Here is a 57,299-nt window from a genome sequence, read left to right on the forward strand (position 1 = left end):
AATGCGCGTCCGTATTGAAGGTCTTGTGCACGCGGGTTGTAGGAAATGCGCAGCGATGGATGGGTCTGCGGCTGCGCGATGCGGCCGACGCGCGGGCAAAGTGCAGCAGTGCCTCGTGCGTCACCATCACGCCCTTGGGCGCGCAACTCGGCCTCGGCCGCATCGGTGAGCGCGCCCAGGTCGGCAAAGCGCAGGCTGCGGCCGTCCGGCAGATGATGGATGCGTTCGGTCATGCAGCCGGACTCAGTCCACCACGATGCCCTGGGTCACCGTGGCCCACATGGCGCGCTCCTTGGCGGCGCGCTCGGCCAGCTTCTGGGGGCTGCCTGTCCATTCGTCGTAGCCCAGTTCCTTGTAGCGCTTTTTCAGATCGGGCTGCTGTAGCGCCGCGTTGACGGCCTTGTTGAGCCTGGCCACCAGCTCGGGCGCCATGCCCTTGGGGCCATAGACGCCATACCAGCCGCCCACGTCGAAGCCCTTGAGCCCCTCGATGCCCGACTCGGCGAACGTGGGCACGTCCGGCAGCGAGGCATTGCGCTGCGGCGAGGTGACGGCAATGGCGCGCACCTTGCCGCTGTGGATGTAGGCGCTGGCGGTGCTGATGATGTCCAGCATCATGTTGAGCTGGCCGCCGATCACGTCCGTCATCGCCGGGGCGTTGCCCTTGTAGGGGATGTGGTTCATGTCGATGCCGCTGCGCTTGGCGAACAGCAGCGCGCCCAGATGGTTGGAGCCGCCCACACCGGCCGAGCCGTAGGCGAGCTTGCCCGGATTGGACTTGGCGTAGGAGACCAGTTCCCGCACGCTCTTGTAGGGCTCGTTGTTGTTCACCACCAGCACGTTGTAGTAGCTCAGGACGGGCGCCACGGGCGTCAGGTCCTTGGCCGGGTCGAACGGCATCTTGGTCATCACATTGGGGCTGATGGTGATGGTGGGGCTGGCGGCAAACCACAGCGTCATGCCATCGGGCTTGGACCGCACGACCTCGCTGCCGGCAATGGTGGCGTTGGCGCCGGTCTTGTTCTCCACCATGACGGGCATGCCCAGTTCTTTGGACAGGGCCGGTGCGAACAGGCGCGCACCCTGGTCCACGGGGCCGCCCGCGGCATAGCCCACGATGAGGCGCACGGGCTGGCCGTCCTGCGCGGCGGCAGGCAGAGCGAAGGCGAAAGGCGCCAGGGCCAGGGCGGCCGTGGCGAGACGACGGGAAGCGGGCATGGTGTGTCTCCTGATGTTGTAGGTAACGCGGGCACCGCTGGGGCGGAGGGCCAGCGCGTTGGCTGCAATGGTGCGGCCCGGTGCGCACGCTGGGAATCTGCTTTTGCCAAAGCCGGGGTTCAGGTGTCCTTAGGGCCTGGCCAACAACGCGCACGCTGGCGCGCGCCTTGCACCGCAGCCGTGCAAGGCGCCAGGTCACGCAGTCACGCACGGCGGTCTGCGGCAGCGCAGATCCACCGCTCAGTGCAAGGGCCGCGCGTCAGACGCGCTCGAACACCGCGGCGATGCCCTGGCCGCCGCCGATGCACATGGTCTCCAGGCCGTAGCGGCCTTGGCGGCGCTGCAGCTCGTGCAGCAGCGTGGCCAGGATGCGCACGCCCGTGGCGCCGATGGGGTGGCCCAGCGAGATGCCCGAGCCGTTGACGTTGAGCTTGTGGGCGATGGCATCCTGGTCCTGCCATTCCCAGCCCTTGAGCACGGCCAGCACCTGGCAGGCAAAGGCCTCGTTCAGCTCCACCAAGTCCATGTCGTCGATCGTGAGGTTCAGCCGCGCGAGCAGCTTCTTCACGGCCGGCACCGGGCCGATGCCCATGTGCGAGGGCTCGCAGCCCGCGGCCGCCCAGCCCACCAGCGTGGCCATGGGCGTGAGGCCCAGCTCGGCCAGCTTGTCCTCGGCCACGATCAGGCAGGCGGCCGAGGCATCGTTTTGCTGGCTGGCGTTGCCGGCGGTCACGGTGCCGTTCGGCATCAGCACGCGCAGCTTGGCCAGGCTCTCGGGCGTGACGTCGGCGCGAAAGCCCTCATCGCGGGCAAACGTGACCGGCTCGCCCTTGCGCTGCGGCACCTGCACGGGAACGATTTCGTCGGCAAAGCGGCCCGCCTCCCAGGCGGCCGCCGCGCGCTGGTGGCTGCGCAGCGCGAAGGCGTCGGCCTCCTCACGGGTGATGCCATAGTCGCGCGCCAGGTTCTCCGCCGTCTCGATCATTCCGCTGATCTTGCCGAAGCGCTCCACCGGCTGCGAGCGCTCGCGCCCGCGGTCCAGGCGGTCGTAGAAGCGCACGTTGCCCGAGCGCGCGCCCCAGCGCATGTCGGTGCTGTAGTACTCGATGTTGCTCATGCTCTCCACGCCGCCGGCGATCACCACGTCGGCGGCGCCGCTCTGCACCATCATCGACGCGGTGACGATGGCCTGCAGGCCGCCGCCGCAGCGCCGGTCCAGCTGCATGCCCGGCACCGATACCGGCAGCCCTGCCTGCAGCGCGGCCCAGCGGCCCACGCAGGGCACCTCGCTGTTGGCGTACGACTGGGCCATGACCACGTCGTCGATGCGCGCGGGGTCGATGCCACTTCTCTCAACCACGGCACGCACCGTGGTGGCGGCCAGCTCCTCGACGGGCACGGGCCGCAGGCTGCCGCCAAAGGTGCCAACGGGGGTGCGGACGGGGGTGACGATGGCGGCTCTGCGCATGGTGTTGCTCCTTGAAATATGAATGAAAATGGCCGCTAGCGCTTATCTGACATGCGCTAATAGCTATCAAATTTGAAATACCGCGCCACAGCGGCGCAGTGTGTCGTGGGCCTGGCGCTCCAGGTCGGCGCGGTGTTCGGGGGCGGCAATGTCGATCAGCCGGCGCACGCGGCGCGACAGCGTCTGGCCCCGCAGGTCGGCCACGCCATGCTCGGTGACGATCAGGCCCGCGTCGCTGCGCGGCGTGCTCACCGGGCCCGAGAGCTGGGCCACGATGCGTGTCTTGCCCTTGGCGGTGGCGGGCAGCGCCACGATGGGCAGGCCGCCTTTGCTGCGGGCGGCGCCGCGCAGGAAGTCCACCGCGCCGCCCACGGCGCCCACGTAGCAGCCGGCGGCCACCTCGGCATTGATCTGGCCCGTGAGGTCTACCTCGATGGCCGCGTTGATGGCGGTGAGCTTGTGGCTGGAGGCCAGCACCGCGGGGTCGTGCGTGTAGTCGGTGCCGCGCAGCTCGATCTGTGGGTTGCGGTGCGCCCAGCGGCGCAGGCGCTCGCCGCCCATGAGGATGCCGCCAATGCCCACGCCGGTGTCCAGGCTCTTCCTGGCGTTGGTGAGCACGCCGGCCTCGGCCAGGGCCGCAATGCCGTCGCCCACCGCGCCGCTGTGCAGGCCCAGGTCGCGGTGGCCGTGCAGCGCGGCCAGCACGGCCTCGGGCAGGTTGCCGATGCCCAGCTGCAGCGTGGCGCCGTCTTCCACCCACCCCGCCACATGGCGCGCAATGGCCTGCTCCACCGGGCCGGGCGCGCTGCGGCTCTGGTCCAGCGGCGGGTGCTCGGCGTCGATGAGCAGCGCGAAGTCGCTGGCCTGCAGGTGCAGGCCGCCGTGCGTCCAGGGCACGTCGGGGTGCACCTCGGCAATCACCACGCGCGCGCGCTCGATGGCGGCGGGCAGGTATTCCTGCACCAGCCCCAGGCTGTAGCGGCCCTGTGCATCGGGCGGCGACACCTGCAGCAGCACCACGTCGGCCGGCAGCACCCCCGCGCGGATCAGGCCCGGCAGATGGGAATAGTGGCTGGGCAGGATGTCCAGCACGCCGGCCTGGGCCAGGGCGCGGTGCGGCCCGCCCGCGGCATAGCCGAAGAAATCGATGGCGTCGGCCTGCCCGGGCTGCAGCGTGTCCGACGCGCCGATGCCCACGAACACGCGCAGCCGCCCGCCCTGCGCCAGCGCGTGGCGCTGCTGCACCACGGCCCGCGTGAGCGTCAGCGGCTCGGCCGTCGCCTGGCCCCACCACAGGGTGTCGCCAGGGCGGATCAGTGCCTGCAAGCGTTCGGCCAATGCGCCCATATCAGTGCTCCAGGGCGCAGCGCGCCCCCCGCAAGCCATGAAACTGGCGCGCCGGCACCGGTCCGATGGCCGCAGAGCAGGCCATGCCAGCGGACGCCGTGGAGCGGGCTTTGCCCGGCCACTGGCGTCGTCCCCCTGGGGGGATGGCGCCGCAGGCGACACGGGGGGGAGTCATTTCCTGTCCCAGTCGAAGCGCAGCGGCTGCTTGTCCTTGAAGCGTCGCACCGCGTCCTGGTGGTAGTCGGAGCCACGGCACACAGATTGCGCATAGGACTCCAGTTCGGCGATGGTGCGCGCGTCGCTCTCGAAGGACTGGTTCATGATGGTCTTGGCCATGCCGATGGCAGCGGTGGAGGCCTCGCCAAAACGCCGTGCCAGCGCCAACGCGGCCTCGGTCAGCGCGGTGGCGTCGTCCACGATGTCGAACACCATGCCCAGTTGCTTGGCTTCCTCGGCATCGACGGTGCGCGCGGTGAAGACCAGCTCCTTGGCCTTTTGCTGGCCCACGATGCGCGGCAGCAGGTGCATCGCGCCCAGGTCGGGGATCAGGCCGATGCGGCCGAACACCGCGCAGAACTTGGCGCGGCGCGTGGCCAGCACGAAGTCGGCCGCCAGCGCCAGGCTCAGGCCCGCGCCGAAGGCCGGGCCGTCCACCGCGGCGATCACGGGCTTTTCCAGGTTCACGAGTTCGGGGAACCACTGGTGCAGCTCGCGCATGCCCTTGCGAAAGGCCAGGCCGGTGCGGCTGGTGTCCAGCATGGCCGAGATGTCGCCGCCCGAGCAGAACGCGCCGCCCGCGCCGGTGAGGATGACCGCGTGCACCTGCGCGTCGTCGCGCATCTGCGCGATGGCGGCGGCCAGGGCTGGGCGCATGGCCTGGTTGAGCGCGTTGCGTGCCTCGGGGCGGTTCAGGGTGATGGTGCCGATGCCGTCCTGCACGGCGGTCAACACGGGGGGTGCGCTCATGGCGTGCTCCAGGGTTTTTGATTCAGAACGAGCTCCAGCGCTTACCTATGAAGCGCCGGCAGCTCACTTTTTGATAGCTCACGCCAGTTCGGCGAAGCCGTGGCTCAGCACCACCTTGTCGCGTTCGAGCACACGGGCGCGCAGCTGCACCTGCGCCGGTTGGCCGGGTACGCGCCAGATCTCGGTCACCAACGTCTCGCCCGGGTACACCGGGGCGGCAAAGCGGATGTCCAGCGCCTTGAGGCGCGCAGGCTCGCCCCCGCAGCACTGGCGCAACACCGCATGCGCCACCAGGCCGTAACTGGCCAGCCCGTGCAGGATGGGGCGCTCGAAGCCGGCCTTGGCGGCCACGGCCGGGTCGGCGTGCAGCGGGTTGTAGTCGCCCATCAGGCGGTAAAGCAGCGCCGCCTCGGGGCGGGTGGGCTGGGTGTCGGTGAAGTCGGGCGCGCGGTCCTGCGGCGTGGGCTGCAGCGCGGGCAGCGGTGCGTCGCTGGGCTGGCCGCCGCCCTGCTGGCTGTAGCCGCCATCCCCGCGCAGAAAGGTCACCTGCTGCACGGTGGCCAGCAGCTCGCCGGCGGCGGTTTCCAGGCGCCGCTCGGTCACCATGATGGCGCCCTTGCCCTCGCCCTTGTCGGTCAGGTGCGTGATGCGGTTGTGGCCCACGACCTCGCCGCTCGCGGGCAGCGGGCGGTGCAGGCGCATGCGCTGCTCGCCATGCAGGAGCTTGACCCAGTCGATGCCCGTGTCCGCTTCGCGCGCCCAGAAGCCCGGGTAGCCCAGCACCACGGCCTGCGACGGCAGGGCGCGCAGGCCGCCTTCCAGCCCCTCGTAGACGAAGGGCAGCGCGCTGGCGTTCAGCGGATCGTTGCCCAGCCCGAGGCTGAGCGCATAAAGCATGGTGTCGCGCTCGGTGTACGTCTGGCGGATCACGCCAAAATCGCGCGCCTTCAGGTGGTGATAGTCAATGGCCATCTCAGTTGTCCATAAGGTTGTGTATTGCCAGCGCGCCATACAACTGGCGCGTCCCCAGGCCAGCGGCCACCGCGCAAGGGCCTGGGCTGGCCGCGCCGCCCCGCCGCGCTGATGGCGCCCCCTTTCCCGTAGCGCGCAGAGAGAAGGGGGAAGGCGCGCAGCGCCTCAGGGGGTTGTCTCTGTCACACAGGATCCCAGGAGAACACATCGCCCGAGCGCTCCATGGGCACGAACGAGGCCTTGAGCGCGGGCATGCCGTGCTCGGCGATGAACTCGGGCGTCCAGCCTTCGCTGCGGTGCACCGAGCGCAGGGGGCGCGGTTGGCTCATCAGGAAAATTTCATTGTTGCGCACGGCGAAGACCTGGGCGTTCACGTCCTGGGCCTGGTCCGACAGCAGGTACACGGCCAGCGGGGCGATCTTGTTGGGCGTCATCTGCTGGATCTTGGCCACGCGCGCCTGCTGCTCGGGCGTGTCGGTGGGGATCGAGCCGATCATGCGGCTCCACGCGAAGGGCGCGATGCAGTTGGAGCGCACGTGGAACTTCTGCATGTCCAGCGCGATGGACTTGGACAGCGCCACCAGCCCCAGCTTGGCCGCGCTGTAGTTGGCCTGGCCGAAGTTGCCGATCAGGCCCGAGGTGGAGGTCATGTGCACGAAGGCGCCGCTCTCCTGCTCCTTGAAATGGTTGGCGGCCGCGCGGCTCATGTAGTAACTGCCGTACAGGTGCACCTTGAGCACGGCGTCCCACTCGTCCAGGCTCATCTTGTGGAAGAACCGGTCGCGCAGGATGCCCGCGTTGTTGACCACGCCGTCGATACGGCCGAAGTGGTCCAGCGCGCACTGGATGATGCGGCCCGCCGCGGCGGCCTCGGCCACGCTGTCCATGTTGGCCACGGCCTGGCCGCCGGCGGCCTTGATCTCCTCGACCACCTTCTGCGCGGGGCCGGCGTCGGTGCCTTCGCCCGTGGTGGAGGTGCCGATGTCGTTCACCACCACCTTGGCCCCGGCGGCGGCCAGCGCCAGCGCCATGTCGCGCCCGATGCCGCCGCCAGCCCCCGTCACCACCACCACCTTGTCCTGCACCATCTTCTGCGCCATGTCTGTCGTCCTTTGTTTGCGATAGGAAATCAATGGCTGCGAGCATGACGGCAAAGGGCCGCCCGCGCTATTCGGCAATCGCAAGGGCGGGCTTCGGCCCCATGAAAGCGGCGCGAAGACCCCGGGGGCTTCATGGGCGCCGAAGAGGCGCTTTCACAAACGCGGATTGCGCGGGTGTCGGCCAGACCGCACGATGGCGACCATGACCGAACCCACCATCGACACCGCCCAGCTCGCGCACCTGCAGACCTGGCAGGGCCAAAGCGAAACCCTGAGCGACACCCTCACGGCCACGCCCATCGCGGCGCTGTCGGCCACGCTGGACCGCGACGACCCTGCGCCCGCCCCCGGCACCACCGTGCCACCGCTGTGGCACTGGCTGTACTTCCTGCCGCATGCGCGCCAGAGCGAGATCGGCCCGGACGGGCACCCCAAGCGCGGGGGCTTTCTGCCGCCCGTGCCGCTGCCGCGCCGCATGTGGGCGGGGGGGCGCCTGCGCTGGGAAATGCAGGGAGATGGTGCCAACCCGCTGCAGGTGGGCCAGCAGGTGCAGCGCACCTCCACCATCCAGTCCGTCAAGCACAAGGCCGGGCGCTCGGGCGAGCTGCTCTTCGTGCTGGTGGAGCACCAGTACCGCAACGCGCAGGGCCTGGCGCTCACCGAGGAGCACGACATCGTCTACCGCAGCGCCGCCCAGCCCGGCGACCCGGCGCCCACGCCGCAAAAGCCGCCGCTGGAGGGCCAGGCCGCCTGGTCGCGCACCATCGTGCCCGACGACGTGCTGCTGTTTCGCTACTCCGCGCTCACCTTCAACGGCCACCGCATCCATTACGACCGCAAGTACGTGACCGAGGTCGAGGGCTACCCCGGCCTGATCGTGCACGGCCCGCTGATCGCCACGCTGCTGCTGGACCTGCTGCGCCGCAGCCTGCCCGGTGCGCAGGTGCTCACGTTCGACTTCCGCGCCGTGCGACCGACGTTCGACCTGCACCCGTTCAGCGTGCACGGCAGGCCCTCCAGCGACGGCAAGTCCGTGGAGCTGTGGGCCCAGGACCACGAGGGCTGGCTGACCATGCAGGGCACCGCCACGCTGGCCTGAACACTACTAAATTCATAGCTACTAGCGCTTTCTGCATCAGCGCTAAAGAGCAAAAACACTTGAAATCCACCATGATCCACCAGCCCGACCAGTACCAGGAAATCCGCGACGCCGTGCGCGCTCTGTGTGCCCAGTACCCTGACGAATACTTCCGCAAGGTCGACGAGGCCCGCGCCTACCCCGAGGCCTTTGTCGATGCCCTGACCCAGGCCGGCTGGATGGCCGCACTGATTCCGCAGGAGTACGGCGGCTCGGGCCTGACCATGGCCGAGGCCTCGGTCATCATGGAAGAGATCAACCGCAGCGGCGGCAACTCCGGCGCTTGCCACGGCCAGATGTACGTGATGAACGCCATTGTGCGCAGCGGCAGCGAAGCGCAAAAGCAGAAATACCTGCCCAAGATTGCCTCGGGCGAGCTGCGCATCCAGTCCATGGGCGTGACCGAGCCCACCACGGGCAGCGACACCACCAAGCTCAAGACCAGCGCCGTCAAGAAGGACGGCCGCTGGGTCATCAACGGCCAGAAGGTCTGGATCTCGCGCATCCAGCACAGCGATCTGATGATTTTGCTGGCCCGCACCACGCCCGCCGACCAGGTGAAAAAGCGCTCCGACGGCCTGTCGTGCTTCCTGATCGACCTGCACCAGGCGATTGGCAACGGCCTCACCGTGCGCCCCATCCTGAACATGGTCAACCACGAGACCAACGAACTGTTCTTCGACAACCTCGAGATCCCCGAGGACGCGCTGCTGGGCGAAGAAGGCAAGGGCTTCAAGACCCTGCTGGACGGCCTGAACGCCGAGCGCACGCTGATCGCCGCCGAGTGCATTGGCGATGGCTACTGGTTCATCGACCGGGCCAGCAAATACGCCAAGGAGCGCGTGGTGTTCAACCGCCCCATCGGCCAGAACCAGGGCGTGCAGTTCCCGATTGCCGATGCCTTCATCGAGCTGGAAGCCGCCAACCTGATGCGCTGGAAGGCCTGCGAGAAGATCGACGCCCACCAGAACGCGGGCGCCGAGGCCAACATGGCCAAGTACCTGGCGGCCAAGGCCAGCTGGGAAGCGGCCAACGTCTGCCTGCAGACCCACGGCGGCTTTGGCTTCGCGTGCGAGTACGACATCGAGCGCAAATTCCGCGAGACGCGCCTGTACCAGGTGGCGCCGATTTCGACCAACATGATCTACAGCTACGTGGCCGAGCATGTCCTCGGTTTGCCGCGCTCTTTCTGAGGTTCCCGCCATGACCCGCCCCCTCGACGGCATCACCGTCGTTTCGCTCGAACATGCGGTCGCCGCGCCGTTCTGCACGCGACAGTTGGCCGACCTGGGCGCGCGCGTCATCAAGGTGGAGCGCCCCGGCAGCGGCGACTTCGCGCGCGGCTACGACCAGCGGGTAAAGGGCCAGTCGTCCCACTTCACCTGGCTCAACCGCAACAAGGAAAGCCTGGCGCTCGACGTGAAGCATCCGCGGGCCAAGGCTGCGTTGCTGCAGCTCTTGAGGACGGCCGACGTGCTGGTGCAAAACCTCGCACCCGGCGCGGCCGCGCGCATGGGGCTGTCGTACGAGGCCCTGAAGGCGCACAACCCCAAGCTCATCGTCTGCGACATCAGCGGTTATGGCGCCGATGGCCCCTACCGCGACAAGAAGGCCTACGACCTGCTGATCCAGAGCGAGGCGGGGTTCCTGTCCGTCACCGGCACGCCCGACACGCCGTCAAAATCCGGCATCTCGGTGGCCGACATTGCCGCAGGCATGTATGCCTACACCAACATCCTGTCGGCCCTGCTGCTGCGCGGCAAGACGGGCGAGGGCAGCCACATCGACGTGTCCATGCTCGAAGCCATGGGCGAGTGGATGGGCTATCCGATGTACTACGCCTTCGACGGCGCGCCGCCGCCGCCGCGCACCGGCGCATCGCACGCCAGCATCTACCCCTATGGCCCGTTCGTGGCGGGCGATGGCAAGACGGTGATGCTGGGCCTGCAGAACGAGCGCGAATGGAAGGCCTTTTGCGACGCCGTGCTGCAGCGCCCCGAGGTGGCCACGGACGCGCGTTTTGACAGCAACGGCCAGCGCAACGCCCACCGCGACGCGCTGCAGGCGCTGATCCTGCAAGAGTTCTCCACGCTCAGCGCCGCCCAGGTCGTCGAGCGGCTGGACCAGGCGGGCATCGCCAACGCCCGCGTGAACGACATGGCCGACCTGTGGGCGCACCCGCAGTTGCAGGCGCGCCAGCGCTGGCGCACCGTGGGCACGCCCGCAGGCGAGGTGCCCGCGCTGCTGCCGCCGGGCGTGAACAGCGCGTTTGACTACCGCATGGACCAAGTCCCCGCCGTGGGCCAGCACAACGCCGCCATCCTGGCCGGGCTGGGCTGGACGGCGCAGCAGATCGACGCTTTGCAATCACCCCAGGCCATTTGATGCGACATGGCGGGCGCCCTCACCCCCGCCCTCTCCCACGGGGAGAGGGAGTGAAAACCACAGCCGCCCTTTCGCCCTCGCCCCTCTGGGGAGAGGGAGGGGTGAGGGGCCGCCAAAGTCAACGCCGAATCATTAAAAGTAATAGCTGCTGGCGCTTATCCCGCCTGCGTTGGAGCCCGAAATGAAGCAAGAAACCCAAGTCACCATCCATCCCCTGGCCCAGTTTGCCGCCACGCTGCAGTGGAGCGACGTGCCCGCACCCGTGCAGCGCCGCACCGAAGACCTGTGGGTGGACTGGTTCGGCTCCGTGCTGGCCGGCTGCCGCGCCCGGCCCGTGGCCAGCATCACGCGCTTTGCCCTGTCGCAAGGCCCTGCCAGCGGCCCGGCCGAGGTGATCGGCCACGGCGCCACCAGCAGCCCCATGATGGCCGCGCTGGCCAACGCCGCGGCCAGCCATGTGGCCGAGCAGGACGATGTGCACAACGGCTCGGTGTTCCACCCGGCGGCCGTGGTCTTTCCGCCCGCGCTGGCCGTGGCGCAAAGCATCGGCGCCAGCGGCGCGCAGCTCATGGCGGCCTGCGTGGCGGGCTATGAGGTCGGCATCCGCGTGGGCGAATTCTTGGGCCGCAGCCATTACAAGGTGTTCCACACCACGGCCACGGCCGGCACGCTGGCGGCAGCCGCTGCCGTGGGGCGCCTGCTGGAGCTCACGCCCGCGCAGATGCAGCATGCGTTTGGCTCGGCCGGCACGCAGTCGGCGGGGCTGTGGGAATTTTTGCGCACCGCAGCCGACAGCAAGCAGCTGCACACGGCCCACGCCGCCGCGGCCGGCCTGATGGCCGCCTACCTGGCCCAGGACGGCTTCACCGGCGCGCAGGACATCTTCACCGGGCCGCAGGGCCTGGCCGCGGGCATGTCCAGCGACGCCAACCCGGCCAAGCTCACCGAGGGCCTGGGCACCCGCTGGGCCACGGCCGAGACATCGTTCAAGTGGCATGCCTCGTGCCGCCATACGCACCCTGCCGCCGACGCGCTGCAGCAGGTGATGCGCGAGCACGGCCTGGCGCCCGCCGACATCGCACAGGTGACCTGCCATGTGCACCAGGGTGCCATCGACGTGCTGGGGCCGGTGGTCTCGCCCACCACGGTGCACCAGAGCAAGTTCTCCATGGGCACGGTGCTGGCATTGGCCGCACGCTTTGGCCATGCGGGTTTGACCGAATTCGACGAGCAGTTCCTGGCCCCGGACACTGTGACCTTGCGCGAGAAGGTGCGCATGGTGCTGGACCCCGAGGTGGACGCCGCTTACCCGCAGCGCTGGATCGGCAAGGTCACCGTGCAGACGACCGACGGCCGCACGCTGGCCGGGCGCGTGGAAGAGCCCAAGGGCGACCCCGGCAACACCCTCTCGCGCGAGGAACTCACGGCCAAGGCCCTGCGCCTGGCCGCCTACGGCGGCGCGGTGTCCGACGCGCAGGCCCGGGCGGCCGTGCAGCGCCTGTGGCAAGTGCAGGAGTGGCCGCGCACGCAGCATCTGCTGGGCTGACCGGCGGTCCCGCCTGCGCCGCGGCCCATGATCCCCCCAGGGGCGCAGAAGACGCCCCCTTCACCACCACCGACAAGGAGACACACGCATGACCGCACGCTTCACCCCGATTTCCCGACGCACCACCTTCGGCGCCATCGCCGCGGCCTGCGCGGCGATGGCCTTGGGCGGCCCTGCCGCCGCCAACACCTGGCCTGAAAAGAGCGTCACTTTGGTCGTACCCTACAGCGCCGGCGGCCCCACCGACGTGGTGGCGCGCCTGCTGGCCGTGCCCATGGGCCAGTCGCTGGGCCAGACGGTGGTGGTGGAGAACACCGTGGGCGCGGGCGGCACGCTGGCGCCCGCGCGCATCGTGCGCTCCAAGCCCGACGGCTACACCATCCTGATCCATCACATGGGCATGGCCACGGCCCCGGCGCTGTACAAGAAGCTGCCCTATGACCCGCTCAAGGACTTCGAGTACATCGGGCAGGTGCTGGACGTGCCCATGACGCTGCTGTCGCGCAAGGACTTCCCCGCCAACACCTTCCCCGAGCTGCTGGACTACGTGAAGAAGAACCAGGACAAGGTGTCGCTGGCCAACGCAGGCGTGGGTGCCGTGTCGCAGCTGTGCGGCATGCTGTTCATGCACCAGGTGGGCGTGAAGCTGACCACCGTGCCCTACAAGGGCGCCGGCCCGGCCATGAACGACCTGATGGGCGGCCAGGTGGACCTGCTGTGCGACCAGACCACGCAGACCGCCCCGGTGATCCAGGATGGCAAGCGCGCCAAGGTGTTCGGCGTGACCACGCCGCAGCGCCTGGCATCCATGCCCAACATTCCCACGCTGGACGAGCAGGGCCTCAAGGGCTTCGACGTGAAGGTGTGGCACGGCATGTACGCCCCCAAGGGCACGCCCAAGGACGTGATCGAGAAGCTCAACAAGGCATTGAACGTGGCGATCAAGGACGAGAACGTGAAAAAGCGCATCGCCGAGCTGAGCTCCGACCTGGTCTCGCCCGACAAGGCCACGCCCGAAGGCCTGCGCAAGCACCTAGCGGCCGAGGTGGCGCGCTGGGACAAGGTCATCAAGGCCGCCGGCGTGAGCGCGGAGTAATCTCGCCCGGTTTGCCCCGGCTGGCACGCTACCGGCCGGGGCGCTTGCACCACAAGGCACCCCATGATCGACCGACTGGACCACCTCGTGCTCACCACCGCCCATGAAGCGCAGTGCGTGCACTTCTACTGCACCGTGCTGGGCATGGCGCTGCAGACCTTTGGCGAAGGCCGCAAGGCCTTTGTGTTCAACGGGCAGAAGATCAACCTGCACATCCAGGGCCGCGAGTTCGAGCCCAAGGCCCTGCACCCCCTGCCGGGCGCGCTGGACCTGTGCTTCATTGCGTCCATCCCGCTGGCGCAGGTGCAGCAGCGCCTGGCCGAGCACGGCATTGCCATCGAGTGCGGCCCGGTGCAGCGCACCGGCGCGCGCGGCCCCATCCTCTCGGTCTACGTGCGCGACCCGGACCACAACCTGATCGAAATCTCCGAATACGCCTGACCCGCGCTGTTCCCGCCTGCCTGCTTCCCATGACCGACTCCGTGCGCCACGCCTGCTCCTTCCTCTTCGTTCCCGCCACCCAGCCCGAGCGGCTGCCCAAGGCCCTGGCCAGCGGCGCCGACCTGGTGATTGCCGACTGGGAGGACGCCGTGGCCCCCGCCGACAAGGAACGCGCCCGCACCGCCCTGGCCGACGCGCTGGCCGCCCTGCCGGCCCCGCAGCGCGCGCGGCTGCTGGTGCGCATCAACAGCGAGGCAACCCCCTGGTTTGCGGCCGATCTCCAGGCGTTGGCACAACTCACCGCCCAGGGGCTGGCCGGCGCCGTGGTGCCCAAGGCCGAGCGCGCGCAGACCCTGCAGGCCGTGGCCCGGGCCGCCGGGCCGCAGGCTGCGCTGGTGCCGCTGGTGGAAAGCGTGGCGGGCCTGGCGGCCGCCGACGCGCTGGCTGCCGCGCCGCAGGTGGCGCGGCTGGCCTTTGGTCACCTGGACTTTCAGGTGGATGCGGGCATGTCCTGCGCCGAAGATGAAACCGAGCTGCTGCCCATGCGCATGGCGCTGGTGCTGGCCTCGCGCCGCGCGCGCCTGGCCGCGCCCATCGACGGCGTGACGGTGGACACGCGCAACCCCGAGCGCATGGCCCACGATGCCGCGCGTGCGCGCCGCATGGGCTTTGGCGGCAAGCTGTGCATCCACCCGGCGCAGGTGCCGCTGCTGCATGCCGCCTTCGACCCCAATGAAGCCGCCGTGGCCCATGCGCAGCGCGTGCAGCAGGCGCTGCAACAGGCGGGCGGCGGCGTGTGCGTGCTGGACGGCCGCATGGTTGATGCGCCGGTGCTGGCGCAGGCCGAGCAGACCTTGCTGCGCCACGCGCGGGCGCTGCAGCGCCTGGCGAGGGTCTGAAGGCCCGCTCCGGTTTCGTGCCTGCAGCTCTGCCGCGCGCCGGCACAATCACCGGCGTGCCCCTACCGTCATTCTTCCCTCGATGAGACTCTCCCGTACACAACCGCTGTGGGTCATGCTGCTCACGCTGCTGTCGGGCTTTGCGCTGAGCCAGGCTTACCGCACCACCACCGCCATCGTGGCCCAGGGCCTGCAGGCAGATTTCGGCCTGCAGGCTTCCTCGTTGGGGGCGTTTGCCGGACTGTTTGGTTTGTCGTTCGGCATTGCGCAACTGCTGATGGGCATCGCACTGGACCGCTACGGCCTGCGCCGCACGGTGCTGGTGGCTGCGCCCCTGGGCATCGCTGGCGCGGCCCTGTCTGCGCTGGCGCCCAGCTATGGCTGGCTGATGGTCGGTCAGGTGCTGATCGGGGTGGGCTATTCACCCGCCTTCGTGGCCTGCACGCTGTTCATTGCGCGCTATTTCGCGGCCGACCGGTTTGCCTTTTTCTCGGGCCTGAGCATGGGCCTGGGCGGGCTGGGGTTGCTGTTCACCGGCACGCCGCTGGCCTGGGTGGTGCAGCACTGGGGCTGGCGTGCCGGCTTTGGCCTGCTGGCAGGCCTGAGCCTGCTGTCGTGGCTGTTGATTTATGCGCTGGTGCATGAACCGGCACGTGCCGATACCGCACACCGTCCAGCCAGCAGCTGGGGGGAAGCGCTGACGGGCATGGGACGGCTCTTTACCGTGCCACACACCTGGGGCATCGTGATCCTCGGCATGTCGTGCTATGCGGCCTTTTTGTCGCTGCGCGGCCTGTGGCTGGGGCCTCTGCTGATCGACCGCTACGGTTTTTCGCTGGTGGACAGTGGCAACGTGGCGCTGGTGTTGTCGCTGATTGCGCTGTTCACCCCCGCCGCTTTCGGCCGCATGGACCCGGGCCCCGCCCGGCGCCGCACCTGGGTGGGCCGCGCTTCGCTGTCGATGGCCGGCCTGTTCGCCATCATGGCCTGGGTCAACAACGCCCACGCCATGGTGGCGCTGATGATCGCGATGGGACTGCTGTCAGGCTACAGCATCTTGCAATATGCCGACGTGCGCTCGTCCTACCCCAACGAACAGACGGGACGCGCCCTGTCTCTCTACACCATGGCCATGTTTCTGGGGGTGGCGCTGATGCAATCGCTGACCGGCGCCGTGGCCGCCTGGGCCACCAGCGCCGGGCTGGAGCCCTACCGCGCGGTGTTGCTGTGCATCGCCGCCTGGCTGGCGCTGGCTTCGCTGGCCTTCAGGCTGCTGCCAGCGTCCGCGCTGCTCCAGCAACGGTAACCAGGGCCGCGCGGGAGACTGCCCCGCGCAACGTGCTCAGCGCTGGCACCACACGGCCCGCGCGCCGGACTGGCCCAGTCCTTCCATGACCGACTGCGTATGCGCGCCGGGCGCGCAGGCCTCGCCCGGCTCGTAGGCTGCACCATCAAAGCGGGGCGCGGGTGCCGCCTGTAGCACCCCCTGGCGTTCGGAATACACACCCCGCGCACGCATGTGCGGGTGCTGCGCCGCCTCGACGGGGCTGAGCACGACGCCAAAACAGGCGTCGGTGGGCTCCAGCAGCGCCTGCCAGTGCGCACGCGGCTGCGCCAGGAACAGCGCGGCCAGCCGCGCGCGCCGCACCGGCCAGGCGGCCTTGTCCCATTGCGACCCGGTGAAATCGGGGTCCTCGGCCAGCCCCAGCACCTGCAGCAGCAGGGTGTAGAACTGCGGCTCGATAGCGCCCACGGTGACGTAATGGCCATCGGCGCAGACATAGGTGTCGTAGAAGGGCGCGCTGTCGTGGATGCTCTGGCCGCGCACATCGGCCACCAGGCCGCTCTGGCGCGCACTCAGCATCAGGTTCAGCATATGGGCCGAGCCGTCCACGATGGCTGCGTCCACCACCGTGCCGCGGCCCGTGGCGCGCGCCTGCACGATGCCCGACAGCAGCCCCGTCATCAGGTACATGGCACCGCCGCCGATGTCGCCGAGCACGGCGAAAGGCGAGACGGGCCGCGCGCCCGCCGGACTGCAGCCCCACAGCGCGCCGCTGACGGCGGCATAGTTCGTGTCGTGCCCCGCACGCGGTGCCAACGGTCCGCTCTGGCCCCAGCCCGTCATGCGCCCGTACACCAGGCGCGGGTTGACCGCCAGGCACTCCTCGGGGCCAAGACCCAGGCGCTCCATCACGCCAGGGCGCATGCCCTCGATGAGGGCATCGGCTTCGGCCACCAGGGCCAGCACCAGCTGGCGACCCTCCTCGGTCTTGAGGTCGGCAAACACCGAGCGCTTGCCGCGATTGAGCAAGGCGCCGGTGGTCTCGCGGCCCTTCGTTTCACGGACTATCGAGATCACGTCTGCACCCAAATCGGCCAGGTGCATCGCACAAAACGGCCCCGGCCCCAGGCCGCCAATCTCCAGTACGCGCACGCTGTCCAGAACCTTCACGATGTCTCCTTGGTAGATGTTGTATGGGTGGCGGGCGCGGGTATCAGGTGAGGCCGGAGGCCCCGAGCACGCTCTCCACCGAGCGCACCAGCGTGCGCAGGCGCGGGCCCAGGTCTGTCTCCAGCCGGGCGTACATGGGGCTGAACACCGGCACCGAGACGGCGAACACCCAGAGTTCCCCGTCCTGCGGCTGCGACATGGGCACGGCGATGGATTCGATCTCGCGGTGCAGGTCGCCGTGGCTGCGGCAGAAGCCGTGGCGCGCGAAGTCGTCGCGCGCGTCCGTCAGGCGCTGCTCCAGCCACGCGGCGCGCTGCGGGTCGTTGCGCTGCAGGTCCTGGAGGTAGGCCTTGCGCTCATCCTCGGCCATGCCCAGCAGGTAGGCGCGGCCCGTGGCCGTGCGCGACAGCGAGATGGGCACGCCGATTTCCTGGCGGAACACGGTGTTGCCCATGCCGTTGGCCAGCTCCACCATGCACAACCGGCGCTTGTGGCCCACGGCCAGCTGCACCTGCCCCTCGGTCAGGTCGGCCAGCGCCTGCATGTGCGGCCGGGCGAACTGGCGCAGGGCCATGCGCGTGAGCACGGGCGAGGACAACTGCAGCAGGCCCAGGCCCGGCACGTACTTGGACAGCCGCTCCGAATAGCGCAGCAGGCCCAGCTCGCACAGCGTGTCCGTCAGGCGAAACAGCGTGGGCTTGGGCAGGCCGGTCAGGTCCATCAGCTCCTTGGCGCTGAGTTCCTGGCACTTGCTGGAGAAGCACCGCAATATGGAAACGCCACGCACCAGGGCGCTGACCAGTTTGCCGTCCGGATCTGCGTTCACGTTCACATTGACCTCAAAAAGCTTGAGATTTTCACCTGTTTCAAAGTCAGGTCTGCGGCCACTGGAAGGGCATCGGCCTTTTCTCCAGGAAGCAGCGCACGGCCTCGCGGTGCTCGGGCGTGCCCATGGCCAGAGCCTGGGCGTTGGCCTCCTGCTCCAGCAACGACGGCAGGTCGCTCGCGGCCAGCGCGAGCGAGCGTTTGATCAGGCTCAGCGCCACGGGCGATGCGCCCACGAAGCTGCGCGCAATCGCCTGGGCGCGCGCCTGCAGTGCATCGGGCTCAGCCAGCTCGGTGGCAATGCCCAGGCGCAGCGCCTCCTCGGCCTGCACCTCGCGGCCCGATAGCATGAGCTCTCGCGCACGCTGCACGCCGACCACGCGCGGCAGGGTGTAGAACGCCGCGCAGTCCGGCACCACGCCCACGCGGATGAACGACATGGCAAAGCGCGCGCGGGTGCTGGCGATGATGAAGTCCGCCGCCAGCGCCAGGCTGAAGCCCGCGCCATAGGCCGCGCCATCGACGGCAGCAATCACCGGCTTGTCCAGCAGCATCAGGTCCTTGAGCCAGTCGTGCAGGCAGCTCAGGCGCTGGCGCCAGCCGCCGTTGTCCAGCCCGCTGGCGGCGATGTTGGAGAGGTCGCCGCCCGAGCAGAAATGCGCGCCCGCGCCCGTCAGCACCAGCGCGCGGATGGCCGGGTCGGCCTGCACCTGGCGCACCACCGCGGCCATCTCCACGCGCATGGCGGGGTCGAAGGCGTTGCGCTTGGTGGGGTTGCTCAGGGTCAGCGTGGCCACGCCGTCCTGCACCTCGAAAACGATGCGCTCGTATACCTGGCTCATGCCGCGCTCCGCGGCACGTACGACGCGCGCATGTCGCGCCCGCCGCGCAGCGACGATCCGCCGTCCACCGGGATGACGGCGCCCGTCACGTAGCCCGCCTGCGGCGACGAGAGGAACAGCGCCATGTTCGCAATGTCATCGAGCGTGCCCATGCGCTGCAGCGGCACGGTGGCGACCGCGTTGGCCAATGCCTCGGGCGTGGGCGCCAGGCGCCGCATGCCCTCGGTGTCACCGATCGGGCCGGGCGCGATGGCGTTCACGCGCACGCCCGTCTCGCCCCATTCCATGGCCAGCACGCGCGTCATCATGTCGATGCCGGCCTTGGCCGCGCAGGCATGCACCTGGTACATGGTGGGGTTCACGCCCTGCGGCGCCGAGATGTTGATGACGCTGGCGCCCGGTTTCTTGAGCATCGGGTACGCCAGGCGCAGCACGTGGAAGCTGCCGTTCAGGTCGATGTCGATCACGGTCTTGAAGCCGTTGGGCGACAGGTCGGCCGCGGGCGCGATGAAGTTGCCCGCTGCGCCGGAGATCAGCACGTCGATGTCACCGAACTGCGCATGCGCCTGGCGCAGCGCGGCGTCCACCGCAGCGGGGTCGCGCACGTCGGCACTGATACCCAGCGCCTGCGCACCCAGCGCGCGCAGGCCTTCGGCCGCCTGCTGCACCTTGTCGGGCGAGCGGCTCATGACCACCACGTGGGCGCCCGCGCGTGCAAACGCCTGGGCGATGCCGAGGTTGATGCCGCTGGTGCCGCCGGCCACGAAGACATGGCGGCCTGCGAACGATGAGGACTCAGTCATGGCGCGCCCCTCAGTCCAGCTGCAGCTTCTGGCTGCGAATCAGCTCGCCCCATTCCTGCCGGTCGCGCTCCACCATCTGCGAGAACTGCTCGGGCGACATGCCGCCGGGGCGGCCGCCCAGCTCGCGGTAGCGTTGGACCACGGCCGGGTCCTGCAGCACGGCGATGAGGTTGTCGGTGAGCTTCTTCACGACGGCCGGCGGCGTCTTGGCAGGCACGAAGAAGCCCATCCAGCCCACCTTGTCGAAGTCCTTCATGCCCAGCTCGGTCATGGTGGGCACGTCGGGCAGCTCGGGCTCGCGCGTGGCGCCGGTCACGGCCAGCGCGCGCAGCTTGCCATCCTTCACATGGCCCAGCGACCCCGTGAGGTTGTCGAACATGAACTGGGTCTCGCCGGCCACGATGGCCAGGGTGGCAGGCGCCGAGCCCTTGTAGGGCACATGCACCACGTCCACCCCCGCACTCTGGCGCAGCAGCTCGCCCATGAGGTGCGTGGTCTGGCCCACGCCCGCGGACGAAAAGGCCAGCTTGCCCGGTTCGCGCTTGGCAGTAGCGACAAGCTCCTTCAGGCTCTTGATGGGCGACTTCACCGGCACGACCAGCACGTTGGCGAACGAGATCATGTCGGTCAGCGCCACGAAGTCCTCCGCCTTGTAGGGGAGCTTCTGGTAGGCGGTGTAGTTGATGGCGTTCGAGCCGGTGTTACCCACCAGCACGGTGTAACCGTCGGCCGGCGCGCGCGCCACGAGGCTGCTGCCCAGCGAGCCGCCCGCGCCGGGCTTGTTGTCCACCACGATGGGCTGGCCCAACCGCTCGCTGAGCTTTTGCGCCATGAAGCGCACGGGCGTGTCGGTGGTGCCGCCGGCCGCGCCGGGCACGACGAAGGTGATGGGGCGTGTGGGCCAGGCGGCGTCGGCCCGCGCGGGCTGCGACGCCGTCAGGGCGGCCAGGCCCAGCAGGGCGGTGGCGCCCGCGAGGCGCAGCGCGTGGCGGTGATGGTGGAAAGGCATGTTTTGTCTCCTTCGGTCCTGGTAGTGTTGGGCTGTCAATTGCTATTTAATAGATAGCGCATTGCGCTTTATGGACGGGCGTTTGAGCCTCTTATTTCATCAAACACCTTGCCAGACAGGTGGGCGCTTTTCGGCAAAGGCCGTGGCCCCTTCGCGTGCGTCTTGCGAGGCGAATACCGGCGCGGTGATCACGGCCTGGCGGTCAAACATCTCGGCCTGCGGCCAGTCGGCCGACTCTTGCGCCACGCGCTTGCTGGCGATTAGCGCCAGCGGGCCATTGGCCGCCACGGTCTGGGCCAGTTCCAGGGCGGCGTCCAGCGCCTGGCCGGGCTCGACCAGGCGGTTGACCAGGCCATGGGCCTGGGCGCGCTCGGCGCCGAACATGTCGCCGGTGAGGATGCATTCCATGGCGACGTGGTAGGGCAGGCGCTTGGGCAGGCGCAACAGGCCACCAGCGGTGGCCGCCAAACCCCGCTTGACCTCGGGCAGGCCGAACTTGGCTGTGCGGGCGGCCACGATCAGGTCGCAGGCCAGCACCAGCTCGAAGCCACCGGCCAGCGCGTAGCCCTCGACGGCGGCGATCAGCGGTTTGCGCGGCGGCTTTTGCGTGAGGCCACAAACCCCCCGCCCGGCGATGCTCGGGCGCTTGCCCTGCAGAAAGCCCTTCAAGTCCATGCCCGCACAGAAGGTGCCGCCAGCTCCGGTGACGATGCCGACCTGCAGGGCCGGGTTGCTGTCCAGCTCATCCAGCGCGGCGGCCATGGCCTCGGCCATCTCCAGCGTGGCGGCGTTGCGCGCCTCGGGGTTGCTCAGCGTCATGATCTGCACGTTGCCGCGCACTTCGACCAGTACCGTGGATGTCATCAAAAAATCCTTTCAGCTCTTCGCGGCGTTGTTCACCGCATTGCGTAGCCCCGACCTCTGAAACTGGCGCTGCCCAGACCAAGGCAGCCGCGCAAGGGCCGCCCCGCCGCGCTGGCTGCGTCCCCCTTCCCGGAGCGCGAAGCGCGCAGAGAGAAGGGGGAAGGCGCGTAGCGCCTCAGGGGGTTGTCACCTCGGCGCCATGCGAATGGCCCCATCGAGGCGGATGGTCTCGCCGTTGAGCATGGGGTTCTCCAGGATGTGCAGGGCGGTCAGCGCGTATTCCGAGGGGTGGCCCAGGCGTGCCGGGTGGGGCACCGAGGCGGCCAGCGACTGGCGCACGTTCTCGGGCAGCTTGGCCAGGATGGGGGTGTCGAACAGGCCTGGTGCGATGGTGCACACGCGGATGAACTTGGAGGCCAGGTCGCGCGCCGCCACGATGGTCATGCCGATCACGCCGGCCTTGGACGAGGCATAGGGAATCTGGCCGATCTGCCCCTCGTAACCCGCCACCGAGGCGGTGAGCACGCACACGCCGCGCTCGCCGTCGATCGGCTCGTTCTTGGCCATGGCAACGGCCGCCAGGCGCAGCGTGTTGAAGGTGCCGATCTGGTTCACGCGGATGATGTTGATGTACTTCTCCAGCGAGCCGGGGCTGCCGTCCTTTTCGATCAGGCGCACCGGGCCGCCGATGCCCGCGCAGTGCACCAGCGCGCGGAAGTTGCCGAACGCCTCGGCCGCGGCGATGGCCTGCTGCATCTGGCCTTCGTCGGACACATCGGCCTTCACATAGCGCAGGCGGCCGGCGTACTGCTGTTCCATGGCCTGGCCGCGCTCGTCGTTCAGGTCCACGGCCACCACGTTCAGGCCACGCTCCAGCAGCGCGATGGCCGAGGCCTCGCCCAGGCCCGAGACCCCGCCCGTGACGAGGGCGGTCATTCCTTGTTGCAGCTTCATGCTTCTTTCCTCATTTTGGCTTCCAGCGCCCGTCCATCAAGCGCCAGCAGCTATCAAATCAATAGTTAAAGACGTTCGATGATGGTGGCGTTGGCCATGCCGCCGGCCTCGCACATGGACTGCAGGCCGTAGCGCTGGCCGCTGTCTTCCAACGCGTGCAGCATGGTGGTCATCAGGCGCAGGCCCGAGGCGCCCAGCGGGTGGCCCAGGGCGATGGCACCGCCGCGCGGGTTCAGGCGCTCGCCGTCGGCCTTCAGCTCCTTCTGCCAGGCCAGGGGTACGGAGGCGAAGGCCTCGTTGATCTCGTAGTGGTGGATGTCGTCCAGCTTCATCTTGGCCTTGGCCAGCACGCGCTGCGTGGCCGGGATGGGCGCGGTGAGCATGTACAGCGGGTCGTCGCCCACCACGTCGAAGGCCACGAAACGCGCACGGGGACGCAGGCCCAGCTGCTGGGCACGCTCCTCGCTCATGATCAGCATGGCGGCCGCGCCGTCGGTCATCTGCGAGGCGTTGCCGGCCGTGGTGTTCCACTGGATCTGCGGAAAGCGCGCCGACAGCTCCTCGCTCTCGAACACGGCCTTGAGGCCGGCGAGCTTTTCCACCGTGGTGCCGGCGCGGATGGTCTCGTCTGCCGTCACGCGGCCGGCGGGGGTGTCGATACCCACGATCTCGCGCGCAAAGCCTCCGCTGGACTGCGCCGCGTGGGCACGCTGGTGCGAGCGCGCGGCATAGGTGTCCAGCGCGGTGCGGTCCAGGCCCCATTGGGCAGCCACCAGGTCGGCCGAGACACCCTGCCCCACCAGGCCGGGGGCGTAGCGGGCGTCAAAGCGCGTACCGGTGGTGTTCTTGCCCATGCGCGAGCTGCCCATGGGCACGCGGCTCATCGACTCCACGCCGCAGGCGATGACGATGTCCTGCACGCCGGCCATGATGGCCTGGGCCGCGAAGTGCACGGCCTGCTGGCTGGAGCCGCACTTGCGGTCGATGGTGGTGGAGGGCACGTGCACGGGCAGGCCCGCGGCCAGCCAGGCCAGGCGCCCGGGGGTGTTGGCCTGCTCGCCGGACTGGCTCACGCAGCCGCAGATCACGTCGTCCACGCTGCCGGGATCGATCTTGTTGCGTTCCACCAGTTGCTGCAGCACCTGCGAGAGCAGGTCCACGGGGTGCAGCTGGGCCAGCGCGCCATCGGGCTTGGCCCGGGCCATGGGGCTGCGGATGGCATCGACGATGACGGGATTTTTCATGTTCACTTCATGTGTTTTCTGAAACTTATGATCCATTAAAAGCATTTTTCACGCGTTAGTTTGTGCTGAATACCGCGTTTACCCTATGTTTAATGGGACTCACGCCTGAAAAAATCGCAAAACTCAATTGTTTTGTGAGACTTGCGTTTCGCATTTGACGGCACATCGCCCCTGGCGGTGCGCCTGGAGACCACAGGTGACAGGCATGCAGGATTTCTTTGGCCGCGCACAGGCGGCCCCCGAACGGGTGGTGGTGTTCATGGCCGACCAGGGCCGCAGCTACACCGCCGGCGCGCTGGCGCAGATGGCGCGGCAGATGGCGCAATGGCTCGCGGCGCAGGGGCTGCAGGCGGGCGAGCGCTTCGCCGTGCTGCTGGAGAACCGCGTCGAGATCCTGGCCCTGGTGCTGGCCGCGCGCCAGGCGGGCCTGTATGCGGCCGTGCTCAGCACCCACCTGACGGCGGACGAGGTGGCCTACATCGTGGGCGACAGCGGCGCGCGCCTGGTGGTGGCGTCCGACAAGACGCTGCCCCAGCTCCAGGGCATCGGCCTGCCCTGCTGGACCGTGGACGAGGCCCGGCCGCAGGCCCCGTCGCTGCACGCGGCGCTGGCGGCGCTGCAGGGCCCGCCGGTGGACTTCGCCGACCGGCCGCTGGGGCGCGACCTGCTGTATTCCTCCGGCACCACGGGCCGGCCCAAGGGTGTGCTCAAGCCCCTGCAGCCCAGCCACCTGCGCGGCCAGACCGACCCCGAGGCGCTGGGCACGGCCCGCCTCATGGGCATGGATGAGCACACCGTGTATCTGTCACCCGCGCCGCTGTACCACGCCGCGCCACTGCGCTACACGATGCGCGTGCTCGAGCTGGGCGGGCAGGCCGTGATCATGGAGCGCTTTGACGCCGAGACCGCCCTGGCCCTCATCGAGCGCTACCGCGTCACCCACAGCCAGTGGGTGCCCACCATGTTCGGCCGCATGCTCAAGCTGCCCGAGACCGTGCGCCAGCGCTACGACCTGTCCAGCCACCGCGTGGCCATCCACGCCGCCGCGCCCTGCCCCGTGGATGTGAAGCACGCCATGCTCGACTGGTGGGGCGACATCCTCATGGAGTACTACGCGGGCTCCGAGGGCTGCGGCACGACGATGATCAACTCGGCCGAGTGGCGCCGGCGCCCCGGCTCGGTAGGCCGCCCCACCACGGGCCGGCTGCACATCGTGGGCGACGACGGGCAGGAGTTGCCCGCGGGCGAGATCGGACAGGTGTACTTCTCGGGCGGCGGACAGTTCAGCTACCTCAACGACGAGGAGAAGACGCGCCAGGCCATCAACGAGCGTGGCTGGATCACCTATGGCGACATCGGCCATGTGGATGCCGAGGGCTACCTTTACTTAAGCGACCGGCGCGCAGACCTGATCCTCTCGGGGGGCGTCAACCTGTACCCGCAGGAGATCGAGAACGCCCTGATGCGCCACCCCGACGTGTACGAGGTGGCCGTGGTGGGCGTACCCCACCCCGACTTTGGCGAGCAGCCCCTGGCAGCCGTGGTGCTGCGCCACGGCGCGCAGGCCTCGCTGGACACGGCACGCGCCATTGCCGCCCAGGCGGCCGAAGTGCTGGCGCGCATGAAGCTGCCCCAGCGCGTGGTGTTCGTCGATGCGCTGCCGCGCCTGGAGACCGGCAAGCTGCTGCGCCGCAAGCTGAAGGAGCGCTTTCGTGACGAGCCGCAGGCGGGTTTTGCCCTGCGAGACTCCTGAAACCATAGCTACTAGCGCTTACCAGATAAGCGCTAAAGCCCATTTAGACATTTAGACCCTGAGACACCGACCATGCAAGACCTGATCCAGCGCACCGTTTTCCGTGAAGACCATGAACAGTTCCGTGACGCCGTGCGCCACTTCTTCGACAAGGAAATCGTGCCGCACCTGGCCGACTGGGAGCGCAACGGCATCGTGCCCAAGGAAGTGTGGCGCAAGGCCGGCCGCGAAGGGCTGCTCAACACCATGCTGCCCGAGCCCTACGGCAGCGGCGGTGACTTCGGCCACGCGGCCGTGCTGATCGAGGAAGTGGGCCGCACCAACGCCACGGCGCTGGGCTTTCCGCTGCACTCGGACATCGTGGCACCCTACATCTACGCCTACGGCAACCAGGAGCAGCACGACCGCTGGCTGCCCAAGATGGCCGCCGGCGAAATGATCGGCGCCATTGCCATGACCGAGCCCGGCGCGGGCAGCGACCTGAAGTCCGTGCGCACCACCGCCAAACTGGTCAAGAGCAGCGAAGGCGACCACTACCTCATCAACGGTGCCAAGACCTTCATCACCAACGGCATCAATTCCGAGATCGTGATCGTGGTCTGCAAGACCGCGCCCGACCTGGGTGCCAAGGGCGTGTCGCTGATCGTGGTGGAAGAGGGCACGCCGGGTTTCAGCAAGGGCCGCAAGCTGGAAAAGATCGGCCTGATGGGGCAGGACACCTCCGAGCTGTTCTTTGACAACGTGAAGGTGCCCGTGGGCAACCTGCTGGGCGAGGAGAACATGGGCTTCAAGTACCTGATGCAGGAGCTGGCCCAGGAGCGCCTGGTGGTGGCGGTGCGCGCGGCCCGCTGCATCGAGTCCTTCCTGCAAAAGACCATCGACTACACGCGCGAGCGCAAGGCCTTCGGCCAGACCGTGTTCGAGTTCCAGAACACGCGCTTCAAGCTGGCCGAGGCCAAGGCGCAGGCCACCATGCTGCGCACGTTCGTCGACGAATGCATGAGGCTGCACATGCAGCGCAAGCTGACGCCCGAGCGCGCCGCCATGGTCAAGCTCAACGCCACGGCGCTGCAGAACAAGCTGCTCGACGAGTTCCTGCAACTGCACGGCGGCTACGGCTACATGACCGAATACCAGGTGGGCCGCGCCTGGACCGATGCCCGCATCGGCCGCATCTACGGCGGCAGCGACGAGATCATGAAGGAAATCATCGCCCGCACGCTGTAGCACGAGCCATTCCCTTTCTACATAAAACCCAAGGAGACAACACCATGGCATTCACCCGGCGCAAGACCCTGGGCCAATGGCTGCCCCTGATCGCCCTGGCCGCCACGTGCGGCGTGGGCGCCGCACAGGCGCAGGACCATTACCCGAGCAAACCCATCCGCGTCATCGTGCCCTATCCGGCCGGCGGCGGCACGGACATCATTGCCCGCCTGATCGGCACGCAGCTGTCCCAGCGCCTGGGCCAGGCCGTGGTGGTGGAAAACAAGCCCGGGGCCAGTGGCATCCTGGGCAACGACACCGTGGCCAAGGCGCCCGGCGACGGCTACACGGTGCTCATGGGCATCACCACCGTGGTGCAGATCCCGGCGCTGTACAAGAAGGTGCCCTACAAGCTCAGCGACCTGGCCCCGGTGTCGCAGGTGGCCAAGTCGGCCGACCTGCTGATGGTGCCGCGCAGCTCGGGCGTGACCACGCTGCAGCAGTTCGTGGACAAGGCCAAGGCAGCCCCCGGCACGCTCAACTTCGGCAGCTACGGCAACGCCACCTCGTCGCACATGAACGGCGAGCGCTTCAAGCAAAAGGCCGGCATCGACATCACGCACATTCCCTACCAGGGCTCGGGCCCCGAGATGGCGGCCATGCTGGGCGGGCAACTGTCGCTGGCCTTCGTGGACGCCACGGCCGCCTACCCGCACATCAAGTCGGACAAGATCAACATCCTGGCCATCACCGGCGCACAGCGCCACCCGGCCCTGCCCCAGGTGCCCACCATGACCGAAGCCGGCTACCCCGGCCTGGAGGCCAACGGCTGGTTCGGCATGTTCGTGCCCGCCACCACGCCCAAGGCCATCGTGGACAAGCTGGGCAGCGAGGTGAGTTCCATCGTCAAGTCGCCCGAGCTGAACAAGCGCCTGACCGAGATGGGCCTGATCCCCGTGGGGTCCCTGCCCGACGACTTCAAGGCCCAGATCGACAAGGACGCTGCCCACTGGAAGGCCGTAGCCGAGGCCGCCAAGATCTCGATGGACTGAGATGAAACGACGCCCCCCGAGTCGCTTCGCGCCTGCCCCCGCTCTCGCATTGCTGCCATGCGGGCAGGGGACGCAGCCCTCGCTGCGGGGCGGAGCGGCGCGGGCCTAGGCCGGCATAGGCCCTTGCTTGGTGGCGGCCCTGGCTTGGGGTGCGCCGGTTGCATGGGCTGCGGGCGGTGCGTAGCGCTATGGATAACTGAGAGGCCATACAGGCAAAGGAGACGCGCGATGAAACACGAAGCCCACCCCCTTGGATGGAACCGGCGCCACCTGCTGGCCCTGGCCGCCGCAACCGCGGCGGCAGGCCCGCTGGGCGCACGGGCGCAGACCGCGCCCACCGGCTTCGCCACCCGCCCCGTGCGGGTGGTGGTGCCCTTTGCCGCCGGCGGCGCCACCGACGTGATCGCCCGCATACTGGGCGAGCGCATGGCGCAGCGCTTTGGCCAGTCGGTGGTGGTGGACAACAAGCCCGGCGCGGCCGGCCTGATCGCCGGCGAGATGGTCGCCAAGGCGCCGCCCGACGGCATGACGGCGCTGCTGGGCACCACCTCGTCGATGCTGACCAACAAGTACCTGTACAAGAAAACGCCCTACGACCCGCTGACCGAGCTGACCCCGCTGGTGCGCGTGTGCCTGGCGCCGATCGCCCTGGTGGTCACCGCCGACACGCCGGCGCAGAACCTGCAGGACTTCATGGCCTGGATCCGCTCCCAGAAGGGCAAGCTGACCTATGGCTCCTACGGCATCGGATCGCACGGCCAACTGGCCTGCACCACGCTCAGCGAGGTGGCCGGCGCCGACATGACGCATGTGGCCTACAAAGGTGAGGCGCCGATGGTGCAGGACCTGCTGGGCGGACAGATCAAGATCGGCATGGGCAGCCTGCTGTCGCTCAAGGCGCACGTCGACGCGGGCAAGCTGCGCGCGCTGGCCGTGACCGGCCCGCGTCGCGTGCCGCTGCTACCCGAGGTGCCCACCTTCACCGAGGCCGGCTACCCACAGGATGCGCTGTCGATTGTGGGTTGGTTGGCGATTGCCGGCCCCAAAGCCATGCCGGCCGACGTGGCGCGGCAATGGGCCCAGGCCGCCAACCACGCCGTGGCCAGCCGCGAGGGCCTGGCGCGCATCATCGCCGCCGGCTTCGTACCGGTGGACGACGACACGCCCGAGAAGTTCGCCCGCCTGTGGGCCCAGGAAGCCCCTGTCTGGGGCCGCCTGCTGCAAGCTGCAGGCGTCCAACCCAGCTGAGCAGCCCCGCTGGCGCCTAGGCGCTGGCGGATGCAGTGGAGCGGGCGATCAGCTTGAAGCTGCCCGTCGCCATGGCCACCAGCGTGCCGTCCTCGGCGCGCACTTCGCCGCGCACGAAGCTGATGGAGCGGCCGCGCCGCTCGCAGCGCGCGGTGGCAATCAGATCGCCCCTGCCCGCGGCGACGTAATGCAGCGTCAGGTCGATGGTGGCCACGCCATAGGCAGCCGGGTCGTGCGCGCGCGCGGCCGCGGCCAGCGTGCAGTCCAGCAGCGTAGCGATCGATCCGCCGTGGACCTCGCCGCGGCTGTTGGCCTGGTCCGCCTGGAAACGCATGCGCACCTGGGCCATGTCGTGGCCGATGCGCTCACCGCGCAGCGCCATGGCGCGGGCCATGGCCATGGGCAGGCCAAAGAACATGTCGGGGGCTTCGCCGGCGAAGGGGCTCAGGGGAATGTCGGCGGTGATGGAAGACGGTTGTTGCATGAAGGGGATTGTCAGTGGTTCATGGTGCACCCGCACGGCAGGGCCCAGGCACGGGCGGCCGCGCAAGCGGCCTATGCCGGCCGCGCCGCGCCGGCGCAACCGCGAGCGGGGGAAGCGGCGCAGCGGCTCAGGGGGTGTCAATCCACTCTTGCCCCCGTGGACTTGACCACGGCGGCCCAGCGCGTGATCTCGCGCTCGATGTGCGCCTGCAGCGCCTCGGGGGTGGAGCCCACGGGCTCGTAGCCGCCGGCGGCCAGTTGGGATTGCAGCTGGGGCTGGCGCAGCGCGGCGGCGATCTCGCGGCTCAGGCGCTGGGTGTTCTCGGGTGGCGTGCCGGCTGGCGCGATCAGCGCATACCAGCCGGTCACGTCAAAGCCGGCAATGCCCTGCTCCTGCACCGTCGGGACCTCGGGCGCCAGGGCCGAGCGCTGTGGGCTGGTGACGGCCAGCGCATGCATGCGCCCGCTGCGGATGTGCGGCATGGAGGTGGAGATGCTGTCGAACGTGAGGTCGATGTCACCCGCCAGCATGGCGTTGACCACGCCGGCGCTGCCTTTGTAGGGCACGTGCGTCATCTTGACCCCGGCGATGCTGCTGAAGTATTCCGCCGCGAGGTGCCCGGTGTTGCCGTTGCCGGCCGAGCCAAAGGTGAGCTTGCCCGGCGCCGCCTTGGCGGCCTGGATCAGCTCATGGATGTTCTTTGCAGGCAGCTTGCCGCTGGCCGCCACCACCATGGGCAGGTTGGCCACCAGCGACACGGGGGCGAAGTCCTTGCGCGTGTCGTAGGGCAGCTTGGGGTAGAGGCTGTCGTTGATGGCATGCGCGGCCAGCACCATGAACACGGTGTAGCCATCGGGCTTGGCCCGCGCCACATACTGCGAGGCCAGTGTGCCGCCCGCCCCGGGTTTGTACTCCAGCACCACGGGCTGGCCCAGCTGCTGCTGCAACTGCATCGCCAAGGGGCGCCCCAGCAGGTCGGCGCTGCCACCAGGCGGGTAGGGAATCACGAGCTGGATCGGCTTGGAAGGCCAGGCGTCCGCGGCGTAGGCAACGGGCGCCAGCAGGGCGCTGGCGGTCAGGGCCATGCTGGCGAGCAAGGCGCGGCGCAGCCGCGAGGGACGAGGCAGTGACATGGCAGTCTCCGGGTGGTGAGAGGAAAGTCAGCCGGCGATGGGCGCCGCTTGCAGGTACTGCTCGCGCAGCGTGCGCTTGAGCACCTTGCCGATCTCGCTGCGCGGCAGGCGCTCGACCAGCCGCAGGTCGGCCACGCGCTGGGTCTTGCCCACGCGGGTGTTGAGCCATTCGCGCAATTCTTCTGCGGTGGGCTGTGAGCCCGAGCGCCCCACCACATAGGCCACGGGTGTCTCGCCCCACTGCTCGGAGGGCACGCCGACCACGGCGCACTCGGCCACCTGCGGGTGCTGGCACAGCACAGCCTCGATGTCGCTCGGGTAGACGTTGAAGCCGCCCGTGATGATCATGTCCTTCTTGCGGTCGCCCAGCACGATGAAGCCGTCCGCGTCCAGCCGGCCCACGTCGCCGCTGCGGATGTAGCGCCGGCCTTCCGCATCGAACCACTCGGCCTCGCGCGTCTTGTCCGGCAGGCGGTAGTAGCCGCTCATCATCCCGGCCGAGCGGCCGACGATCTCGCCCTGCTCGCCCGCAGGCAGTTCGCGCCCCTGCTCGTCGATGAACCGGATGTCGGCGCCCTCACCCGGGCGGCCCACGGTGTGCAGCTTGTGCGGAAAGTCATGGCAGTGCAGTTCACAGCGCACGCCGCCTTCGGTCATGCCGTAGTACTCGATGAGCCGGCCCGGCCAGCGCCGCAGCACCTCGGCCTTGAGCGCGGCACTGAAGGGCGCGCTGGTACAGAACTTGTGTTGCAGCCGGCTCAAGTCCGTGCGGTCGAAATCCGGGCAGGCCATCAGGCGCTGGTACTGCACGGGCACCAGCATGGTGTGGGTAGCGCCGTGCTGCTGGGCCAGCGCCAGATAGCGCGTGGCATCGAACTTGCGCATCAGCACCAGCGTGCCGCCCAGCGCCAGCGTGGGCAGCGCCGCCACCAGCGTGGTGTTGGAATACAGCGGCGTGGCGCACAGCGAGACGGCATCGGGCCCGTAGCCGTTGGTGACTGCGCGCCGCACATGCGCCCAGCGCATGGCCCAGGACTGCACGATGCCCTTGGGCACACCCGTGGTGCCCGAGGAATAGATCACGTTGAACGGCCAGTCGGGCGCGGGCGTGATCGGTGCCGGTGCGCCGTCGCCCTGGACCAGCCATTGCGACCAGGGCTCGCCCGCTTCGGGCGCATCGTCCAGGGCCACGCAACGCAGCGCAGCGCCCGCATGCAGCGGCCATTGCGCGGCTACCTCACGGTCGCGCAGCACCAGGCGCGCGCCGCAGTTGTCCAGCATGGCGCTCAGGTGCTCGGCCGTGGCCGAGGGCGCCAGCGGCGCCACGGCCACGCCGGCGCGCAGAGCGCCCAGGTAGGCCAGCACATATTCGACCGAGGTGCCTGCGCAGATGGCCACCACATCGCCGGGTTGCATGCCGTCACGCTGCAGGCTGCGCGCCACGCGGTCCATGCCGGCGTGCAGCGCGGCGTAGTCCAGCCGCTGGTCCTCCAGGACCAGTGCGGTGTGGCCAGGGCGGTGCGCGGCCTGGCGTTCAATCAGTTCGGGCAGCGAGCCGAAGGGCTGGGCCAGCAGGTGTTCGATGTCTGGATGCATGGAATCGGGAGAGCAGTGAAAAGACGGGGCGCGCGCCCCGCCCGGGTTATTCGAGGGACAGGCCCGCCGCCTTGACGATCTGTGCCCAGCTCTTGCGTTCCTGGGCGATGAAGGCGTCGTACTCGGCCGGCGTCTCGCCACCGGGCACGCCGCCCAGTTCGGCAAAGCGCTGGCGCACCTCGGGCGTTTGCATGGCCTTGCGCGCCGATTGCTGCAGGCGCTCGACCACCGCATCGGGCGTGCCGGTCGGCGCCAGCAGGCCGAACCAGGCCGTGACCTGCATGGGCACGCCGGCCTCGGCCATGGTCGGCACATCAGGCAGTTGTGCCGAGCGCTCGGCGCTGGTGATGGCCAGCGCGCGGAACTTGCCGGCCTTGATGTGCGGCATGGAGCTGGGCAGGTTGTCGATCATGAAATCCACCTGCTGCCCCAGCAGCGCCGTGACGGCAGGCGCCGCGCCGGGATAAGGCACGAGGGTCACTTCGATGCCTGACTTCTGACGGAACATCTCCGAGGACATATGGGGCGACTGCCCCACGCCCGAGGTGGACACATTGAGGCGGCGCGTCTTCGCCAGGCTGACCAGCTCCTGCGCACTGCGCACGGGGGAGTCGGCATGGACCACGAGGATGTTGGGCACGGAGATCACGTTGGTGATGCCGCGCAGGTCGCTTTCCTTGTAGCTGAGCTGCTTGTAGAGGCTGAAGTTGATCGCCACCGGGCCGATGTTGCCCATGAGCAGCGTGTAGCCGTCGGGCTTCGCGCGCGCCACCTGCGCGGTGCCGATGCTGCCGCCGCCGCCACCCTTGTTCTCCACGACGATGGAAGTGCCCAGGTCCTTGGCCATCTTCTCGGCCAGCACGCGCGCCGCGATGTCGGTGGTGCCGCCCGCAGCGGCTGGCACGACGATGGTGATGGGACGCTCGGGCCAGGCAGCCCAGGTGGCCAGCGGAAGGGCGGTCAGGCAGAGGGCAAGCAGATGGCGGCGCAGGGGCATGTCGTGTCCTTGTCGTGTGCAATGGGGTTCACCACACGATAAGGGCAGGCTGACGGCGACGGCTCAGGGTTTCATGGGAGACACGCTTCGTGATTCAGCAACCCATGCTTAGGCAGGTTGAAAGGACGGCGGGGACGCGTGTACACGTGGTGACTGCGGCCGCCGGCCGCACACGCCTGTCAAGCCGTGGCACGTTGCACGAATCGCGCAAGACGCTCCACGCCCTCACGCAGTCTGGCCCCATCGGACACCGCGTGGCACCAGCGCAGCCAGCCTTCACCCTCGGGGCCGAAGGCCGCGCCCGGCGCCAGGCCCAAGCCGACCTCGCTCACCAGATGTTTGGCAAGCGCCAGGGAGTCGTCAAAGCCCGCCAGGCGGAAGAACACGTACATCGCCCCGCCGGCATCGGGCACTTCCACACCCGGCACGGCACGCAGCGCTTGCACCAGCAGCCGGCGGCTTTCCACGAGGCCCGCGCGCAGCTGCGCCACATGCGCCTCGCCCTGCTGCAAAGCCACCGTTGCGGCGCGCTGCACGGGCTCGAAGATGCAGGAGAAGTTGTATTCGATGACCTTGCCCAGGTCGGCCTCCAGCGCCTCGGGCACCACCATCCAACCCGCGCGCCAACCCGTCATGCACCACGCCTTGGAACAACTGTTGACCGAGATGATGCGGTCGCCCGGTGCGTAGTGGCGCAGGAAAGAAGGTGCGCTGGCCAGTTGCGGGTCGTATACCAGACGCTCGTACACGTCGTCGCTCAGGATCCAGATGCCATGGCGGCGGCAGTGCGCGAGGATCGCCACCAGGCTTTCCTCATCGATGGTCCAGCCTGTGGGGTTGTTGGGTGAATTGAGGATGAGCATGCGCGTGCCCGGCGTGAGCGCATCCAGCAGCCGATCCAGCGCAAGCGTCCAGCGCCCGCCCCGCACCGCCAGTGGCACGCGTTCAACCTGCGCGCCCAGGATGCGCGGCATCTCCAGCAGGTTGGGCCACAGCGGCGTGACGGCCACCACGCGGTCGCCCGGCGACAGCAGCATCTGGCAGGTAAGCATCAGCCCGGTATCGCCCGAGGCCACAGCGCCGATGCGCTGGGCGGACACCTCGCGTCCGTGCAGGTCCGACAGATATTGCGCGATGGCCTCGCGCAGGTAGGGCCGGCCCAGATTCTGCGAATAGAAGGTCTCGCCCGAGCCGAGCGACTGCGCCGCCGCATCCCGGATGAACTGCGGCGTGGGCTGGTCGGACTCGCCAAACCAGAAGGGCAGCACGTCCGCGCGCCCCATGCCGGTGTTGGCGACTTCGCGGATCAGCGATCCGCCCAGGCTCTGGATGGCGGGCCGCGCCAGGGCGGGCAGGAGGGTATCGGTGGGCGAAGCGGGGTTGTGCATGCGGGCCAGGGATGGAAAGCGAAAAGGTATGGGAAACAGGGCGCTACGGGTCGTAGCGCGTCAGCACTCCACGATGTTCACCGCGAGGCCGCCGCGCGAAGTCTCCTTGTACTTGGTCATCATGTCCGCGCCGGTCTCGCGCATGGTCTTGATGACCTGGTCCAGGCTCACATGGTGCGTCCCGTCGCCATGCAGCGCCATGCGCGCGGCGTTGATGGCCTTCACCGAAGCCAGGGCGTTGCGCTCGATGCACGGGATCTGCACCAGCCCGCCCACCGGGTCGCAGGTCAGGCCCAGGTGGTGCTCCATGCCGATCTCGGCGGCGTTCTCCACCTGCGCGGGCGTGCCGCCCAGCACGGCGCACAGGCCCGCCGCGGCCATGGAGCAGGCCACGCCCACCTCGCCCTGGCAGCCCACCTCGGCGCCCGAGATGGAGGCGTTCTCCTTGTACAGGATGCCGATGGCGCCAGCCGTGAGCAGGAAGTCGACCACGCCAGCCTCGGTAGCGCCGGGAATGAAGCGCCAGTAGTAATGCAGCACCGCCGGCACGATGCCCGCCGCGCCATTGGTGGGGGCCGTGACCACGCGCCCGCCGGCGGCGTTCTCCTCGTTCACGGCCAGGGCGAACAGGTTCACCCAGTCGATCACCTGCAGCGGGTCCTGCTGGGTGTCGGGCGCGTTCTGCAGCGCCTGGTGCAGCGCGGGCGCACGCCGGCGCACCTGGAAGCCGCCGGGCAGCACGCCGCCCACGCTGCAGCCGCGCGCCACGCAGTCCTGCATGGCGCGCCAGATGGTGAGCAGGCCGGCGTCGATCTCGGCGTCGGTGCGCCAGTGGCGTTCGTTCAGGCGCATCACCTGCGCGATCGATCCGCCCTGCGCCGCGGCCTGCGCCAGCAGCTGTTCGCCACTGTGAAAGGGCAGCGGCAGCACCTCGGTGTCGGGCGCGATGGCGGCCTGGCGCTGTGCGTCGGCGGCCGCCTCCTCGCTCACGATGAAGCCGCCGCCCACCGAGTAGTACACCTGCGCGGCCAGCGTGCCGCCCGCCGCATCGAAAGCCTCGAAACGCATGCCGTTGGCGTGCAGTGGCAGCGTGACGTCGGGCACCAGCAGCAGGTCGGCCGCCTCGTCGAATGCCACTTCGGGGCCGTCGGCCAGCGGCAGGCGGCGCCGGCTGCGGATGCGGGCGATGAGCGGCTCGATGGCGTCCACCTCCACGGTGTCCGGCGCATGGCCGGCCAGGCCCAGCAGCACGGCGCGGTCGCTCGCGTGCCCGCGCCCCGTGGCGCCCAGCGAGCCGTAGAGCGTGCTGCGCACGCGCGCCACCTGCGCCAGCACCCCCTCGCGCGCCAGCCGCTGCGCGAACAGCCGCGCAGCGCGCATGGGCCCCACGGTGTGCGAACTGGACGGCCCGATGCCGATCTTGAACAAGTCGAAAACGCTGACGGCCATGGGCAAGACTCCAGAGGGCAAGGGTTACGGTCGTGCGCCATGCTGGCGCGGTCGCGATGGCAAGGGAATCGGGTGTTTCGCCCTAGCCAGGCCCCGTCGGTGCCGCAAGCGGCGCCGGCTGCACGCGCAGCGCCAGGCAGAAGGGCTGCACGCAGGGTGCGCGGCCTTCGTAGGGGCAGCCGGGCGCGCTGCAGGGGGGCTCGGCCGCACGGTCGTGTTCTTACACACGCGACTGGCCGCTGGCCTGCAGCGCGGCCAGGGCCAGCCAGGGGTCGGTGCGCGCCTGCAGCGGGTCGCGCCCGTACACCACGGCGGCCGCACCGGGTGCCGGCGCCAGGTCCAGCGACAGCCACCCGCTGGTGCGCTGGCCCGCGGCGCCCGGGCCTTGCAGCACCAGCGCGAACAGTCCGGGCGCCAGCGCCTGCGGCGGTCCGGCAAAGCCCACCGGCAGGGCCGCTGGCGCGGTGGGCGCAGACGGCAGCGCAGGCATTGCGGCAGCAGGCAGGCGCAGCGTGAGCGTGAAGCCGCGCGCACCGTCGGGCGTGTACACCATGCCTTGCGCCACGCGCGCAATCTGCAAAGCCGGTAGTCCGGTGCCGCCGGCCGCCGGGTCGGTGCCGGCGGGCCACGGCTGGGCCGCCAGCACACGCGGCGCCGCGCCGCCTGCCGGGCCGAGTTGCTGCACCAGCGTATTCAACAGCCGCAGCAGCGGCGCCCCCACACCCTGGGCAGGCCACGGCGCAGGGATGGCCGCGGCGCGCGCAGAAGCGCCCTCGTCCGCCACGGCATCGGCGGAAAGAGCCGCAGGCCCGTGGGATGCGGCCGCTGCCCTGGACGGTGCAACCGCGCCGCCAGCCATCGCCTGCAGGCCCTGGCGTGCCTGATCGGAAAGGCTTACCCGCTCACGGCCTGCCGGCACGGCAGGCATGGGGGGCAGCGCCGTCGGCAGCAGGTTTGGTGAGAACGGCACAGGGGGAGCGTCGGTCGGCGCGGAGCCTGCTGGCGCGGCCCCCGCCGGGGTGGGCGCTGCCGGCGCGGCCAGCAGCCAGTTCTGCCGCTGCAGCGCAGCCTCGGCCAGCACGCGCACGGCGGGTGCCAGCGGCGGACGGGGCGGGTCGATGGAGGAGGCCATGGCGCCCCAGTGTCGCAGAGCGCGAGCCCCGCGCCAACGGTGGCGGCCTCCCGAGGGGAGGCTTTTTGCTACTCAATTAATAGCTTCTACCGCTTACTGGATAAGCGCTAGAGGCAATTTTGTTTCAAAACCCCGCGCGGAGCCTCATCCTTTGAGGCCCAGCCGCCGCGCGAGCTTGTGCAGGTTGCTGGGGTCCACGTCCAGCGTGCGCGCGGCCTGCGCCCAGTTGCCGCCATGCGCCACCAGAGCGGCATTCAGGACCTGGCGCTGGCAGGCATCCACCGCGTCACGCAGCGTGCCCGTGGGCGCGGCCAACGACAAGGCGCCGCCTGCCGCGGGTGCCATGGGGGTATCGCTGCGGGGCGTGGCCACGGGTTCGTCCAGCGCGTCCAGGTCCAGCAGGCCGGCCTCCAGCGTGACGATCTCGTTGCGGTCCACGCCGCGGCTCAGGGCCTTGAGCGCGGCGCGGCTGATCACGTGTTCCAACTCGCGCACGTTGCCCGGCCAGCGGTAGCGGCGCAGCGCGGCCTGCGCGTCAGGCGACAGGCGCAGGCTGCGCAGCCCCAGGCGGGCGCGGTTGAGCTCCAAAAAGCGGCCGGCCAGCACCAGCACGTCGTTGCCCCGCTCGCGCAGCGGGGGAATGGGCACCGGGTAGACCGAGAGGCGGTGGTACAGGTCGGCGCGGAAGGCCCCGCTGGCCACCTGCTCGCGCAGGTTGCGGTTGGTCGCCGCAATCACGCGCACGTGCACGCTGCGCGGGCGGTCGGCGCCCAGGCGCTGGATCTCGCCGTTTTGCAGCGTGCGCAACAGCTTGGCCTGCACGGACAAGGGCAGCTCCCCCACCTCGTCCAGAAACAGCGTGCCGCCCTCGGCGGCCTCGAAGCGGCCCGCGCGGTCACTCACCGCGCCCGAGAACGCGCCGCGCACGTGGCCAAACAGCTCGCTCTCGGCCAGCGACTCGGGCAGCGCCGCGCAGTTCACATGCACCAGCGGGCGGGCGCGCCGCGGCGACTGGTGGTGCAGCAGCCGCGCGAACAGCTCCTTGCCCACGCCGGTCTCGCCCAGCAGCAGCACGGGCAGCTCGGACGCGGCCACCACGCTCAGCTCATGCAGCAGCCGCTTGAGGGCCGGGCTTTCGCCCACGATCTCCAGCTCGCCGGCGCCGCCGCGCTCGGGCGTCGCCAGCGCCAGGTCGCCTTCGGCCGGGCCGGTCGCGGCCATGCGCAGGGTGCGCAGTTCCTGCTCCAGCCGCGCCACGCGCACCACGGCCTCCACCAGCGGCACCCACTGGCCCAGCCGCTGGCGCGCGGCGGGTCCGAAAGTGCCGGTGGCCAGGGCATCCAGCGTGAGCACGCCCCAGGGCCGCCCCTCCACGTGCAGGGCCACGCCCATGCAGTCGTGCACGGGCAGCGGCTCGCCCACCAGGGTGTCGAGCAGGCCGTCGTAGGGGTCGGGCAACTGGCTGTCGTGCTCGAAGCAGGTCACCTCGCGCCGCGTGAGGATGGCCGCCAGCCGTGGGTGCTGGCCTACGGCAAAACGCCGGCCCAGGGCGTCGCTCACCAGCCCGGTGACGGCCACGGGGCGCAGACGCTCCTCCTCCAGCCGCAGCAGGGCCACGGCCCCGCAGCCGAACTGCGTGCGCAGCAGGTCCACCAGGCGCTGCAGGCGCACGGCCTGGGGCAGTTCGGCGGCCATGTCGGCGCACAGGGGCAGCAAACCCTCGGGCGCGGAGCTCAATGCAAGCATGTTTATGGTCATAACTACCATTTAAAGGTAATTTTTACCTTATTCGCATACGGTTCATTTTACCCATGCACGTATAAACCCTTGATTTGACGCAATGCAGCATCTGGCCCGGCTCTTGCGTCAGGGCTGGCGTTACATCACAACGACGGAGGCCCTTCATGGGTAAGTACGCCAAGCATTGGTACACGCTGATAGGCGTGTTGATCGTCACCTTCAGCCTATTGGGCTATTACGGTGCCGAGGTTTACCGCACCGCCCCCCCGATTCCGGGCAAGGTGCTGGTGCAGGGCAGCGACAAGCCGCTCTATACCAAGGACAGCATCCTGGACGGCCAGACCGCCTGGCAGTCCGTGGGCGGCATGCAGCTGGGCTCCATCCTGGGCCACGGCGCCTACCAGGCGCCGGACTGGACGGCCGACTGGCTGCACCGCGAGCTGACCGCCTGGCTGGATCTGGCCGCGCAAAAGGACTACGGCAAGGCCTTTGCCGACCTGGACGTGGGCCAGAAGGCCGTGCTGCGCGACCGCCTGAAGACCGAGTACCGCGCCAACACCTATGACAAGGCGGCGGATACGGTCACCATCACGCCGCTGCGCGCCCAGGCCATTGCCGGTACCGCCGCGTACTACGACAAGCTGTTCAGCGACGACCCGTCGCTGCACCAGTCGCGCGAGCATTTCGCGATGAAGGAAAACACCCTACCCAGCGCCGAGCGCCGCGCGCAGATGGCGGGCTTTTTCTTCTGGACCGCCTGGGTTGCCGCCACCGAGCGCCCGGCCGATGCCGGCGGCCATGGCGCCACCTACAGCAACAACTGGCCGCACGAGCCGCTGGTCGGCAACCAGCCGACGGGCGAGAACATGGTCTGGTCCATCGTCAGCGTGGTGGTGATGATGGCCGGCGTGAGCTTTCTGGTGTGGGGCTGGGCCTTCCTGCGCAAGCATGACGAGCAGGACCCCGTGCCGCCCCAGCACGACCCCCTGAGCCGCGTGGCGCTGACACCCTCGCAGCACGCCCTGGGCAAGTACCTGTTCCTGGTGGTGGCGCTGTTCTGCGCCCAGGTGTTCCTGGGCGGCTTCACGGCTCACTACACGGTGGAGGGGCAGACCTTCTACGGCATCGACGTCTCGCGCTGGTTCCCCTATGCGCTGGTGCGCACCTGGCACCTGCAGGCGGCACTGTTCTGGATTGCCACGGGCTTCCTGGCGATGGGCCTGTTCCTTGCGCCCGTGATCAACGGCGGCAAGGATCCCAAGTACCAGAAGCTGGGCGTGGACGTGCTGTTCTGGGCGCTGGTGGTGGTCTGCGTGGGCTCGTTCATCGGCAACTACTTCGCCATCGCGCAGATCATGCCGCCCGAATGGAACTTCTGGCTCGGCCACCAGGGCTATGAGTACCTGGATCTGGGCCGCCTGTGGCAGATCGGCAAGTTTGCCGGCCTCGCCTTCTGGCTGGTGCTGATGGCACGCGCCATCTTCCCCGCCCTGCTGGCCCCCAACGGCCAGGACAAGAACCTGCTGGCCCTGCTGACCTGCTCGGTGGTGTGTATCGGCCTGTTCTACGGGTCCGGCCTGTTCTACGGCGAGCGCACCCACATCTCGGTGATGGAGTACTGGCGCTGGTGGGTGGTGCACCTGTGGGTGGAGGGCTTCTTCGAGGTCTTCGCCACCACCGCCCTGGCCTTCCTCTTCTCCACCCTGGGCCTGGTGTCCTACCGCATGGCCACGGCCGCCAGCCTGGCCTCGGCGTCGCTCTTCATGCTGGGCGGCGTGCCCGGCACCTTCCACCACATGTACTTCGCCGGCACCACCACGCCCGTGATGGCCGTGGGCGCATCGTTCAGCGCGCTGGAAGTCGTGCCCCTGGTGGTGCTGGGCCACGAGGCCTGGGAGCACTGGAGCATGCAGCACAAGGCCGAGTGGATGAAGAGGCTGCGCTGGCCCATCATGTGCTTCGTGGCCGTGGCCTTCTGGAACATGCTGGGGGCGGGCGTCTTCGGCTTCATGGTCAACACGCCGATCTCGCTGTACTACATCCAGGGTCTGAACACCACGCCGGTGCACGCCCACGCCGCACTGTTCGGGGTGTATGGCTTCCTGGCCCTGGGCTTCATACTGCTGGTGCTGCGCTACGTGCGTCCCCAGATGGTGTTCAACGAGCGCCTGATGAAGACCGGCTTCTGGTGGCTCAACGCCGGCCTGGTGCTGATGATCGCGACCAGCCTGCTGCCGATCGGCCTGTTCCAGTTCCACGCCAGCGTGACCGAGGGCATGTGGTACGCCCGCGGCGAGGAATTCCTGCAGCAGCCGCTGCTGCAGACCCTGCGCTGGGTGCGCACCTTTGGCGACCTGGTGTTCATCACCGGCGCCCTGTGCGTGACCTGGCAGGTGGTGAGCGGCGTGCTGTTCGCCCCCCGCGCCCCGGCCGCCCCGAGCACCGGAGCCCTGGCAGGCGCCAACCGCTGACGCACCGCGGATACCGGGTGCGCCGCCCCGCGCGGCGCGCCCGGTCCCGCCCTCGGACCTTTTGAAGAACCGCCATGAACATCGACCGCTTCAAGCACGAGCACCGGGACATCCTGGGCCAGATCGCCACCCTGCGCCAGCTGGCACACAGCGGCGGGGAGCACAACGCGACGGCGATTGCACAGGGCATCGTGGCCATGAGTTCCACCATCAAGCTGCACCTGGCCGTCGAGGACCGCCTGCTGTACCCCGCGCTGCGCCAGGGCGCCGACGCGGAACTGGCACGCCTGGGCGAACAGTTCCAGCGCGAGATGGGGGCGATTGCCGCGGCGTACATGGACTTCGCACGGCGCTGGAACACGCCGGAGCGCGTGCGCACCGACGCCGAGGGTTTCCGTGCAGATGCCAACACCGTGCTGCGCCATGTGTACGAACGCATGCAGCGCGAAAACCGCGACTTCTACCCGCGCATCGAGGCCGAGGAGACCCTGGCGCATTAAGGTTCGCTCTATTTTTCATAGCTGCAAGCGCTTACCTGTAGAGCGCTGCAGCTCGAAAACGTTTCCATCGGCAAGGCCTTAGGGGCACCTTGCTTTTCAGCCGGCCTTGTGCCGGCTTTTTTTTGCGCCGCGCGGGCCCCTCCGCGGCTGCCGGCGGGCTTGTCGTTTTTGTGGGGCGATCGCCCGCACAATCACTGCCGTGATGTAACGTCTGCCTACATTTGCACGGGTACCGCGTCCACGCGCCCCTGGCATCGACCCACCACCACGCCGCACATGATGCACCCCGCCCACCGCCAGGAGTTCCGCCAGTCCCTCATCTGGTTCGCCGTGCTGCTGGTCAGCCTGTGGATGTTGAAGACCCTGCCCGCGCCGGATGCCGCGCGCGGCATGGCGGGCTACTTGCCGCTGCACACCGCGATGGAGGTCGTGTCCATCGGCGTGGCAGCAATGGTGTTCAGCATCAGTTGGGCCACGCAAAAGTACCGACCCAACGGGCGGGTGCTGGTCCTCGGCCTGGGGCTGCTGGGCGTGGCGGTGCTGGACCTGACCCACAGCCTGTCCTACGCCGGCATGCCGGACTTCGTGACCCCCAGCGACCCGGAAAAGGCCATCAACTTCTGGCTGGCCGCGCGCGCGCTGGCGGCGCTGGCCCTGCTGTGGGCCGCGTTATGGCCCCACCGCTGGAATGAATGGCTGGGCCGCCGCTCGCGCTACGCGGGGCTGTTGTGGGTGGCGCTGCTGGTGGGCGCGGTGCACTACGTGCTGCTGGGGCATCCGCAGTGGCTGCCCCGCACCTTCACGCCCGAGGCAGGGCTCACGCCCTTCAAGGTCCGTTTCGAATACGCGCTGGCAACCGCGTACGTGCTGGCGGGGGTGGGCTTCCTCACGCAACTGCGCCATGCGCGCGAGTTCGGTCTGTCGCACCTGGCGCTGGCATCGTTCACCATGGCCATGAGCGAGATCTTCTTCACGCTCTACGCCAACGTGACCGATGTGTACAACGTCGCCGGCCACTTCTACAAGATCCTGGCCTATGGCTTCCTGTACCGCGGCCTGTTCGTGGAAACGGTGCAGATCCCGTACCTGGACCTGCGCGCCGCCGAGGCCCGGCAGCGGGCCACGCTGAACACGCTGCCCGACCTGCTGTTCGAGGTGGACCGCAAGGGGGTGTACCTCGCGGTGCACGCCAACGAGACCAGCAAGCTCCTGACCCCGCTGCCCCAGTTGCTGGGAAAAACGCTGGACGAGGCGCTGCCGCCGGCGGCGGCCGCGCAGTGTTTCGAGGCACTGGCGGAGGCTGAACGCACGGGCATGAGCCGCGGCCAGCGCATCACGTTGCCGCTGCCCCTGGGCGAGCGGCATTTCGAGCTGTCCGTCTCCCGCAAATCCGCGGTCGCGGGCCAGCCCGACACCTTCCTGATGCTGTCGCGCGACATCACGCCCACCGTGGAGAACGAGGAGCGCATTCGCTCCGAGGCCGGCCTGAACGCCGTCCTGCTGGACCTGCAGCAGCACGACATCCACCAGCCCGAGGCAGACCTGCTGCGGCGCGGCCTGGCGCATGCCCAGACCCTGACCGGCAGCGCGCTGGCCGTGCTGTACTTCGTGCACGACGACGCTCGCGGCACCTCACTGGCCGCCTGCTTGCACGAAAACGCCCCGCCCGACATGCCGCCGTGGGAAACCGCCCTGCGCGAACGCCGCGCCGTGGTGACGAACGCGCCGCACGATGCGGCGGCTGGGCGCGCACCGGGCGGCGCGACGGCCCGCTGGGCTTGCGTGCCCGTGGTGGAAGGCGGCAGGCCGCGCCTGCTGCTGGGCGTGGCCGGCAAGGCGCGGGACTATCACCCACGCGACGCACAGGCGCTGCAGACCGTGGCCGACGCCCTCTGGAAGCACACGGCCCAGCGCCGCCAGGAGGCCGTCATCCACCGCCTGTCGGAGGCGCTGGACCAGAGCCCCAGTCCGGTGGTCATCACCGACATCGACGCCAGCATCGTCTACGTCAACAAGGCCTTCAGCGAAGTCAGCGGCTACGGCGCACAAGAGGTGCTGGGCCGCAACCCGCGCGTGCTGCAGTCGGGACTGACGCCGCGGACCACCTATGCCGATATGTGGACCAAGCTGCCGCGCGGCCTGCCCTGGCAGGGGGAACTCATCAACCGCCGCAAGAACGGACAGGTCTACACGGAAAACGCCTCGCTTTACCCCGTTCGCGACGTGTTCGGCGAAGTGACGCATTACGTCGCGCACATGGAGGACATCACGCAGCGGCGCGAGGCGGAGGAGCGCATCCGCGCCCTCTCCAACTACGACACGCTGACCGGCCTGCTCAACAAGAAAGCCTTCGACGAACAGTTGACGCAAGCCATCGACCGCGCCGACGCAAGCCACGAACGGGTGTCGGTGCTGTGGTTCGACCTGGACAACTTCAAGCTGGTGAACGAAACCCTGGGCCACGCGGCCGGTGACGAGTTGCTGTTGGAGATGGGCAACCGGCTGCGCGCCTGCCTGGCGCCGCACATTCCCGTGGCGCGCTATTCGGGCGACGCGTTCACGGCCATCGTGCCCCTGGCGGACCAGGCGGCGGTGGCGCTGCTGGCGCAGGATGCGCTGGCGCAGCTGCAGACCACACTGCAGATCCACGGCCATGCCGTGTCGGTCAACGCGTCGGCCGGCATCGCCGTCTACCCCGACGACGCGCGCACCGCCAGCACCTTGGCGTCCGCCGCGGAAGTGGCGATGTACCGCGTCAAGCAGGACGGGCGCAACGGGCTGCGCTTCTTCGCACCCGAGATGCAGGCGCACACGCAACGTTCGCTGGAGCTGGCCGCCGGCCTCAAGGACGCGGCGCACCGCGGCGAGCTGTTCCTGGTGTTCCAGCCCCAGCGCACGCTGGGCAGCGGCGCACTGGCGGGCGCCGAGGCGCTGCTGCGCTGGCGGCATCCGCGCTGGGGGCTGGTGTCTCCGGCCGAGTTCATCCCGATCGCCGAGCAAAGCGGCTCCATCGTGGCCATCGATTTCTGGGTGGTGGAGCAGGTGGCGCAGCAGTTGCGCGCCTGGGATGCCGCGGGCCTGCCGCCGCTGGTGGTGGCGGTGAACGTATCGGCTGCGCAGTTCGCGCGGCCGCACTTCGTCGAGGAGCTGGTGCGCATCCTGCAGCGCATGGACGTTTCGCCCCAGCGCATCGAGGTGGAGTTGACCGAGGCCGTCGCGCTGAAGAACCCCGAGCAGGCCGAGACCACCATCCGCCGCCTGCATGAGGTGGGCTTTCGCGTGGCGCTGGACGACTTCGGCACAGGCTATTCCTCCATGAGCTACCTCAAGCGCTACGCCATCGACAAGCTCAAGATCGACCAGTCCTTCGTGCGCGAACTCGCCCACCAGGCCAGCGACCAGGCCATCGTGACGGCCATCATCAAGATGGCCCACAGCCTGCGCATGGCCACCATTGCCGAAGGCGTGGAGACGGCCGAGCAGGCCGCGTTGCTGCAGGCCTGCGGCTGCGACGAAATGCAAGGCTACTGGTACAGCCGGCCGCTGGAGCCCGCCGCGTTCGAGGCCTTTGTGCGCAATGCGCAGGCTGGCGTCGAGTTGGCCTGACACGCGTCGCGCCGCACGCAACCCGGTTGCTACTGTTTTAATAGCTTCCAGCGCTTACCCCTCCAGCGCCAGAAGGCCAAAAGGCGTCAACCCCCCCACGGCGCCCCGATCCCCCGCCCAGCCTCTCGGGCGCGGGCCTGCTGCGGCCCCACCCCGTGGCGCTCGGGCCACAAGCCGCGCACCGCAGCCCCCCTCTGCACAGGCCCTTTTCTGCCCTGCGGTTTGTGCCTGATCAAACTACCTATAGTGTTTGATAGGTATGGTGAACACTATATGTAGTGTTTGAAGGGTTGCCATGACACCACCATCTCCGATCGTCGCCAGCCTGCCGCGCGACGTCATCCAACGCAACGGCGAGCGCACACCTTTCGATGCTGTGCGCATCCAGTCGGCCATCGCACGGGCCGGCCAGGCCACGGGCGAGTTCGGCGAGGACGAGGCCCGTCTGCTCACGGCGCAGGCCACCAAGGTGCTGATCCACCGCTTCCATGGCGAGGCACCGGCCATCGAGCAGATCCAGGACGTGGTGGAGCAGACGCTGATCGCCGCCAACCATCTGCAGACCGCGCGCGCCTACATGGCCTACCGCCAGCGCCACGCCACCCTGCGCGCCGACCGGCAGACGCTGGTGCATGTGGAAAGCTCCATCAACGAGTACCTCACGCGCGCCGATTGGCGTGTGAACGCCAACGCCAACCAGGGCTACTCGCTGGGCGGGCTGATCCTGAACGTGGCAGGCAAGGTGACGGCGAACTACTGGCTCTCGCACGTCTACGCGCCCGAGATCGGCGAGGCGCACCGCAATGGCGACATCCACATCCACGACCTCGACATGCTCAGCGGCTACTGCGCGGGCTGGTCGCTGCGCACGCTGCTGCACGAGGGGCTGAACGGCGTGCCGGGCAAGGTGGAGGCGGGGCCCCCGAAGCACATGAGCTCCGCCGTGGGGCAGATCGTGAACTTCCTCGGCACGCTGCAGAACGAATGGGCCGGCGCGCAGGCGTTCTCGTCCTTCGACACCTACATGGCGCCCTTCGTGCGCAAGGACGGCATGGACTACGCCGCCGTGCGCCAGTGCATCCAGGAGCTGGTCTACAACCTCAACGTGCCCTCGCGCTGGGGCACGCAGACGCCGTTCACCAACCTCACCTTCGACTGGACCTGCCCCGAGGACCTGCGCGAGCAGGTGCCGGTGATCGGCGGCGTGGAGATGCCGTTTTGCTACGGCGAGCTGCAGGCCGAGATGGACGTCATCAACCGCGCCTACATCGACGTGATGACCACGGGCGATGCCAAGGGCCGCGTATTCACCTTCCCCATCCCCACCTACAACATCACGCCCGACTTCCCGTGGGAGAGCGAGAACGCCGTCGCCCTGTTCGACATGACGGCCAAGTACGGCCTGCCGTACTTCCAGAACTTCATCAACTCCGAGCTGTCGCCCAACATGGTGCGCTCCATGTGCTGCCGCCTGCAGCTGGACCTGCGCGAGCTGCTCAAGCGCGGCAACGGCCTGTTCGGCAGCGCCGAGCAGACCGGCAGCCTGGGCGTGGTCACCGTCAACTGCGCACGCCTGGGCTATCTGCACGCGGGCGACGAGGCGGCCCTGCTGGCGGCGCTGGACCGCCTGCTGGAACTGGGCAAGCAGAGCCTGGAGGTCAAGCGCAAGCTCATCCAGCGCCTGATGGACCAGGGCCTGTTCCCGTACACCAAGCGCTACCTGGGCACACTGCGCAACCACTTCAGCACGCTGGGCGTGAACGGCATCAACGAGATGGTGCGCAACTTCACCGGCGGCGCGCACGACATCACCAGCGACTGGGGTCACCAGTTCGCCCTGCGCCTGCTGGACCATGTGCGCGCGCGCATCGTGCAGTTCCAGGAAGAAACCGGCCACCTCTACAACCTGGAGGCCACGCCCGCCGAAGGCACCACCTACCGCTTTGCCAAGGAAGACAAGAAGCGCTGGCCCGCCATCCTGCAGGCCGGCACCGAGGCGCAGCCGTACTACACCAACTCGTCGCAGCTGCCCGTGGGCTTCACCGACGACCCGTTCGAGGCGCTGCAGCGGCAAGAGGCGCTGCAAGGCAAGTACACCGGCGGCACGGTGCTGCACCTGTACATGGGCGAGCGCATCTCCAGCGGCGCTGCCTGCCGCGAGCTGGTGAAACGGGCGCTCACCCAATTCCGCCTGCCCTACATCACCGTCACGCCCACCTTCTCCATCTGCCCCACGCACGGCTACCTCGCGGGCGAACACCCGTTCTGCCCGCGCTGCGACGAGGAGCGCCTGGCCGCCAAGCGCGCGCGGCTGGCGGCGTGATTTGAACGAAATTTGCCTCTAGCGCTTATGTAGCAAGCGTCAACAGCTATTGTTTTTGAAGTTCTTCCACCACCAACCCAGGAGTTTGTCATGACCCACTTTTCCGCCACCGAGAACACCGCCCTGGCCACCGCCATGCAGCTGACCGACGCCGAGCGCCAGCCCTGCGAGGTCTGGACGCGCGTCATGGGCTACCACCGCCCCGTAGCCAGCTTCAACACCGGCAAGCAGGGCGAACACAACGAACGCCAGTTCTTCGCCGAGCCGGGCCGTGCCTGCTAGGACCAGCCACACCGCCGCCCAGGCGCTGCGCATCGGCGGCATCACGCCGCTGACCACCATCGACTTTCCCGGCAGGCTGGCCGCCGTGGTGTTCTGCCAGGGCTGCCCCTGGCGCTGCGACTATTGCCACAACGCCGGGCTGCTGGACGCGGCCGCGCCCGCGCCGCACCGCTGGAGCGAAGTGGAGCAACTGCTGCACACGCGCCGCGGCCTGCTGGACGGCGTGGTGTTCTCGGGCGGCGAGCCCACACTGCAGGCCGCCCTGCCCGACGCCCTCGCGCGCGTACGCGCCCTGGGCTTTGCCACCGGCCTGCATACGGCGGGCATGTACCCCGAGCGGCTGCAGGCCCTGTTGCCGCTGCTGGACTGGGTGGGCCTGGACATCAAGGGGCCCTTGGCGCACTACGACGCCATCACCCGCACGCCGGGCAGTGGCGACCGCGCCTGGGAGTCGCTGCGCTGCGTGCACGCCAGCGGTGTGGATTACGAGTGCCGCACCACCTGGCACGCGGGACTGTTCGACACGGCGGCCCTGCAGGCGCTGGCCGAAGACCTGGCCGCACAAGGCGTGCGCCAATGGGTGCTGCAGGAATGCAGCACGCCCGCCAGCGTGCCCTGGGCCCGGACGGCGCCGCCCACGCAGTGGCCGCTGCCCACCAGCCTGCGGTGCGCCTGATCAGCCGGCCGCGGCCCCGGCGCCGCACACCCGCAGCACTTCGGCGCCGTACGCCTCCAGCTTTTTCGCACCCATGCCGCTGATGCCCTGCAGATCCTCCAGCGTGGCCGGGTTGCGCTCGGCAATGGCGGCCAGCGTGGCGTCGTGGAAGATCACATAGGCCGGCAGGTTGTGCTCGCGCGCCACCTCGGCGCGCCAGGCCTTGAGGTTGATGAAGCGCACCTGGGCGTCCTGTCCCAGGTTGGCCGCTGCCACCGGCGGGGCGCTGGCGCGGCGCGGCTTCTTCGGCCCGGCTGCGGCCGTGGTTTCGCGCAGCAGCACGCTCTGTTCGCCGCGCAGCACGGGGCGCGATCCCTCGGTCAGCGCCAGCGTGTCAAAGCTGTGGCCGCCCTCGGTCGTGACCTTGTGCAGCCCCACGGCGCCGGCGGCCAGCAACTGGCGCAGCACGCCGCGCAGCTGCGCCTCGGAATACTGTGCGCCCAGGCCGAAGGTGGAGAGTTTTTCATGGCCGAACTGCTGGACCTTGTCCGTCGCCTTGCCGCGCAGGATGTCCATGATGTGGCCCGTGCCGAAGGTCAGGCCGCTGGCCTCGTGCACACGGTAGATGGTGGACAGGAGCTTGCGCGCGGCATCCGTGCCGTCCCACACGGCCGGCGGATTCAGGCAGTTGTCGCAATTGCCGCAGGGTTCGGACGCCTCTCCGAAGTAGCCCAGCAGTCGCACGCGCCGGCAGTCCGTGGCCTCGGCCAGGGCCAGCAGCGCATCCAGCTTGCCGCGCATCACGGCCTTGAACTCTTCTCCCGCGGGGCTCTCGTCGATCATGCGGCGCTGGTTCACCACGTCCTGCAGGCCGTAGGCCATCCACGCGTCGGCGGGCAGACCGTCGCGGCCCGCGCGGCCCGTCTCCTGGTAGTAGCCTTCAATGTTCTTGGGCATGTCCACATGGGCCACAAAGCGCACGTCGGGCTTGTCGATGCCCATGCCAAACGCAATCGTCGCCACCATCACGATGCCTTCTTCGCGCAGAAAGCGGTCCTGGTGGTTCTGGCGCACCTTGGTATCGAGCCCTGCGTGGTAGGGCAGGGCGTTGATGCCCGCATCCTGCAGCGTGGCCGCCAGTTCCTCCACGCGCTTGCGCGACTGGCAATACACCACGCCCGCCTCGCCCGAATGCTCGCGCTCGATGAAGCGCAGCAGCTGCGTGGTGGCATCCTTCTTCTCGACGATGGTGTAGCGGATGTTGGGCCGGTCAAAGCTGCTGATGAACAGGCGCGCGTCCTGCAACTGCAGCCGCTCGATGATGTCTTCGCGCGTGAGGGCATCGGCCGTGGCCGTCAGCGCAATGCGCGGCACCTGCGGATAGCGCTCGTGCAGCAGCGTCAGCGCCCGGTACTCGGGGCGGAAGTCATGGCCCCACTGGCTCACGCAATGCGCTTCGTCGATGGCGAACAGCCCCAACTGCCCGCGCGCATGCAGACCGTCCAGCAGCGTGAGAAAGCGGTCGGTGGTCACGCGCTCGGGCGCGGCGTACAGCAGCGTGATCTCGCCGCGCGCCAGGCGCCGCTCCACGTCCTGCGTCTGCTGCCAGTCCAGCGTGGAGTTGAGGAAGGCCGCCTCCACCCCCGCCTCGTGCAGCGCGCCCACCTGGTCGTGCATCAACGCAATGAGCGGCGAGACCACCACCGTCACGCCCAGCCCCGCATCGCGCCGCACGATGGCCGGCACCTGGTAGCACAGGCTCTTGCCGCCGCCCGTGGGCATCAGCACCAGCGCGTCGCCGCCCGCGATGACGTGCTCCACGATCGCCTCCTGCGGGCCGCGGAACTGCGCGTAGCCAAAGACATCGTGGAGGACGGAATGCGCTGGAGACACTGGAATGCTCTATCTTTGATAGCTGGTAGCGCTTGCTAGGTAAGCGCTGGAGGCCGATTTGGCTTGTAAGAGTTGCACCCCGCAGCGGTGGGACGGGGCACAAAGGTCGCTATTGTGCCCTCGCGCCCCAGGGTGGTTCCGTCCCGGGCGTGTCGCTGGTGCCGATCGTCGGCCTACAATTCGGCCCGGTGCCCACCCTGCTTGCACACGAGCAAAAACAGGCTGTTTTCCCAATCTTCACTATGTCATGCGACCTCTGTTCACAGAGCGTGCGGCTGGGTTTAAACGTGTGCACTTTCCCGGCTGATACGCGCTCGCTGAAGAAAGGGTTCACATGAACAACATCTCCTCGTTTGCGCACCAGGCGCAAGCTCGCCTGCAGGCGGTTACAGGTGCCAACGGCACCGTCGTCAAACGTTCCCATATCTACGAACTGATGGCCGCCGCCTTGGGGCTCGGCTCCCATGCCGCCTTGAAAGCCCAGGGCCTGCTGTGCCCACTGCCGTCGCAGCCGCTGCTGGCGCACTATGGCACCCTGCATCCCGGACTTTGCGCAGCGCGGGCCGAGGCACTGGGCATGGCCCGCCAATGGTGCGAGCCGCTGGCTGCGGCGCTGTGCGCAGACATGGCGGCGCAGGCACTGGGTTTGGTTCCATGGGAGGATATCCTGACGGCCCTGCTGTCGGGCAGCCGGGAGCTGTACCGCGAAGCGCTGCGCGACGATGCCTACTACGAGGCGTTGGAGGCCGCGCTGGACAACGACCCCAACGCCTGGCCGGACGACCCGGAGCCCTTGCGCCTTGACAGCCCGTTTGTATTGCACGCCTTGAAAACGGCGACCGGGCACGGCGAAGGGCGCGCCCACCTGGCGCTTGGTCTTTTGATCGAGCGCGGAATCCACATGAATGGCGATCACCATGAAGACGAAGATGCCGACGAAGACATGGACGATTTGCCCGATTCGCGTGCCGGTCTGTACTGGTATGAGCGCCAGCAAAAGGGCGAGGTTCTGAAGGGCGTTGAACTGGAATGGGCACAGGGTTATGTCGAGCGCGTCAAGCAACGCGCTGCGGCATCGCGCGAGCAGGCCCAGCGCTGCAGTTCCGCCCGCGACCACTTCAACGCCGCTGCCGCATTGGGCCAGCACGATGCGCTGCTGGTCCTCGCGGACCGGTATGGCGACAGCCGCTTCTTTGACCTTCAAGCGCCCAGAGTGCTGGCCGATCCGGTGTGGATTGCTGACCTGGCCCAGCGCGTCGGCCGTTATGAATGGACTCCCGCTTGGCTGACGGTAGCCGCCGAGCGCGGTGATATGCGGGCGCTGCGGGAACTCATAGAAACGTGGCATGCGGATGACCCGCTCAAGGCATGGACCTGGTTCCATTTCGCCAAGCTGCTTGGCAAGGATCTCACCCAAGACGACTACCGGGCCATTCACGAGGATGGCTCCAGCTACGACGACGATGTAGGCGGCCCCATGTTCGTGGACGGTGTGGATGGAGTTGAACTCCCCGCAGTGGAAGAGTCCGTTCGCCAGCAAGCTCTGCAAGCTGCGCAAATCTTGGCCGCACGTTTGCAGGCTGAGTAACCTAGGCCGGGCCATGCAAGGCCCGGCTTCCTAAAATAGTGCCCCATGCAAGCCCCCCACTACACCCGTGCCCAGCAGCTCCCCGCCATCCTGCGTGAGCGCATCGCCATCCTTGACGGTGCCATGGGCACGATGATCCAGCGCTTCAAGCTCACCGAGGAACAATACCGGGGCACGCGCTTTGCCGACTTTCCGCGCGATGTGAAGGGCAACAACGAGCTGCTGTCGCTCACGCGCCCCGACGTGATCCGCGACATCCATGAAGGGTATCTCGCGGCCGGCGCCGACCTGATCGAGACCAACACCTTCGGCGCGACCTCGATCGCGCAGGACGACTACGGTATGGCCGAGCTGGCCTACGAGATGAACCTGGAGAGCGCCAAGCTCGCGCGCGCGGCCTGCGACAAATTCAGCACGCCCGACAAGCCGCGCTTCGTCGCCGGCGCCCTCGGCCCCACGCCCAAGACCGCCAGCATCAGCCCCGACGTGAACGACCCCGGCGCGCGCAACATCACCTTCGAGCAGTTGCGCGCAGCCTACCTGGAGCAGACCTTGGCGCTCATCGAGGGCGGTGCCGACGTGATCCTGGTCGAGACCATTTTCGACACCCTCAACGCCAAGGCCGCGCTGTTCGCCGTGGACGAGGCCTTCGAGCAGACCGGCCAGGTGCTGCCGATCATGATCAGCGGCACCGTCACCGACGCCTCGGGCCGCATCCTGAGCGGCCAGACCGTGACCGCCTTCTGGCACAGCGTGCGCCATGCACACCCGCTGTCGGTGGGCCTGAACTGCGCACTGGGCGCCACGCTGATGCGCCCCTACATCCAGGAACTGGCCAAGGCCGCGCCGGACACCTTCATCAGCTGCTACCCCAACGCGGGCCTGCCCAACCCGATGAGCGACACGGGCTTCGACGAGACGCCCGAGGTCACCAGCCGCCTGGTGCACGAATTCGCCGCCGAGGGCCTGGTCAACATCGTGGGCGGCTGCTGCGGCACCACGCCGGACCACATCGGCGCCATTGCGCGCGCCGTGGCGCCGGTGGGCACGCGCCGGCTGTTCCAGACCGAAGCCGCCTAGAGCGCACGCCGCATGCGCCCAGCCACCGACTGAGAGGACCCGGCGACATGCAACGCACCCCTCGCACTTCTTTTCCCGCACGCCCCCGCCGGGCCACCGCCACGCTGGCCCTGTGCGTGGCCGCGTGCCTTGCCGTCACCGGCTGCGCCACGCCACCCCCGCCCCCGGTGGCGCCCGACCCCGCCGTCGATGCGCGCGCCCGTTACGACGCCGACCTGCAGGACTGCCGCGACCGCGCGCAGCAGGTGGGCGTGCTCAGCGAGACGCTGGACGCCGTGGTCCAGGGCGCGCTGGTGGCGGCGTTTCTCGCCTGGGGACTCGGGCGCAGCGACACCGGCGTGCGCGACTGGGCTCTCACGGGCGGCGCACTCGCGGGCGGCTCGCAGGGACTGCAGGCGCTGGAGCGGCGGCGCCAACTGGTCGCGCACTGCATGGCCGTGCGGGGCCACCGCATCAGCCCGCTGGCCGTGGCCGGGCCGCAGCCGGGCGCGGCGCCGTCCGTGCCCGTGGCACCGGCGGCGCCGCCGCGCCCCTCGGGCGCCGATGCCTACAGCGCCGAGCGCCTGGCACGCGAGCAAGCCTGCCATGCCCAGCCCGTGGCCGCGCTCGCCGCCAAGGGGCCGGGCTTTGAGACCTACAGCGTGCCGTGCAGCAACGGCGACGCGCTGGCGATCCGCTGCGAGTTCGGCAACTGCCGCGTGCTGCGCTGAGAGAACTCCTGTTTTCATAGCTGTTCGCGCTTGCCAGTTGGGCGCTATGGGCCTATTTGGCTTTGAACGTCGCCCTCTTCCGCGCTCACCCTCTTACCCGGACGGCGCAAGGCTCCTAGACTGGTCCCACGACAACACGGAGGCCACGCACCATGGACTGGACCACCCACCAGGTCTTCAACCAATACCCCGAGCTGAACGACTACCACCCGCTGGCCACCGACGCAGCGCTGTGCGAGGCGCTGGAGCGTGCGGGCGCCGGCTGGGCGCACCCGGCGCTCGACGCCTACGCCGCACGGCTGGGCATGGCCGAGACCTACGCCCTGGCCGAGCAGGCCAACCGCCACACGCCGCAGTTGCAGCGCTTTGACACGCGCGGGCAGCGCATCGACGCGCTGGAGTTCCACCCCGCGTGGCACCAGCTCCTGGCGCTGTACCGCGGCGAGGGGCTGATCTCCCGGCCCTTCCAGGACGAGCGACCGGGCCGCTGGGCCGCATGGGCTGCGGGCTTTTACCTGCACGGCCAGGTGGAGCAGGGCACGCTGTGCCCCGCCACGATGACGCAGGCCGCCATCCCGCTGCTGCGCAAGGAGCCCGCGCTGTGGCAGTCGCTGCAGTCCCGGCTCTACAGCACCGCCTACGACCCGCGCGACCTGCCCGTGGCGGACAAGGCCAGCATCTGGCTGGGCATGGGCATGACCGAGAAGCAGGGCGGGTCGGACGTGCGCGCCAACACCACCGTGGCGACACCCATCGGCACGGGCGGGCGCGGCGGCGAATACCGGCTGCGCGGACACAAGTGGTTCTTCTCGGCGCCACAGTGCGATGCGCACCTGGTGGTGGCGCGCACCGGCGAGGGCGGCCCGTTCGCCTGCTTCTACGTGCCGCGCTGGCGCCCAGACGGCAGCCGCAACGCCGTGCGCGTGCAGCGCCTGAAGGACAAGGTGGGCAACCGCAGCAACGCCAGCAGCGAGGTGGAGTTCGAGGACGCCTGGGGCCTGCTCATGGGCGAGGAAGGCCGGGGCATCCCCACCATCATCGAGATGGCCAGCTACACGCGCCTGAACTGCGTGGTGGGCAGCGCCGCCATCCTGCGCCAGGCCACCGTGCAGGCCATCCATTACGCGCGCCGGCGCCACGCCTTCGGCAAGGCCCTGGCCGAGCAGCCGTTGATGCGCGCGGTGCTGGCCGACCTGGCGCTGGAGAGCGAGGCCGCGCTGCACCTGGCCATGCGCCTGGCCCAGGCGTACGAGGACGACAGCACGCCCGCCCAGCGCGCATGGAAGCGCGTGATGACGCCGGCTGCCAAGTTCTGGGTCTGCAAGCGTGCGGTGGAGCTGACCGGCGAGGCCATGGAGGTGCTGGGCGGTAATGGCTATGTGGAGGACGGCGTGATGGCGCGCCTGTTCCGCGAGGCGCCCGTCAACTCCATCTGGGAAGGCTCGGGCAACGTGATGTGCCTGGACGTGCTGCGCGCCCTGCAGCGCGAGCCCGAAGCAGCACACGCTTTGCTGACCGAGCTGCACGCCGCGGCGCAGGGCGAGCCGCGCATTGCCGCTGCCGCGCGCGAGCTGCAGGCCCTGTTGGCCGCACCGGCTGAGCAGTTGGAAGGCCTGGGCCGCGTGCTGACCCAGCGCCTGGTGCTGCTGGCCCAGGCCTGCCTGCTGCGCCAGCAGGCCCCCGCCGCCGTGGCCGATGCGTTCGTCGCCACGCGGCTGGCGGACAGCGGGGCCGGCCGCGTGGCGGGCGCCATCGACCCGCGCGGTCTGGATGCGGCGGCGGTTCTGGCGCGCGCATTTCCGGGATAGTGGACGGGCTTTCAGAGCAAAACGGCTTCTAGCGCTTGTCCACCAAGCGCGACCAGCTATTTTTACAATAGCAAAACTGCTTCACCTGGCGCGCTGCGCCACAATGCACCATGCTGACCTTCCAAGACATCCAGCACGCCGCTGAGCGCCTGCGCGGCCAGGTGCTGGAAACCCCCTGCGTCGAATCGCGCACGCTCTCGCAGATCGTGGGCGCGCAGGTGTTCCTCAAGTTCGAGAACCTGCAGTTCACCGCCTCGTTCAAGGAACGCGGCGCCTGCAACAAGCTGAGCCAGCTCACTCCCCAAGAACGCGAGCGCGGCGTGGTGGCCATGAGCGCGGGCAACCATGCCCAGGGCGTGGCCTACCACGCGCAGCGCCTGGGCCTGCGCGCCGTGATCGTCATGCCGCGCTTCACCCCCGGTGTGAAAGTGGAGCGCACGCGCGGCTTTGGTGCCGAGGTGGTGCTGCACGGCGACACGCTGGAGGAAGCCCGCCAGCACGCCTACCAGTTGGCGGAGCAGCAGGGCCTGACCTTCGTGCACCCCTACGACGACGAGGCCGTGGCCGCCGGCCAGGGCACGCTGGTGCTGGAGATGCTGGCCGCCCAACCCGACCTGGATGCGCTGGTGGTTTCGGTGGGCGGCGGCGGGCTGCTGGCCGGCATGGCAACGGCAGCGCGGGCCATCAAGCCGAACCTGGAGATCATCGGCGTGCAGACGGCGCGCTTCCCGGCCATGGTGAATGCCATCAAGGGCACGCACCACGCGCAGGGCGCGTCAACCATCGCCGAGGGCATCGCCGTGGGCCAGCCGGGAAAGATGACGCAGGAGGTCATTGGCCGGCTGGTGGATGACCTGCTGCTGGTGGACGAAGGCGACATCGAGCAGGCGGTGCTGATGCTGCTGGAGATCGAAAAGACGCTGGTGGAAGGCGCGGGGGCCGCCGGGCTGGCCGCGCTGGTGCGCCACCCCGAGCGCTTTCGCGGCAAGAAGGTGGGGCTGGTGCTCAGCGGCGGCAACATCGACCCGCTGCTGCTGGCGGCCATCATCGAGCGCGGCATGGTGCGATCCGGCCGGTTGGCGCGCATCATGGTCAGCGCACGCGACGTGCCCGGCGTGCTCGCCCGCATCACTGCCCTCGTGGCCGAAGCGGGCGCTAACATCGAAGAGGTGCACCACCAGCGCGCCTTCACCGTGCTGGCCGCGCAGAACGTGGAGATCGAACTGGTGCTGCAAACGCGCGGCAAGGCCCACATCCAGCAGGTGCTGGACCTGCTGCGCGCCGCGCAGATGGAGGCCGAACTGCGCTGAGAGCGCCGTGCCGCACGCGCGTGCGGGTAAGGCCCGTGCACGCGCGGGGGCGTTGTGGCTACACTTGTCCCCCATCAAGGCACCAGACCCCACAGGAGACCGAACCCATGGCCCATGACCACCCCATCGCCCCCAACGCCGCCGACGTCGAGGCCGCCACGGCCACCGATGCCGCCGAGTCCGTGGTGCATCTGATTCCCGTCGTGATCCCTGCGGTGGGTGCGGCCATGATCTTCCTGCTGGCCTTCATTGCGGTGTACATGGCCTGAACGCACCGCCCGCTCGCCACCCAGCCCCGCCTCTGCGGGGCTTTGTTTTTTGGT

48 protein-coding genes (1 of these 48 only partly in view) are annotated in these 57,299 nt (G+C 68.9%); 24 read left to right on the forward strand and 24 right to left on the reverse strand.

What is annotated here, in order from left to right; all coding sequences use genetic code 11:
* The 7 genes from I3K84_RS12430 to I3K84_RS12460 form a co-directional block, all read right to left on the reverse strand.
* Positions 1-233: the 5' portion of a hypothetical protein gene (locus I3K84_RS12430; RefSeq protein WP_196996146.1), read on the reverse strand. Its footprint begins 46 nt before the window's first position; only the first 233 of its 279 coding nucleotides appear in the window; the start codon lies at positions 231-233; the stop codon falls past the left edge of the window.
* A 10-nt stretch (positions 234-243) separates the two neighbouring features.
* Entirely contained in the window at positions 244-1,218 is a 975-nt protein-coding gene (locus I3K84_RS12435; protein ID WP_196994635.1) for a tripartite tricarboxylate transporter substrate binding protein, read from the reverse strand.
* Positions 1,219-1,477: 259 nt separating this feature from the next.
* On the reverse strand, positions 1,478-2,686 hold the full coding sequence (locus I3K84_RS12440) for an acetyl-CoA C-acetyltransferase (RefSeq protein ID WP_196994636.1): 1,209 nt from the start codon (positions 2,684-2,686) through the stop codon (positions 1,478-1,480).
* 66 nt (positions 2,687-2,752) lie between these two features.
* Positions 2,753-4,033 carry an acetyl-CoA hydrolase/transferase family protein gene (locus I3K84_RS12445; protein ID WP_196994637.1) on the reverse strand — a complete coding sequence of 427 codons (1,281 nt, stop codon included), beginning with the start codon at positions 4,031-4,033 and terminating at the stop codon, positions 2,753-2,755.
* Positions 4,034-4,204: 171 nt separating this feature from the next.
* On the reverse strand, positions 4,205-4,999 hold the full coding sequence (locus tag I3K84_RS12450) for an enoyl-CoA hydratase/isomerase family protein (protein ID WP_196994638.1): 795 nt from the start codon (positions 4,997-4,999) through the stop codon (positions 4,205-4,207).
* Positions 5,000-5,077: 78 nt separating this feature from the next.
* Complete coding sequence (locus tag I3K84_RS12455; protein WP_196994639.1) at positions 5,078-5,971, reverse strand: MaoC family dehydratase; 894 nt, start codon at positions 5,969-5,971, stop codon at positions 5,078-5,080.
* A 182-nt stretch (positions 5,972-6,153) separates the two neighbouring features.
* A complete protein-coding gene (locus tag I3K84_RS12460) occupies positions 6,154-7,071 on the reverse strand; it encodes an SDR family NAD(P)-dependent oxidoreductase (protein WP_011803589.1) in 918 nt (305 codons plus the stop codon).
* Positions 7,072-7,264: 193 nt separating this feature from the next.
* Between I3K84_RS12460 and I3K84_RS12465 the strand changes: the two genes are divergently transcribed.
* From I3K84_RS12465 to I3K84_RS12500, 8 genes are all read left to right on the forward strand, one after another.
* Positions 7,265-8,170, forward strand: coding sequence for a MaoC family dehydratase N-terminal domain-containing protein (locus tag I3K84_RS12465; RefSeq protein WP_012655241.1), 906 nt, complete (start codon positions 7,265-7,267; stop codon positions 8,168-8,170).
* A gap of 71 nt (positions 8,171-8,241) precedes the next feature.
* Positions 8,242-9,402, forward strand: a complete 1,161-nt coding sequence (locus I3K84_RS12470) for an acyl-CoA dehydrogenase family protein (RefSeq protein ID WP_196994640.1) — start codon at positions 8,242-8,244, stop codon at positions 9,400-9,402.
* 10 nt (positions 9,403-9,412) lie between these two features.
* Entirely contained in the window at positions 9,413-10,594 is a 1,182-nt protein-coding gene (locus tag I3K84_RS12475) for a CaiB/BaiF CoA-transferase family protein (RefSeq protein WP_196994641.1), read from the forward strand.
* A 181-nt stretch (positions 10,595-10,775) separates the two neighbouring features.
* Positions 10,776-12,140: an MmgE/PrpD family protein gene (locus tag I3K84_RS12480; protein ID WP_047350157.1), complete on the forward strand. Its 1,365-nt coding sequence runs from the start codon at positions 10,776-10,778 to the stop codon at positions 12,138-12,140.
* A gap of 88 nt (positions 12,141-12,228) precedes the next feature.
* A complete protein-coding gene (locus I3K84_RS12485; protein ID WP_196994642.1) occupies positions 12,229-13,236 on the forward strand; it encodes a tripartite tricarboxylate transporter substrate binding protein BugD in 1,008 nt (335 codons plus the stop codon).
* Between the two features lie 63 nt (positions 13,237-13,299).
* Complete coding sequence (locus tag I3K84_RS12490; protein WP_196994643.1) at positions 13,300-13,677, forward strand: VOC family protein; 378 nt, start codon at positions 13,300-13,302, stop codon at positions 13,675-13,677.
* Between the two features lie 29 nt (positions 13,678-13,706).
* Positions 13,707-14,576, forward strand: a complete 870-nt coding sequence (locus I3K84_RS12495) for a CoA ester lyase (RefSeq protein ID WP_196994644.1) — start codon at positions 13,707-13,709, stop codon at positions 14,574-14,576.
* 82 nt (positions 14,577-14,658) lie between these two features.
* Positions 14,659-15,882: an MFS transporter gene (locus tag I3K84_RS12500; RefSeq protein ID WP_011803582.1), complete on the forward strand. Its 1,224-nt coding sequence runs from the start codon at positions 14,659-14,661 to the stop codon at positions 15,880-15,882.
* A 36-nt stretch (positions 15,883-15,918) separates the two neighbouring features.
* Here the strand turns inward: I3K84_RS12500 and I3K84_RS12505 are convergent, their stop codons facing one another.
* The 8 genes from I3K84_RS12505 to I3K84_RS12540 form a co-directional block, all read right to left on the reverse strand.
* Positions 15,919-17,031 (reverse strand): CaiB/BaiF CoA-transferase family protein, encoded by a 1,113-nt coding sequence (locus I3K84_RS12505; RefSeq protein ID WP_196994645.1) that lies wholly within the window; start codon positions 17,029-17,031, stop codon positions 15,919-15,921.
* Positions 17,032-17,074: 43 nt separating this feature from the next.
* Complete coding sequence (locus I3K84_RS12510; RefSeq protein ID WP_088887938.1) at positions 17,075-17,863, reverse strand: IclR family transcriptional regulator; 789 nt, start codon at positions 17,861-17,863, stop codon at positions 17,075-17,077.
* A 40-nt stretch (positions 17,864-17,903) separates the two neighbouring features.
* A complete protein-coding gene (locus I3K84_RS12515; protein ID WP_196994646.1) occupies positions 17,904-18,698 on the reverse strand; it encodes an enoyl-CoA hydratase/isomerase family protein in 795 nt (264 codons plus the stop codon).
* Positions 18,695-19,501, reverse strand: coding sequence for an SDR family oxidoreductase (locus I3K84_RS12520; protein WP_196994647.1), 807 nt, complete (start codon positions 19,499-19,501; stop codon positions 18,695-18,697). The genes I3K84_RS12515 and I3K84_RS12520 overlap by 4 nt, the downstream gene beginning before the upstream one ends.
* A 10-nt stretch (positions 19,502-19,511) precedes the next feature.
* Complete coding sequence (locus I3K84_RS12525) at positions 19,512-20,510, reverse strand: tripartite tricarboxylate transporter substrate binding protein (RefSeq protein ID WP_196994648.1); 999 nt, start codon at positions 20,508-20,510, stop codon at positions 19,512-19,514.
* Between the two features lie 99 nt (positions 20,511-20,609).
* Positions 20,610-21,374, reverse strand: a complete 765-nt coding sequence (locus I3K84_RS12530; protein ID WP_196994649.1) for a crotonase/enoyl-CoA hydratase family protein — start codon at positions 21,372-21,374, stop codon at positions 20,610-20,612.
* Between the two features lie 186 nt (positions 21,375-21,560).
* Complete coding sequence (locus tag I3K84_RS12535) at positions 21,561-22,328, reverse strand: SDR family NAD(P)-dependent oxidoreductase (RefSeq protein ID WP_196994650.1); 768 nt, start codon at positions 22,326-22,328, stop codon at positions 21,561-21,563.
* Positions 22,329-22,393: 65 nt separating this feature from the next.
* Positions 22,394-23,572, reverse strand: coding sequence for a thiolase family protein (locus I3K84_RS12540; RefSeq protein WP_196994651.1), 1,179 nt, complete (start codon positions 23,570-23,572; stop codon positions 22,394-22,396).
* 205 nt (positions 23,573-23,777) lie between these two features.
* Between I3K84_RS12540 and I3K84_RS12545 the strand changes: the two genes are divergently transcribed.
* The 4 genes from I3K84_RS12545 to I3K84_RS12560 all read left to right on the forward strand — a co-directional run bounded on the left by I3K84_RS12545 (position 23,778) and on the right by I3K84_RS12560 (position 28,831).
* Positions 23,778-25,325 carry an AMP-binding protein gene (locus I3K84_RS12545; RefSeq protein WP_196994652.1) on the forward strand — a complete coding sequence of 516 codons (1,548 nt, stop codon included), beginning with the start codon at positions 23,778-23,780 and terminating at the stop codon, positions 25,323-25,325.
* Positions 25,326-25,397: 72 nt separating this feature from the next.
* Positions 25,398-26,552, forward strand: a complete 1,155-nt coding sequence (locus tag I3K84_RS12550) for an acyl-CoA dehydrogenase family protein (RefSeq protein ID WP_172205187.1) — start codon at positions 25,398-25,400, stop codon at positions 26,550-26,552.
* Positions 26,553-26,596: 44 nt separating this feature from the next.
* Positions 26,597-27,583 (forward strand): tripartite tricarboxylate transporter substrate binding protein, encoded by a 987-nt coding sequence (locus I3K84_RS12555; protein ID WP_012655225.1) that lies wholly within the window; start codon positions 26,597-26,599, stop codon positions 27,581-27,583.
* 228 nt (positions 27,584-27,811) lie between these two features.
* Positions 27,812-28,831, forward strand: coding sequence for a tripartite tricarboxylate transporter substrate binding protein (locus tag I3K84_RS12560; protein WP_196994653.1), 1,020 nt, complete (start codon positions 27,812-27,814; stop codon positions 28,829-28,831).
* 16 nt (positions 28,832-28,847) lie between these two features.
* On the opposite strand, the gene I3K84_RS12565 is transcribed toward I3K84_RS12560, so the two are convergent.
* From I3K84_RS12565 to norR, 8 genes are all read right to left on the reverse strand, one after another.
* Positions 28,848-29,315: a PaaI family thioesterase gene (locus I3K84_RS12565; protein WP_196994654.1), complete on the reverse strand. Its 468-nt coding sequence runs from the start codon at positions 29,313-29,315 to the stop codon at positions 28,848-28,850.
* A 137-nt stretch (positions 29,316-29,452) separates the two neighbouring features.
* Complete coding sequence (locus tag I3K84_RS12570) at positions 29,453-30,448, reverse strand: tripartite tricarboxylate transporter substrate binding protein (protein ID WP_196994655.1); 996 nt, start codon at positions 30,446-30,448, stop codon at positions 29,453-29,455.
* A 27-nt stretch (positions 30,449-30,475) separates the two neighbouring features.
* Positions 30,476-32,044, reverse strand: a complete 1,569-nt coding sequence (locus I3K84_RS12575) for a class I adenylate-forming enzyme family protein (protein ID WP_196994656.1) — start codon at positions 32,042-32,044, stop codon at positions 30,476-30,478.
* Positions 32,045-32,090: 46 nt separating this feature from the next.
* Positions 32,091-33,041, reverse strand: a complete 951-nt coding sequence (locus I3K84_RS12580; protein ID WP_012655220.1) for a tripartite tricarboxylate transporter substrate binding protein — start codon at positions 33,039-33,041, stop codon at positions 32,091-32,093.
* A 179-nt stretch (positions 33,042-33,220) separates the two neighbouring features.
* Positions 33,221-34,429 carry a pyridoxal phosphate-dependent aminotransferase gene (locus I3K84_RS12585; RefSeq protein WP_135149077.1) on the reverse strand — a complete coding sequence of 403 codons (1,209 nt, stop codon included), beginning with the start codon at positions 34,427-34,429 and terminating at the stop codon, positions 33,221-33,223.
* Positions 34,430-34,489: 60 nt separating this feature from the next.
* The gene (locus I3K84_RS12590) at positions 34,490-35,878 is read right to left on the reverse strand and encodes an L-serine ammonia-lyase (protein ID WP_196994657.1); all 1,389 of its coding nucleotides are present in this window, start codon (positions 35,876-35,878) and stop codon (positions 34,490-34,492) included.
* Between the two features lie 220 nt (positions 35,879-36,098).
* Positions 36,099-37,010: a hypothetical protein gene (locus I3K84_RS12595; protein ID WP_231403322.1), complete on the reverse strand. Its 912-nt coding sequence runs from the start codon at positions 37,008-37,010 to the stop codon at positions 36,099-36,101.
* A 144-nt stretch (positions 37,011-37,154) separates the two neighbouring features.
* Complete coding sequence (gene norR, locus I3K84_RS12600; protein WP_231403323.1) at positions 37,155-38,756, reverse strand: nitric oxide reductase transcriptional regulator NorR; 1,602 nt, start codon at positions 38,754-38,756, stop codon at positions 37,155-37,157.
* 158 nt (positions 38,757-38,914) lie between these two features.
* On the opposite strand from norR, the gene I3K84_RS12605 reads away from it, so the two are divergent.
* The 6 genes from I3K84_RS12605 to I3K84_RS12630 all read left to right on the forward strand — a co-directional run bounded on the left by I3K84_RS12605 (position 38,915) and on the right by I3K84_RS12630 (position 48,608).
* Entirely contained in the window at positions 38,915-41,221 is a 2,307-nt protein-coding gene (locus I3K84_RS12605) for a nitric-oxide reductase large subunit (RefSeq protein ID WP_196994659.1), read from the forward strand.
* A 74-nt stretch (positions 41,222-41,295) separates the two neighbouring features.
* Positions 41,296-41,721, forward strand: coding sequence for a hemerythrin domain-containing protein (locus I3K84_RS12610; protein WP_011803560.1), 426 nt, complete (start codon positions 41,296-41,298; stop codon positions 41,719-41,721).
* Positions 41,722-41,997: 276 nt separating this feature from the next.
* Positions 41,998-45,327: an EAL domain-containing protein gene (locus tag I3K84_RS12615; RefSeq protein ID WP_196994660.1), complete on the forward strand. Its 3,330-nt coding sequence runs from the start codon at positions 41,998-42,000 to the stop codon at positions 45,325-45,327.
* A gap of 295 nt (positions 45,328-45,622) precedes the next feature.
* On the forward strand, positions 45,623-47,650 hold the full coding sequence (locus I3K84_RS12620; protein WP_196994661.1) for a ribonucleoside triphosphate reductase: 2,028 nt from the start codon (positions 45,623-45,625) through the stop codon (positions 47,648-47,650).
* Positions 47,651-47,740: 90 nt separating this feature from the next.
* Positions 47,741-47,932: an anaerobic ribonucleoside-triphosphate reductase gene (gene nrdD / locus I3K84_RS12625; RefSeq protein WP_172205117.1), complete on the forward strand. Its 192-nt coding sequence runs from the start codon at positions 47,741-47,743 to the stop codon at positions 47,930-47,932.
* The gene (locus tag I3K84_RS12630; protein ID WP_172205114.1) at positions 47,922-48,608 is read left to right on the forward strand and encodes an anaerobic ribonucleoside-triphosphate reductase activating protein; all 687 of its coding nucleotides are present in this window, start codon (positions 47,922-47,924) and stop codon (positions 48,606-48,608) included. Before nrdD ends, I3K84_RS12630 begins: the two co-directional genes overlap by 11 nt.
* Here the strand turns inward: I3K84_RS12630 and recQ are convergent, their stop codons facing one another.
* Positions 48,609-50,480 carry a DNA helicase RecQ gene (gene recQ, locus I3K84_RS12635; protein ID WP_172205111.1) on the reverse strand — a complete coding sequence of 624 codons (1,872 nt, stop codon included), beginning with the start codon at positions 50,478-50,480 and terminating at the stop codon, positions 48,609-48,611.
* Positions 50,481-50,814: 334 nt separating this feature from the next.
* Between recQ and I3K84_RS12640 the strand changes: the two genes are divergently transcribed.
* The 6 genes from I3K84_RS12640 to I3K84_RS12665 all read left to right on the forward strand — a co-directional run bounded on the left by I3K84_RS12640 (position 50,815) and on the right by I3K84_RS12665 (position 57,245).
* Positions 50,815-52,068, forward strand: a complete 1,254-nt coding sequence (locus I3K84_RS12640; protein WP_172205108.1) for a hypothetical protein — start codon at positions 50,815-50,817, stop codon at positions 52,066-52,068.
* Positions 52,069-52,113: 45 nt separating this feature from the next.
* Positions 52,114-53,148: a homocysteine S-methyltransferase family protein gene (locus tag I3K84_RS12645; RefSeq protein ID WP_196994662.1), complete on the forward strand. Its 1,035-nt coding sequence runs from the start codon at positions 52,114-52,116 to the stop codon at positions 53,146-53,148.
* A 47-nt stretch (positions 53,149-53,195) separates the two neighbouring features.
* Entirely contained in the window at positions 53,196-53,858 is a 663-nt protein-coding gene (locus tag I3K84_RS12650; RefSeq protein ID WP_196994663.1) for a glycine zipper family protein, read from the forward strand.
* Between the two features lie 152 nt (positions 53,859-54,010).
* Positions 54,011-55,666 (forward strand): isovaleryl-CoA dehydrogenase, encoded by a 1,656-nt coding sequence (locus tag I3K84_RS12655; RefSeq protein WP_196994664.1) that lies wholly within the window; start codon positions 54,011-54,013, stop codon positions 55,664-55,666.
* Positions 55,667-55,776: 110 nt separating this feature from the next.
* The gene (locus I3K84_RS12660) at positions 55,777-56,976 is read left to right on the forward strand and encodes a threonine ammonia-lyase (RefSeq protein WP_011803550.1); all 1,200 of its coding nucleotides are present in this window, start codon (positions 55,777-55,779) and stop codon (positions 56,974-56,976) included.
* Between the two features lie 107 nt (positions 56,977-57,083).
* Positions 57,084-57,245 carry a hypothetical protein gene (locus I3K84_RS12665; RefSeq protein WP_012655207.1) on the forward strand — a complete coding sequence of 54 codons (162 nt, stop codon included), beginning with the start codon at positions 57,084-57,086 and terminating at the stop codon, positions 57,243-57,245.
* Positions 57,246-57,299: the final 54 nt, after the last annotated feature.

The sequence above is a fragment of the Diaphorobacter sp. JS3051 genome (assembly GCF_015832135.1).
GTDB lineage: Bacteria > Pseudomonadota > Gammaproteobacteria > Burkholderiales > Burkholderiaceae_C > Diaphorobacter > Diaphorobacter nitroreducens.

Excerpts from the sequence above, each read along its gene's own strand:
- I3K84_RS12540 (WP_196994651.1), bottom strand. The coding sequence starts at position 23,572 with ATGAAAAATCCCGTCATCGTCGATGCCATCCGCAGCCCCATGGCCCGG.
- I3K84_RS12520 (WP_196994647.1), bottom strand. The coding sequence starts at position 19,501 with ATGACTGAGTCCTCATCGTTCGCAGGCCGCCATGTCTTCGTGGCCGGC.
- I3K84_RS12450 (WP_196994638.1), bottom strand. The coding sequence starts at position 4,999 with ATGAGCGCACCCCCCGTGTTGACCGCCGTGCAGGACGGCATCGGCACC.
- I3K84_RS12620 (WP_196994661.1), top strand. The coding sequence starts at position 45,623 with ATGACACCACCATCTCCGATCGTCGCCAGCCTGCCGCGCGACGTCATC.
- I3K84_RS12575 (WP_196994656.1), bottom strand. The coding sequence starts at position 32,044 with ATGCATCCAGACATCGAACACCTGCTGGCCCAGCCCTTCGGCTCGCTG.
- I3K84_RS12440 (WP_196994636.1), bottom strand. The coding sequence starts at position 2,686 with ATGCGCAGAGCCGCCATCGTCACCCCCGTCCGCACCCCCGTTGGCACC.
- I3K84_RS12565 (WP_196994654.1), bottom strand. The coding sequence starts at position 29,315 with ATGCAACAACCGTCTTCCATCACCGCCGACATTCCCCTGAGCCCCTTC.
- I3K84_RS12515 (WP_196994646.1), bottom strand. The coding sequence starts at position 18,698 with ATGAGCCAGGTATACGAGCGCATCGTTTTCGAGGTGCAGGACGGCGTG.
- I3K84_RS12550 (WP_172205187.1), top strand. The coding sequence starts at position 25,398 with ATGCAAGACCTGATCCAGCGCACCGTTTTCCGTGAAGACCATGAACAG.
- I3K84_RS12455 (WP_196994639.1), bottom strand. The coding sequence starts at position 5,971 with ATGGCCATTGACTATCACCACCTGAAGGCGCGCGATTTTGGCGTGATC.
- I3K84_RS12530 (WP_196994649.1), bottom strand. The coding sequence starts at position 21,374 with ATGACATCCACGGTACTGGTCGAAGTGCGCGGCAACGTGCAGATCATG.
- I3K84_RS12555 (WP_012655225.1), top strand. The coding sequence starts at position 26,597 with ATGGCATTCACCCGGCGCAAGACCCTGGGCCAATGGCTGCCCCTGATC.
- I3K84_RS12595 (WP_231403322.1), bottom strand. The coding sequence starts at position 37,010 with ATGGCCTCCTCCATCGACCCGCCCCGTCCGCCGCTGGCACCCGCCGTG.
- I3K84_RS12590 (WP_196994657.1), bottom strand. The coding sequence starts at position 35,878 with ATGGCCGTCAGCGTTTTCGACTTGTTCAAGATCGGCATCGGGCCGTCC.
- I3K84_RS12485 (WP_196994642.1), top strand. The coding sequence starts at position 12,229 with ATGACCGCACGCTTCACCCCGATTTCCCGACGCACCACCTTCGGCGCC.
- I3K84_RS12495 (WP_196994644.1), top strand. The coding sequence starts at position 13,707 with ATGACCGACTCCGTGCGCCACGCCTGCTCCTTCCTCTTCGTTCCCGCC.
- I3K84_RS12435 (WP_196994635.1), bottom strand. The coding sequence starts at position 1,218 with ATGCCCGCTTCCCGTCGTCTCGCCACGGCCGCCCTGGCCCTGGCGCCT.
- I3K84_RS12535 (WP_196994650.1), bottom strand. The coding sequence starts at position 22,328 with ATGAAGCTGCAACAAGGAATGACCGCCCTCGTCACGGGCGGGGTCTCG.
- I3K84_RS12665 (WP_012655207.1), top strand. The coding sequence starts at position 57,084 with ATGGCCCATGACCACCCCATCGCCCCCAACGCCGCCGACGTCGAGGCC.
- I3K84_RS12545 (WP_196994652.1), top strand. The coding sequence starts at position 23,778 with ATGCAGGATTTCTTTGGCCGCGCACAGGCGGCCCCCGAACGGGTGGTG.
- I3K84_RS12655 (WP_196994664.1), top strand. The coding sequence starts at position 54,011 with ATGGACTGGACCACCCACCAGGTCTTCAACCAATACCCCGAGCTGAAC.
- I3K84_RS12445 (WP_196994637.1), bottom strand. The coding sequence starts at position 4,033 with ATGGGCGCATTGGCCGAACGCTTGCAGGCACTGATCCGCCCTGGCGAC.
- I3K84_RS12475 (WP_196994641.1), top strand. The coding sequence starts at position 9,413 with ATGACCCGCCCCCTCGACGGCATCACCGTCGTTTCGCTCGAACATGCG.
- I3K84_RS12605 (WP_196994659.1), top strand. The coding sequence starts at position 38,915 with ATGGGTAAGTACGCCAAGCATTGGTACACGCTGATAGGCGTGTTGATC.
- I3K84_RS12645 (WP_196994662.1), top strand. The coding sequence starts at position 52,114 with ATGCAAGCCCCCCACTACACCCGTGCCCAGCAGCTCCCCGCCATCCTG.
- I3K84_RS12470 (WP_196994640.1), top strand. The coding sequence starts at position 8,242 with ATGATCCACCAGCCCGACCAGTACCAGGAAATCCGCGACGCCGTGCGC.
- I3K84_RS12460 (WP_011803589.1), bottom strand. The coding sequence starts at position 7,071 with ATGGCGCAGAAGATGGTGCAGGACAAGGTGGTGGTGGTGACGGGGGCT.
- nrdD (WP_172205117.1), top strand. The coding sequence starts at position 47,741 with ATGACCCACTTTTCCGCCACCGAGAACACCGCCCTGGCCACCGCCATG.
- I3K84_RS12585 (WP_135149077.1), bottom strand. The coding sequence starts at position 34,429 with ATGCACAACCCCGCTTCGCCCACCGATACCCTCCTGCCCGCCCTGGCG.
- I3K84_RS12660 (WP_011803550.1), top strand. The coding sequence starts at position 55,777 with ATGCTGACCTTCCAAGACATCCAGCACGCCGCTGAGCGCCTGCGCGGC.
- I3K84_RS12500 (WP_011803582.1), top strand. The coding sequence starts at position 14,659 with ATGAGACTCTCCCGTACACAACCGCTGTGGGTCATGCTGCTCACGCTG.
- I3K84_RS12615 (WP_196994660.1), top strand. The coding sequence starts at position 41,998 with ATGATGCACCCCGCCCACCGCCAGGAGTTCCGCCAGTCCCTCATCTGG.
- I3K84_RS12465 (WP_012655241.1), top strand. The coding sequence starts at position 7,265 with ATGGCGACCATGACCGAACCCACCATCGACACCGCCCAGCTCGCGCAC.
- norR (WP_231403323.1), bottom strand. The coding sequence starts at position 38,756 with ATGCTTGCATTGAGCTCCGCGCCCGAGGGTTTGCTGCCCCTGTGCGCC.
- I3K84_RS12640 (WP_172205108.1), top strand. The coding sequence starts at position 50,815 with ATGAACAACATCTCCTCGTTTGCGCACCAGGCGCAAGCTCGCCTGCAG.
- I3K84_RS12580 (WP_012655220.1), bottom strand. The coding sequence starts at position 33,041 with ATGCCCCTGCGCCGCCATCTGCTTGCCCTCTGCCTGACCGCCCTTCCG.
- I3K84_RS12525 (WP_196994648.1), bottom strand. The coding sequence starts at position 20,510 with ATGCCTTTCCACCATCACCGCCACGCGCTGCGCCTCGCGGGCGCCACC.
- I3K84_RS12610 (WP_011803560.1), top strand. The coding sequence starts at position 41,296 with ATGAACATCGACCGCTTCAAGCACGAGCACCGGGACATCCTGGGCCAG.
- I3K84_RS12570 (WP_196994655.1), bottom strand. The coding sequence starts at position 30,448 with ATGTCACTGCCTCGTCCCTCGCGGCTGCGCCGCGCCTTGCTCGCCAGC.
- I3K84_RS12490 (WP_196994643.1), top strand. The coding sequence starts at position 13,300 with ATGATCGACCGACTGGACCACCTCGTGCTCACCACCGCCCATGAAGCG.
- I3K84_RS12480 (WP_047350157.1), top strand. The coding sequence starts at position 10,776 with ATGAAGCAAGAAACCCAAGTCACCATCCATCCCCTGGCCCAGTTTGCC.
- I3K84_RS12650 (WP_196994663.1), top strand. The coding sequence starts at position 53,196 with ATGCAACGCACCCCTCGCACTTCTTTTCCCGCACGCCCCCGCCGGGCC.
- I3K84_RS12560 (WP_196994653.1), top strand. The coding sequence starts at position 27,812 with ATGAAACACGAAGCCCACCCCCTTGGATGGAACCGGCGCCACCTGCTG.